This window comes from Arthrobacter sp. BB-1, from assembly GCF_006151685.1.
In the GTDB taxonomy this organism is placed as follows: Bacteria; Actinomycetota; Actinomycetes; order Actinomycetales; family Micrococcaceae; genus Arthrobacter.
This window is the reverse complement of record NZ_VDEV01000027.1, coordinates 112,557-163,003: the sequence shown is the minus strand read 5'-3', so window position 1 is coordinate 163,003 and position 50,447 is coordinate 112,557. Positions and strand designations below refer to the sequence as shown.

The following is a 50,447-nucleotide window of genomic DNA, read 5'->3' as shown; positions in this document are numbered from 1 at the left end:
CAGTGGGGCCGCACCCTTTCCTTGTCCCGCGCCTGGAGGGTCTACTCTTGAGTGCATAGTCATGCACATATGCACTCAAGGAGGTGGACCCATTGTGGTCGGTGCTGCGGAACGCCACCTACCGGCGGCTGTTTGCCGCGCAGATTGTTGCGCTGATCGGCACGGGCCTGCTGACAGTGGCGCTCGGACTGCTCGCCTACGACCTTGCCGGCAGCAACGCCGGGGCCGTCTTGGGGACAGCGCTGACGGTCAAGATGCTCGCCTACGTGGGGCTGGCGCCGGTGATTACTGCGCTGGTGGCCCGGTGGCCCAGGAAACGGGTCCTCATCGGGGCCGACATGCTCCGCGCGGTGATGGCGCTGTCCCTGCCGTTCATCAGCGAGACATGGCAGATCTATGCGGTCATCTTCCTGCTCCAGTCCGCCTCCGCCACCTTCACTCCAGCCTTCCAGTCGCTGATCCCCGCCGTCCTTCCAGATGAGCGGGAGTACACCCGGGCTCTGTCCCTGTCCCGGCTTGCGTATGACATGGAGGCACTGGCCAGCCCGGCCATAGCCGCGCTGCTGCTGACTGTGGTGGGCTACAACAACCTGTTCCTCGGGACGGTTGCCGGCTTCCTGTCCTCCGCAGCCATGGTGGCCATCAGTACCCTGCCCAAAAGCGCGTCCGCCCCAGTGCCGCAGGCCTCGCTGTGGCACCGCACCACCCTGGGCGCCAGGATCTTCTGGCGGAACCGGCGGCTGCGGTCGCTGCTGGCCCTCAACCTGGTGGTTGCCGCCCCGACGGCGATGGTGCTGGTCAACACGGTGGTCTACGTCCGGGATGTCCTGAGGCGCCCGGACACCGACCTGGCCCTGGCGCTGGCCTGCTTCGGCGTGGGGTCCATGATTGTGGCGCTGGCCGCCCCGCAGGTCCTCGACCGGTTCGGGGACAGGGCCGTGATGCTCACCGGGGCTGCTGTAATCCCCTTCGTCCTGGCGGGCGCCGCGGCGCTCTCCCTGGACCGCGCCCTGGACCCCGCCCCAAGCGGGTGGTGGCTGCTGCTGGGCCTGTGGCTCCTGCTGGGCGCTGCCAGCGCAACCATCCTCACGCCGTCGTCAAGGCTCCTGCGCGAGGCGTCCACCGAGGACACCCGGCCCTATGTTTTTGCGGCGCAGTTCTCCCTCTCGCACGCCTGCTACATCCTCACCTATCCGCTGGCCGGGTGGGTGGGCGCTGTGGCGGGCCTGGGCTGGGCTGCGCTGGCACTGACAATTGTTGCGATAATAGCCAGTGCAGGAGCGTTCCTGTCCTGGCCGCGGCACGTGGCCGCACCAGCCACGGAAGCCGCAGGGGAGGAACAGCACGGTGAGCAGCCAGCCCTCCAGCGGACCACACCCCGCGCCTGACGCGCCCTCCCTTGTCCACCCGGTAGACCCCGGCCCGGAACTGCTGGAGACGGCGTCCGCCACACTGCGGATGCTCGCCGAGCCAACGCGCCTGCACCTGCTGTGGCAGCTGGCCGAGGGCCCCAAGACCGTCACGGAACTCACGGCAGCGGCGGCGGTGCCGCGGACAGTGGTGAGCCAGCACTTGGCTAAACTTCGGCTGAGCGGGCTGGTGGACACCCGCAAGGACGGCCGCCACGTGATCTACTCGCTCCACGACGGCCACCTGGTGCGGCTCATCCGCGAAACCATCAACCACGCTGACCACCGCATCACGGGCGAACCCGCCCACGGCTGACGCCCGCGCGTCGTCCCTAGCCTGAACGGAGCCCGCAATGGCCGCCACAACCGCCGGGGAAACCCGCGCCTGCACCCCGGAGCAGCTCCAGTCCGTCCGGGAGGCCCTGAAGTCCCCGCGGAGGCTCAAGACCGAAGTCCTGGGCGGGCTGGTCGTCGCACTGGCGCTCATCCCGGAGGCCATCGCGTTCTCCATCATTGCCGGCGTCGATCCCCGCCTGGGACTCTTCGCTTCCTTCACCATGGCCGTGACCATCGCGGTTGTGGGCGGCAGGCCCGCCATGATCTCCGCCGCCACGGGCGCGGTGGCCCTGGTGATTGCCCCGCTGGTGAAGTCCCACGGTGTGGACTACCTGATCGCCACGGTCATCCTGGCCGGAATGTTCCAGATCATCCTGGGCCTCTCCGGCGTGGCCAGGCTGCTGCGCTTCATTCCGCGGTCCGTGATGGTGGGCTTCGTCAACGCGCTGGCCATCCTGGTGTTCATGGCCCAGGTTCCGGAGCTGCTCAACGTGCCGTGGCTGGTGTATCCGCTGCTGGCGCTTGCCCTGCTGATCGTGTTCGGCCTGCCCAGGCTCACCAGCGCCGTGCCCGCCCCGCTGGTGGCAATCGTGGTCCTCACCCTGGTCACAGTGTTCGCGTCCATCGCCGTCCCCACGGTGGGGGACAAAGGCGAGTTGCCCGACTCGCTGCCATCGCTGTTCCTCCCCAACGTTCCGTTCAGCCTCGAAACCCTGCAGGTCATCTTCCCGTTCGCCCTCGCCATGGCGTTCGTGGGGCTCCTCGAATCCCTGATGACCGCCAAACTCGTGGACGACATCACGGACACCCGCTCGGACAAGACCCGGGAGGCCTGGGGCCAGGGCGTGGCCAACCTCGTCACGGGTTTCACCGGTGGGATGGGCGGCTGCGCGATGATCGGCCAGACCATGATCAACGTCAAGGCCTCCGGCGCACGCACCCGGATCTCCACCTTCCTGGCCGGCGCCTTCCTGCTGGTCCTCGTGGTGGTGCTCGGCGGCGTCGTGTCCCTGATCCCCATGGCGGCGCTGGTGGCCGTGATGATCTTCGTCTCGTGGGCCACCTTCGACTGGCACAGCATCCACCCACGCACCCTGAAGATGATGCCCAAGAGCGAAACCCTGGTGATGCTGGCCACCGTCATCGCTACCGTCGGCACGCACAACCTGGCCATCGGCGTGGGCGTCGGGGTGCTCGTGGCCATGGTGCTGTTCGCCCGCCGCGTGGCCCACTTCGTCACCGTGGAACGGACGCTGTCCACCGTCAACCGCCATGAGACCACCACCTACGTGGTGGACGGCGGGCTGTTCTTTGCCTCCTCCAACGACCTCTACACCCAGTTCGAGTACGCCCTGGACCCGGCCCACGTGGTGATCGACATGCACTCCTCGCACCTCTGGGACGCCTCCACCATCGCCGCCCTGGACGCCATCACCGAGAAGTACCGCGCCCACGGCAAGGACGTGAAAATCATCGGCCTCAATGACGCCAGCACCACCATGCGCGAACGGCTGGGCGGGAAGCTCGGCGCGGGGAACTAGGGCCTCGGGAGGACGTGCCTTCCTGCCCAGTTACTCGGGGGGTCAACCTGCTCAACCCGTTCAAGCCGGGGACACGCTCTGGTTCGCAGCGCGCCGCCCGGTTGCCAGGAAAGCAACTGGGCAGGAACGCACGGCTGCGGCCGGCAACCGCGACCGGGCCGTGTACAACCCGGAAGGCCCTCCTCGATTCCGGCGGCCGGGGGAGCGCGTTTGTGGCACCTTGACTGCATGTCGGGGGCCGGCGCCATAATCGGGCACGAACCATCGTGCGTGAAAAGCCGGATCATTCCGCCGAAGCAAAGGAGCCCCCGAATGACGAAGTACCTGATCTCGTTCCCCGGTGAGGCCATGCAGGTCCCCGAGGAGGAGTTCGAGGAGGTGGTGAGAACCTCGCATGCCGTCATTGAGGAGGCCAAGGAGGCGGGCGTCTATGTCTTCGGCGGCGGAATCGCCGAGGACGTGGCCCCGGTGATGGTGGCCGGGGACGGCACAGTCACCGAGGGCACCTACCCGGGCCATACGGTACCCAACGGCGGCTACACCATCCTCGAACTGCCCTCGCGGGAGGCGGCGCTGGAATGGGCTGCGAAGATCGCCGTCGCCTGCCGCTGCGCGCAGGAAGTCCGGCAGTTCCAGTACGACCCCGCGAGCTGACGACGGCGGCGCGTCACCTCAGCGGGCCGCGTACGACGGCGGCGCGTCAACTCAGCGGGCCGCGTACGACGGCGGCGCGTCAACTCAGCGGGCCGCGTACGACGGCGGCGCGTCACCTCAGTGGGTCGTCAGGCGTTGCGTTTCACCCAGCCCCAGACAGCTGTGGCCACGAACAGCACCAGGCCGATGACCGCCAGCCACACCAAGCCTTTGATGACGAAGCCGAGGATGGACAGGACAAGCCAGATGATAAGCAGTGTGATGATGAGTCCCATCCCGGAATCCTAGCCGGAATCACCAGTTGCCGTGGTGGTCCATGGGGTGGGCCTCCGGATTGCCGGGGGCGCTAAGGCCCGGCCATGTGGCCACCCGGCGGTCGACTTTTCCGCAGTGGGTGCAGTGCCGGCGGAAATTACCGTCCTGGTCCGTGTCGGCCAGCCAGTGGTGCCCCAGATTTACCCTGCATAACAGTGCCTTGAGCATGGCGGTCCGTCCTCAGCAGAGGCCCGGACCTGCGGGAAATTCCGCGCCCGGAACCGCCTTCATTCTACGCGCGGGGTTCCCCGGCGGCCATGCGCATTCCTGCGCCCGGGGGACTCCGCCCGCGTGTCTTGACACGGCACATCCGTCGGCGCAGGCTGATAGCGCTGGGTGCCACTGTTGGCGGTGTTGACTCAGCGTGCGTCGGCCAGCCAACGCCCCCGGAGCGGCCTGGACGCCCCGGACGAACAGTCCATTCCCTGTCTGGAGAAAATGAAATGGCCGGAGTAACTGTCAACGCCCTTGAAGCGAAGTCCTTTGACGAACCCGATGAAAAGCGCCGCCCGCCCAAGACGCAGGTGGACGTGGTGAACCTCGGCGGAACCACGTTGGGAAGGTTCACCTTTGAGCCGGGCTGGCGGTGGTCCGAAACCGTCAAGACCGTGGTCCATACGGATACCTGCCAGGTGAACCATGTGGGGATCTGCACCGCCGGGACGCTCACTGTTGAAATGGAAGACGGAACACGGAGCACGGTGAGCCCCGGCCATGCGTACAGCATTCCGGCCGGCCATGACGCCTGGGTGGAGGGTGATGAGGCATTCGTGGGCTACGAAGTCATGAGTGCCGCGGTCTTCGCAAAGCCCGCCTGATCCGGTGGCTACCCGCCCGCTCCGTGGACGGGGTTCCGGGGAAGCGGCCACAACAGGTGCGGGTCCCCGGAAAAAGCCCCGGCGCTGGTTGCGCCGGACCGGCATCGCCGCGCTGGTTTGGCTCGGGCTGGTCCTGGTGTCGACGGCGGTCAACCTGGTCATGGAGCGGGCGGAGAAGTCGAGCGTTCCCGCCTACGGCGAACGGGTCCGCGTGGGCAGCGAAGCCCTGAACGTGTACCGGAGCGGGGGCGGCGGCCAACCGATCATCCTCCTCGGTGGCCTGGGAACGCCGGCCCCTGCCCTCGACTTTGCGCCGCTGATCCGTGCGCTGGACGGCTTCGACGTCATCGTGGTCGAAGGGATTGGCTACGGCTACAGCGATATGGAAGGCAGCGCGCGCACCAACGAGAACATCAGCACCGAGCTGCACGACGTCGTGGCGAAACTGCAGGTGAGGCAGCCGTACGTCCTGGCAGGGCACTCCATTGCCGGGTTCTACATGCTTGACTACGCCAACCGGTTCCGCAGTGAGGTGTCCGCGGTGGTGGGCATCGACGCCACCATACCGAAACCCGGGCACGGTCAGGTTGAGGAGCCCCAGCCCGGCATCAACATCGAGCGGGTGCTCTCCTTTACCGGGCTGGTCCGGTCCGTCACCGCTATAGCCCCGGGCCTGCTGGACCCGGACAGCGACGCCTACACGGAGGACGAGCTGAAGCGCATGCGCCAGATGATGAGCTGGAACTACGGCAATCCCGCCGTTGCCGACGAATCAGCGCGGATTGCCAACAACGCCGCCGCCCTGAAGGGAGTTGGCTATCCCGATGACCTGCCCGTCCTTGCCTTCATCGCCGATGAAAAGACCGATTCCACAGCCACCAAGACATCGTCAACGCAGGACCTGCTGAAGAACGTCAGGCGCCAGCGGATCGTCCCCCTGGAAGGCGGGCACTACCTGCACTGGACCCAGTCCGAGCAGATGGCCGAGGAAATCCGCGCCTTCCTGGGCGGCAACGGCTGAGGAGCCCGGCCGGTCCCCAGCCCTTACCCGGCCGGGTACGGGGCCGTGGCGAGGGACCGGGCCAGGTGCGCAGCGTTGCGCGCGGCACCGGCGGTGGTGGCGGCCACCTTCTCGGGGACGCTGTCCAGATCCTTGTAATCCACTGTCTGCATGGCCTCGCCCACCCAGTAAGTGGCGCCCTGGGCGGGAATGGTGAAGCCGACGTCGTTCAGCGCCTGCTGCGTGTCAGCAACGGTCTTGTGGGCGCCATCCTCGTTGCCCACCACCGCCACGACCGCCACCTTCCCGTACATAACGGGCCTGCCGGCGTCGTCCGTTTCCGCGAGGTCCGCGTCCAGGCGCTCGATGACCCGCTGGGTGATGCTGCTGGGATGGCCCATCCAGATGGGGGTGGCCAGGACCAGGATGTCGGCCGCCAGGATTTTCTCGCGGATCCCGGGCCAGGCATCGCCGGCGCCCATGTCCACCTGCACGCCGGGCATCACGTTGTGGTCCACCACCCGCACGGAGGTTCCGCTGACGCCGTGCGCTGCGAGTTCGTCCAGCACGTGGCGTGCCATGAGTTCGCTGCTGGACGGCTCGGGCGAGGGGGTCAGGGAGCAGATCAGGGCAAATGCGGTGAGGTCAGCCATCGGTCTTCCTTGTCATTCGTGGGGGTGTTCCGTCGTGCCACTCTAGGGTTCGTAGCCAGCAGCACGGCGGACTGCCCACCCCAACTAGGTAGCGCTAAGTGTCGTTTTGACGCCCCAAAACGACACTTAGCGCTACCTAGTTGGGAGGGGAGGCTGGGAGGCAAGCGTTGCGCGATCAATAGCAAGTGTGCTTAGTATCTAAGTAGTAACCATACTTACTATCTCGGCATGCTGGGTTCCAGGGACCAGTTGCCTTCCAACGAAAGCGAGCGATGATGACCGAGTACGGGAACGTTGCCGGGCAGGCGGCCGGTGAGGTCCGAAATGTGGCCCAGGCCGCCAAGCTCGAGGCTGGAAACGTGGCGTCCGAGGCGAAGTCCAGTGCGAAGGACCTCTTGCACCAGGCGAAGTCCGGTGTGAGCAGCCAGGCCGGTGCCCAGCAGCAGAAAGCCGCTGACGGCGTCAAGACCATCTCCACCCAGCTGCGCACCATGGCTGATGCGCCGGACCAGCAGGGCGTAGCCAGCGACCTTGTTCGCCAGGCTGCCGACCGCACGGCCGCGGTGGCGTCCTGGATCGAGGGCAAGGATGCGGGATCACTCCTGAATGACGTGCAGTCCTTCGCCCGCCGCAAGCCGGGCACGTTCCTGCTCCTGGCCGCCGGCGCAGGGCTGCTTGCCGGCCGGGTGGCGCGGAGCCTCCAGGCAGGCGCCCCCGGCCCGGAGGCGCAGGAGGGAATCCCGCCCCGCCCGGCACAGGCGCCGGCTGCCGCAAGCCCTGTTGCGCCCTGGGGCGAGGAATCGCTCTATCGGGAGCCCGTGCCTGTCCAGCCCGCCTACGGCGAAACCATTTACGGGGAACCCGCCCGGCCCGCATACCCCGGCACCGAAGGCGGGGTCCCGCTGAGGGATCCCGATGACCCGTACACCGACATGCCGGGAGGAGGACGCCAACTGTGAAAAGACTGTTCTTATTCTTCCTGCCCACCATCATCAGCAAGGTGCAAAAGGCCCGTAAGGCCAAGCAGCTCCGCGCGGCGCAGGCCAGGCCGCCGCGGAACCGCTACGAAAACTGACCCATGAACTGCTTCATCAGCTAACAACCAACGCAGCATTTGAAGGAGAACACATGATCAGCACTGAGAACCTTTCCGCACTGACCACTGCCGGCGGACACGTCCTGGGCTCCGACGGCAGCAAGATCGGATCCGTCGGACAGATCTACGTGGACGACCAGACGTCCGAGCCCACCTGGGTCACGGTCAAGACCGGGCTCTTTGGCACCCACGAGTCCTTCGCACCTTTGGATTCCGCAACCCAGGACGGCAATGACATCCTCATTGCCCACACCAAGGACAAGGTCAAGGACGCGCCCCGCGTCGCACCGGACGGCCACCTGGAGCCCGCAGAGGAAGAGCGGCTCTACGCCTACTACGGCGTCAGCGGTCGCGCCGGGATGGCCGACACCGACCGCGGCGCCGACCGGGACCACGAAACGCGCGGCACCGTCGGCCATGACACCTCAGGCGCCACCACCGATGACGCAATGACCCGCTCGGAAGAGCAGCTCCACGTGGGCACCCGCGAGGAGGAAACCGGCCGGGCGCGCCTGCGCAAGTACGTGGTCACCGAAAACGTCACCACCACCGTCCCGGTCCAGCGCGAAGAGGTGCGCCTGGAACGCGAACCCATCACCGACGCCAACCGCGGCAACGCCATGAGCGGCCCCGCCATCAGCGAGGAAGAGCACGAGGTCATCCTCCACCAGGAGCGCCCCGTCGTCGAAAAGGAAGCGGTACCGGTGGAGCGTGTCCGCCTGGACAAGGAAACGGTCACCGATGAGCGCACCGTCACCGAAGAGGTCCGCAAGGAGAACATCGACCTCGACGACGACGGCCGCACCCGCCGCTAGGAACCGGCGCTCAGCGGCCTTCGCCAGTGCATAACGCGCGGTCCGCCCTCCAGCCAGGAGGGCGGACCGCGCGTTTTTGTTCCCAGGCGATGGGCAGTTCCCTTACCGCGCGGCTACTTCGGATTCGAGCATGTCGTACGCCGGAGTGGTGAGGAAGTCGGTGTACTCCTCGGAAAGGCAGATCCCGGAAATTATCCTGGACGCCGGCTCGTAGTACCTGCTGAACAGGTCTTCGCCCACTTCACCGCGGAGCTTCCGGGTTTCCTCGGCCAGCAGGCGCTCCACCAGTTCCCGGGTCACCGTGTTGCCCGTGTCCGCCAGGGTCACTGCGTTCCGGATCTGCTGCCACACCTGTGACCGGGAGATTTCCGCCGTCGCAGCATCTTCCATCAGGTTGTGGATAGCCACCGCCCCGTTGCCGGACAGCCACACGGCGGTGTAGGCGACGGAGACGTAGAGGTTGCCGCGAAGGCCGGCCTCGGTGGCTTCTCCGGGCGCGGATTCGATGTCGAGCAGCTGCTCGGCGGTGACGTGGACCTCGGGCCTCGTCCGCTGCACCTGGTTGGGGGCATCCCCAAGGACCGCATCGAACACCTCCATGCAGATGGGCACCAGGTCCGGATGCGCAACCCAGGAGCCGTCGAAGCCGTCATTGGCCTCGCGCGTCTTGTCCGCACGGACCTTCTCAAACGCAGCCTCCGTGACTTCCGGCTGCCGGCGGTTCGGGATCACCGCGGCCATGCCGCCCATGGCGAAGGCGCCGCGCTGGTGGCAGGTTTTGACCAGGAGCTCGGTGTACGCCCGCATGAACGGCACCGTCATGGATACGGCCGCACGGTCAGGAAGCGTGAATTTCGGGCCGGAATCGCGGAAGTACTTGATGATGCTGAACAGGTAATCCCAGCGCCCGGCGTTGAGCCCGGAGGCGTGGTTGCGGAGTTCGTACAGGATCTCGTCCATCTCGAAGGCTGCGGGAATGGTTTCTACGAGCACGGTAGCCCGGATGGTTCCCTGCGGGATGCCGAGGGTGTCCTGGGCAAAGACAAAGATGTCGTTCCACAGGCGGGCCTCCAGGTGGCTTTCCATCTTGGGCAGGTAGTAGTAGGGGCCGTGGCCGTTTTCGAGGAGCTGCTTCGCGTTGTGGAAGAAGTGCAGGCCAAAGTCCACCAGGGCTCCGACGGCGGGCCGCCCGTCGAATTCCAGGTTCCGCTCCTCCATGTGCCAACCGCGGGGACGCATTATGACGACGGCGGTGGGCGCGTCGGTGCGCAGGGCGTAGGTCTTGCCCTCGGGCGAGGTGTAGGCCAGGGTTCCGCGTGCTGCGTCATACAGCGAGAGCTGGCCGTCGACGACGTTGAACCACGTGGGGCAGCTGGCATCTTCAAGGTCTGCCAGCCACACCTTGGCTCCCGAGTTAAGGGCATTGATCGCCATCTTTGCGGGAGAGCAGGGGCCGGTGATTTCAACCCGGCGGTCCTGCAGGGCAGCCGGAGCCGGGGCAACCGTCCAGTCACCCTCGCGCACTGCTGCTGTCTCCGGCAGGAAGTCCAGGGTTCCGGTCCGGCTCGCTTCTGCCCGGCGGACCTGCCGCGATTCCAGGCGGGCGTCACGTTCGGCGGCAAAACGGCTGTGGAGTTCAGCCAGGAACTCCAGGGCTTCCGGCGTCAGGATCTCGGAGGCGCGTTCAAAGGGCGGGTTGGAGATACGGGTCAGGGGCATTGCTGGTCCTTTCAACAAGTTTTCGCATTATGGACAATATGTTCTGTCTGATGAAAAAACAACGTTTGAAAGTAAATCGGTCAGACCGTTGACTAATGGTCTGACCGCTACGTAGTCTCAGATCCATCTGAAGAAATCTCCCTCTCACATCGTGGAATTTTGCTGGCGCTTCACCCCTGTACCGCGTTCCATCACCTCCCCCTGCTCCAAACACAAAGGAGTTTTTTGTGAGCACTTATCAGCAAGTCGTGGACCCCCTCTGGGGTTCGCTGGGCCTCTCGGCCCTGTGTGCGGCGCTGCCGTTGATCCTCTTGTTCGTCCTGTTGGGCGTTTTCCGCGTGAAAGCCGCAAAAGCTGCGTTGACCAGCCTGCTGCTGTCCATCGTCCTGGCAGCCGTCGTGTGGCAGATGCCCCTGGACCAGGTATTCAGTGCCACGGCCGCAGGCGCCTTCTACGGCTTCTTCCCCATCCTCTGGATCCTCATCAACGCCCTCTGGGTCTACAAACTCACCGTCGCCACGCCCTGGTTCGACGCCCTTGGCCGGACCATCCGGTCCATCTCCAATGACCTGCGCATCCTCTCGATCCTGATCGCATTCTGCTTCGGCGCGCTGCTGGAATCCCTGGCCGGATTCGGCGCGCCGGTGGCCATTACTGCCGCCATGCTGATGGCCGCCGGCATGAAGCCCTTCAAGTCAGCCGTTGTGTCATTGCTGGCCAACACGGCACCTGTGGCCTTCGGTGCCATGGCCGCACCCATCATTGCCCTCAACGGCGTCACCGGCCTGCCGCTGCACGACCTGTCCTCGATGGCCGGGCGCCAGACGCCCTTCATCGCCCTGATCGTGCCCCTGCTGCTCGTCTTCATCGTGGACGGCAAGCGCGGTTTGAAGCAGACGTGGCCCGTGGCACTGGTGGCCGGCGCCGTATTCGGCATCTTCCAGTTCATTACCTCGAACTACTTCGCCGTGGAACTGACGGACGTTGTGGCCGCCGTAGCCACCGTGGCCGCGGTGCTGCTGATGCTGCGCGTCTGGCAGCCCCGGGAGATCATCGAAATGTCCGGCCAGGCCAGCGGCCCGGACCAGCCCGGGGAGGAGGAACCGCCGTCGGGCCCGTCCACGGACGGCCGCCGCCCCGCCTCGGGGAGGATTCCGGCGTCTGCCTCCGTTACCGAGGCCGTCTCCGCCGCTGCGACCACCCGGGTCTTGGCACCGGCCGGCAGTTCCGCCCAGCGGCCGGGGCCGCGGGAAATCTGGATGGCCATAGCCCCGTACCTGATCATTATGGCCATTTTCTCCATCGCCCAGATCCCGGTGGTCAAGACCTGGCTCAGCGCGGCCGGAAGCGTGAGCTTCTCCTGGCCTGGCCTGGACGTTGTGGACGCGGACGGCAAGCACGTGGCCGCGCAAAAGTTCAAGTTCGACCACCTCAAGGCCACCGGCACGCTCCTCCTCATCTCCGGGATCATCACCATGGCCCTGTACCGCATCCCGGCCGCAGCAGGCCTGCGCATTTACGGGGAGACACTCAAGCAATTGCGGTGGACCATCGTGACCGTGATGTCCGTCCTGGCCCTGTCCTTCGTCATGAACCTGTCCGGCCAGACCACCTCCCTGGGCCTGGCACTCGCCTCGGCCGGCGGATTCTTCGCCGTCCTCTCCCCGGTGATCGGCTGGCTGGGCGTCGCCCTCACCGGCTCTGACACCTCGTCCAACTCCCTCTTCGGCCAGCTCCAGGTTTCCGCAGCCGAACAGACGGGCCTGCCTCCCGTCCTCATGGCCGCGGCAAACTCGTCCGCCGGTGTGATGGGCAAGATGCTGTCCCTGCAGAACCTCGCCGTGGCAGCCGCCGCCGTGGGCATGGAGGGATCAGAAGGCACGCTCTTCAGGAAGCTCCTGGGCTGGAGCCTTGGGCTCCTGGCCGTCATGATCCTCCTGGTCCTGCTCCAGTCGACGCCGGTGCTTGGCTGGATGGTTCCCTAAACGCCGCGCCGCCCTTACAAATGAAACAGGGCCGGGGGAGTGCTTCAGCCCCCGGCCCCATGCCCCAAGAAACAAAGAGGTTTCCTTTCCATGAGTACATCTGCAGTTGCAACAGCATCATCGGCGCTTCTCTCCGCAAGCGCACACGCTTCCACGGACCTGGACGAACGCGTCCGGGTGAGCACGGACCGTTCCGGCTACATTCCTCCCAGCCTCCCGGACGGCGTTGTGTACGCCACCAGCACGGAGGAGGTGGTGGCCACCATGAAACTGGCCGCGGCCCACAACGTGCCGGTTGTTCCCCGCGGTGCCGGAACAGGCCTGGCAGCCGGAGCATCAGCCCGGGCAGGTGAAGTGGTCCTCGACCTGGCCCGCATGAACCGGATCCTCCACATCGACCCCGTGGAGCAGCTGGCGGTGGTTGAACCCGGCGTCCTCAATGCGGAGGTCAACGCCGCCGCCCGGGAGCACGGACTGTTCTACGCCCCGGATCCGGCCAGCACGGCCATCTGTTCCATCGGCGGCAACATCGCCACCAACGCCGGCGGCATGTGGTGCGCAAAGTACGGCGTCACCCGGGAATCCGTCCTGGCGCTCAAGGTTGTCCTTCCCGATGGCCGGGTGCTGCGCACGGGACGGGAGACCATCAAGGGCGTGACCGGGTATGACCTGAATGCCCTGATGATCGGTTCCGAAGGGACGCTGGGCGTGGTGGTGGAGGCCACCCTGCGGCTGCGGCCGCGGCCGGTCCAGACCGCCACCGTTGCCGCGTATTTCCCGGACGTGGCCGCCGCCGCCCTGGCCGCCTCTGCCATCATCGCCGCGCGGCTGCAGCCCTCGGTGCTGGAACTCATGGACGGCCCCACCCTGGAAGCCGTTGATGCAGCGCACGGCACCAGCCACCGGTCAAAGGGCGGGGCCTTCCTGCTGGCGCAGACCGACGGCTACGGTGCGTTCCTCGAACAGGACGTCCTCCTCCAGGCCATCCAGCCGTTTGCCAGCTCCATCGAGAAGGCCGTGGATCCGGCAGCAGCGGATGCGCTCGTGGCCACAAGGCGGGAGGCCATCCCGTCCCTCGAGAAGCTGGGCCGGGTGTCCATCTGCGACATCGGCGTCCCGCGGAACCGGCTGGCGGCAGTTTTCGCCGGCCTGGACGACATTTCCCGGAAGACCGGCGTCCGGATTTTCAACGTGGCACACGCGGCGGACGGCAACCTCCACCCGATGATCGTCGTCGAGCCTGAAGAATCCATCACCGAGGGGCCCGCCAAAAAGGCCCTCGGCGACATGTTCTACCTGGCGCAGCGCCTTGGCGGCACGCTGACCGGGGAACACGGCGTCGGCCTGCTCAAGCGCGACTGGCTCGAGGATGAGCTCGGCGGCCTTTCGCTCGAACTCCAGCGCTCAATCCGCAGGGTCTTCGACCCCCAGGGAATCCTCAACCCCGGCAAAGCGATCTAGCAGGCCGGGCCGCTGCGGCGGCGGAGGAAAGGGGCGGCGGGAGCGGGTTTCCGTTGCCCCTTTCCCTCGCCTCCTCCGCCGCGGCCGGAACGCGGTGCAGGACGGTCCCGTAGGGCAGGATGGAAGCATGGCCGAATCAGCAGCGGAATCCTCACCGAAGCGGACCTATGATGTCCTGCTGGACGACGTCGAGGCGGGCCTCCGTTCCGGGCGCTTCAAGGCAGGGGACCAGCTTCCGGGAGAACGCATCCTGGCGGAAACCTATGGCATCTCCCGCGCTTCAGTGCGTGAAGCCATGCGCCTCCTCGATGCAATGGGGATTCTCCGCAGCTCGAACAAGGCCGGCCCCAAATCGGGCGCCGTCATCGTGTCAGAGCCATCAGCGGGACTGTCCTCCACCCTCCGGCTGCACATCGCCAGCAGCCGGCTTCCGGTGGCGGACATCGTCGAAACCCGTATCCTCCTGGAGACCTGGGCGGCCCGGACCGCGGCCGAACGTCACGATCCTGAGGGCATCCAGCGGGCCAGGGAGCTGCTCCTGGCGATGGACGCCCCGGACATGGATCCGGAAACATTCCACGCCCTGGACGCGCAGTTCCACATGGCGCTCAGCGCACTGGCCGGCAATACGGTAATTGAAACCATCATGGATTCCCTCAGCGGCTCCATCCGCGGCTACATCAAGGACGCCTTGGCGGCCCTGGGCCAATGGCCGGTTGTGCTCGCTGAGCTGAGGGCGCACCACCATGCGATCTTCGACGCCGTTGAGGCGAAGAATGCCGATCTTGCCGCGGACCTTCTTCGGAACCATGTGGCGTGGCTTTATGAGCAGACGGCACGGGCCCGCTCCTGAGCATTAACGGCCAGTGACGTTCCGGACGGTTCCGCCGGGACGGTGCGGCTAGCCGGCAATAACGCCCGACGGCGGCAGGTCGGCTTCCGGCCCCGGCTCGCCGCCCATTGCGGCCACCAGCCGTTCGCGGGCACGCCCGAGGTGGATGTCCAGCAGCTGGGCGGCTTCTTCTCCGCGGCCTTCCTCGATCAGTTCCAGGAGCTTCTGGTGCTCGGCCTGGATGAGGGCCGTATCCAGGAGGTGCAGGGACTGCACTCGGGACATGCACAGGCGGACTTCCCCCACCAGGGACAGGTACATCCTGCTGATGCGCTGGTTTCCCACCGCATCAATCAGGCTGGTGTGGAACCGCATGTCCGGTTCCACAACGTCAAGCGGGGCGCCGGTTTTCAGGGCCGCAATGTCCCTGTTGGCCTTCACGGCGCCGGCCGGCACCGTCCGGCCGGACGCCAGCCGGCGGAGCACTTCGCTTTCCAGGTACGCCCTGGCCACGTAGATGTCCCGGACGGATTCCGGCCCCAGATCCACCACCCGTGCCGTTTTGTGGGCGCCCCGGTCCAGCAGCCCCTCGGCGACGAGTTTTTCAATCGAGGCCTTGGCGGTAGGCCGGGCCACCTCGTAGGACGATGCCACGTCCGTCTCGGTGAGCGCCTCGCCGGAATGGAGCTCGCCGGAGAAGACGCGGCTCCGCAGATCCGCGGCGATCGCATCCACGATCGAGACTGCTGCAACACGTCCGGCCACTGGCGTTCCTCCCAAAACTTTCCCCGTTTCCTTATTTTGCCAGACAAGTCAGCATCAGCACTTGACCTACATGTGTACTTGTTAGACAATTTGAAGGCGCCACGGAGTTGTGACGCTTCACACACATCTGGAGACACATGTTTCAGCAGATCCTCGATCCCATTGCCGGGTCCCTACTGATTTCCGCCCTCTGCGCGGCCCTTCCGCTCATCCTGCTCTTCGTCCTCCTGGGCGTCTTCAGGGTCAAGGCACCCGTAGCTGCCCTTTCCAGCCTTGCGCTGTCGCTCGTGCTGGCCGTTGTCGGCTGGCGGATGCCCGTCAGCCAGGCCCTGGGGGCCACCGCGGCCGGCATCTTCTACGGCCTGTTCCCCATCCTTTGGATCCTGGTCAACGCGCTGTGGATCTACCGGCTCACCGTGGCCACCCCCTGGTTTGAAGTGCTGGGCCGGACCATCCGCTCCATCTCCAACGACCTGCGCATCCTCTCGATCCTGATCGCCTTCTGTTTCGGCGCGCTGCTTGAGTCCCTGGCCGGATTCGGCGCCCCCGTGGCCATCTCGGCGGCCATGCTGATGGCCGCCGGCATGAAGCCGCTGAAATCGGCCGTGGTCTCGCTGCTGGCCAACACGGCACCTGTTGCCTTCGGTGCCATGGCTGCCCCGATCATCGCCCTCAACGGCGTCACCGGCCTGCCGCTTCATGACCTCTCCTCGATGGCCGGGCGCCAGACGCCCTTCATTGCCCTGATCGTGCCGCTGCTGCTCGTCTTCATCGTGGACGGCAAGCGCGGACTGAGGCAGACCTGGCCCGTAGCCCTGGTGGCCGGCGCCGCGTTCGCCGCCGCGCAGTTCGTCACCTCCAACTACCTCGCCGTGGAACTGACGGACGTTGTGGCCGCCGTCGTCACCGTTGCCGCTGTCCTGCTGATGCTGAAGGTCTGGCAGCCGGCGGAAAATGTTGGCATCGGAGGCGCCGTGCAGGCGGCTGCGGTCCCCGCCGTCGTCCGCCCCGCCGTCGTCAGCGCCAGCGGAACGGGCCGCACCGGCGGCACCGCGCCGAAGGAAGACACGACGGCGGTGCACGGCAGCGGCGGCACTGGAGCGGACGCGGTCCCCGCAGACAACTCCCGGCCCGCACCGCGCCAGATCTGGCTCGCGATTGCCCCCTACCTGATCATCATCGCCGTGTTCTCGGTGGCCCAGATCCCGCCCGTCAAGGCGTGGCTGAGCCAGGTTGGCAGCGTAACGTTCGCCTGGCCCGGGCTGGACATCACCGATTCGGCCGGCAAGCCGGTGGCGGCAACCAAGTTCAAGCTGGACCACATCAAGGCCACCGGCACCCTGCTGCTGCTCTCCGGCATCATCACCATGGCGCTCTACAAAATCACCGCGTCGCAGGGCCTGCGCATCTACCGGGACACCCTGGTGCAGCTGCGCTGGACCATCGTCACCGTGACCGCCGTCCTGGGGCTGTCCTTCGTGATGAACCTGTCCGGCCAGACCACCACACTGGGGTTCGCCCTGGCCTCGGCCGGCGGCTTCTTCGCCGTCCTCTCGCCCCTGATCGGCTGGATCGGTGTCGCCCTGACCGGCTCGGACACCTCCTCCAACTCGCTGTTCGGGCAAATGCAGGCCACCGCCGCCCAGCAGACCGGACTGTCGCCGGTGCTGATGGCAGCGTCCAACTCCTCCGCGGGCGTGATGGGCAAGATGCTCTCGCTGCAGAACCTGGCCGTCGCCTCGGCTGCGGTGGGCCTTGACGGTGCCGAAGGGACCCTGTTCCGCAAGCTCGTCGGCTGGAGCCTGGGCCTCCTGGCCCTCATTACGCTGCTGATCTTCCTGCAGTCCACCCCCGTCCTGGGCTGGATGGTACCCTGATGGCGTCCCTGGACCTCGCCGGCCTCCGCTCGGCAGTCAACGATCCTGCCCAGGTCAAGACCCGGGCCATCGACCTGCACGCCAACGCCCACGACGCCTCCCACTTCCTGCTCATCCCGCAGGCCGTGGTGACGGCCGGAAGCGCGGCGGACGTGGGCGGGCTCCTGCGCGCCAGCGCCGAACAGGGCGTCCCGTTGACCTTCCGCTCCGGCGGCACCAGCCTCAGCGGCCAGGCGGTCACCGACGGCGTGCTGGTGGACGTGCGGCGCAACTTCCGGGACGTTGAAGTGCTCGACGGCGGCGCCCGGGTCCGCGTGCAGCCGGGCGTCACCGTGCGCGCGCTGAATGCGCGGCTGGCCCCGTACGGGCGCAAGTTCGGCCCCGATCCTGCCAGCGAGGCGGCCTGCACGGTGGGCGGGGTGGTGGCCAACAACTCCTCCGGGATGAACTGCGGCACCGTGGACAACGCCTACCAGACGTTGGAGTCCCTCACCGTGGTGCTGCCCTCGGGCACGGTCATCGACACCGGGGCGCCGGACGCGGACCACAAGCTGCGGACGCTGGAGCCGGAACTGTACGAAGGCCTGGCGCAGCTTGCCGCGCGGGTGCGCGGCAACAGCGATTCCGTGCGCCGGATCCGGCAGCAGTTCTCCATGAAGAACACCATGGGCTACGGCCTGAACTCCCTGCTGGACCACAGCAGCCCGGTGGACATCATGGCCCACCTGATCGTGGGCAGCGAGGGCACGCTGGGCTTCGTGGCGGAGGCGGTGTTCCGCACCATCCCGCGGCTCCCGCACGCTGCCACCGGCCTGCTGGTTTTCCCGGACCTGCAGGCGGCCAACGCGGCGCTGCCGGAGCTGGTGGGTTCCGGCGCGGCCACGGTGGAACTCATGGACGCCCTGTCCCTGAAGGTGGGCCAGGGGCTGAAGGGGACTCCCGCCGTCGTACGCGATCTTGCGGTGCGGGACCATGCCGCGCTGCTGGTCGAATATTCGGCCGAAGGGCAGGACGAGCTGGCGGCCCTCCAGCACGGCGGCGAGGCCCTCCTGGCGGGGCTGAACCTCTCGGCCGAGGCCCGGTTCACCGGCGATGCCTCGGCGCGGGCCGGGCTCTGGCACCTCCGCAAGGGCCTGTACGCCTCGGTGGCCGGCGCCCGGCCGCAGGGGACCACGGCACTGCTGGAGGACATTGTGGTGCCGGTGCCCGTCCTGGGCCGGACCTGCCGGGAGCTGATCGGGCTGTTCGACAAGTACAGCTACAGCAACAGCGTGATCTTCGGCCACGCGAAGGACGGCAATGTCCACTTCATGCTCACGGACGGGTTCACCACGGACGAGGAGCTGGAGAGGTACAGCTCGTTCACGGAGGACATGGTGGACCTGGTCCTGGGCGAGGGCGGCTCACTCAAGGCCGAGCACGGCACCGGCCGGGTCATGGCGCCCTACGTGCGGCGGCAGTACGGGGACGAACTGTACGGCGTGATGCGCAGGATCAAGGAGCTGTTCGATCCCGCCGGGATGCTGAACCCCGGCGTGCTCATGGACGACGACCCCCAGGCGCACCTGCGCCACATCAAGACGGCCCCGCCGGTGGCCGAGGAGGTGGACCGCTGCGTTTCCTGCGGCTACTGCGAGCCGGTGTGCCCCAGCAAGGACCTCACCCTCACGCCGCGGCAGCGGATCGTCACCCTGCGCGCCATCGAGTCCGCCCGCCTGGCCGGGGACATGGCGCTGGTGCAGCAGCTGGAAAAGGACTACGACTACGAGTCCGTGCAGACCTGCGCCGTGGACGGCATGTGCCAGACGGCCTGCCCCGTGGACATTAACACCGGGCTGCTGGTCAAGCGGCTCCGGCGTTCCGATGCCGGGCCCGTGACCAACGGCGCCTGGAACGCCGCCGCGAAGCACTGGGAGGGCGTCACCCGCGGCGCCTCGCTGGCCCTGACCGTGGTGGACAAGCTGCCCGCCGCGGCGGTGGCGGCGCCGAACAAGGCGGCCCGGGCTGTCCTGGGGACGGACACGGTGCCGCTGTACTCGCCGGAGCTGCCGGGCGGCGGTTCCGTGCGGAAACGTCCGACGCCGGTCGGGGCGCCGGACGCGGTCTACTTCCCTGCGTGCGTGGGGACGATGTTCGGGCCGGCTGGGGCGGGTTCGTCTCCTGATGGGCCGGCTTCGGGGCGGGGCGTGCAGTACAGCTTTGAGCAGCTGTGCGCGCGGGCAGGCATCACCCTGCTGGTGCCGGCGGGGATCGACGGGCTCTGCTGCGGAACCCCGTGGTCCTCCAAGGGCATGGCGGCCGGCCAGGAGACGATGCGCCGGAAGACCCTGGCGGCGCTCCGGGAGGCCACCCGCGACGGCGAACTTGCCATCATCTGCGATGCGTCGTCCTGCACGGAGGGACTGCGCCAGGCGGTGGAATCGGACGAACCGCTGGTGGGCCAGCGGCCGCTGCGGATCGTGGATGCCGTGGACTTCGCCGCCGAGCACATCCTGCCCAAGCTGCCGGACCACGCAAAGCTCGAGTCGCTGGCCCTGCACCCCACCTGCTCCTCCACGCGCATGGGGATCAACGGTTCCCTGGATGCGGTGGCGGCTGCGGTGGCGGAGAAGGTGGATGTCCCGGTGAACTGGGGCTGCTGCGCATTCGCGGGGGACCGTGGCATGCTCCACCCCGAGCTCACGGCATCCGCCACCCGGAAACAGGGCGAGGAGGTTGCCGAGCTGGGGGCGTCGGCCCATGCGTCGTGCAACCGCACCTGCGAGCTGGGCATGACCCGGGCAACCGGAGCCGACTACCGCCACGTCCTCGAGCTGCTGGAGGAGGTAACCCGCTAACCCCCCCCCCCACCGACGCTCTCTCACTTGACGTGGCTTTTCGGGCGACGCTCACTCACTTGACGTGGGTTTTCAGGCGACGCTCTCTCACTTGACGTGGGTTTTCGGGCGACGCTCTCTCACTTGCCAAGCAGGAAGCGATCGAGCGTCTGGCTGCCCGGCGTGCGTTCCCGCCCAGTTGCTTTCGGGGAGACACCCTGCAGAGGCGGGACACGCCGTCGTCCGCGGCGCGCCCCCAGGTGGCAGGAACAGTACCTGGGCAGGAACGCACGACGGCGGCCCGCGCCTGGGCGAACAACGGAGACAAAGCGCTGGAGGCGATTGTCCGCACGGGTGGACCCAGGATGAGTGCCGCCGGCTGCAAACCACCCCTCGTCCACACGGCCGGGATTGGGTCCCATCCCCAACTAAGTAGCGCTAAGTGTCGTTTTGAGGGTTCAAAATGACACTTAGCGCTACCTCGTTGGGCCGGGAGACGACGGCGGTGCGCACCTGGCAGTGATGTTGCGGCAGGGCGCGCCAGGCTCAGGCACCGGCCCAGCGGCGCAGCGTGCTGTTGATGAGTCCGATGAGCACCGCAGTCCACCAGCAGGTCTGGGAGATGGTCAGTGCGATCAGGAGCCGGAGACGCAGCCTGCGGGTTAACTCGCTGAAGCGTGTGCGGGCCGGGAGCGCGAGCAGCCGGTGCATGGCCGGTGCGATGCTGAGGCCGTTGAGCATCAGCACCAGGACGGCGACGAGCTTGACCACTGTGACCATGTTGGCCAGATCGGGGCTGATCAGTGCGCCGGAAACCAGCAGGAGGGCCAGGCCGCCCCAAATGAGCGGCTTTGCTGCGGCCTCAAGCTTCCCGGACTCGTGCATTTCCATCTTGCCGAGCAGCCACAGCAGACCCAGCCAGTCGACCACCAGGATGGTGCCAAAGGACAGGACCAGGGCAAGGATATGAACGGCAAGCCCGATCCGGTGGAGTTCCGGCCCGCAGTCCACAAAATGCCCCACCAGCACCGAAGCCAGCCATCCGGCCGTGCACAGCACCCCGAGGAGGACCAGCCGCTGCATTTGCCGGCGTGACATCGGTGCCGGCGGGCGCGCCGTCTCCGGCGGGGCAGGCCGAAGCGTTGCCATGCCTGTCATCGCGGAACCCCGCTGCGCTGTTCCCCGCGGCGCTGTACGGCGCAGCGCCGCGGAGGGGTGGAAAGCGACATGTGGAACCTAGCTCAGCTCGACGTCTTTGAACTCCACGGTGGCGCCCTTGGCCAGGGCCGGGGTCTCAGACTCTTCCCCGTGGCGGTTGAAAGTGGGGACACCGAGGGTTGCACGCAGCGTGTAGGTCCCGGCTTCGGGAACCGTGAAGTTGTTGGCGTAGTGGTAGAAGGTGGAGTAGTAGAAGTTCAGGTCCAGCTCCTGCACCACCTTGTCCTGGGCGTTCACTACCTCGAGCTTTATGGGGACGTCCGGGACGATCCTGCCGGTGGACGTCTCAACCGGGATGATCTCGATGTGATGGGTCTCGCCGGCCTCCGGAGCACGGAAATGCGTGCCGTGCTCGTCAAACCACGGCTCGGCGGCCTCGGTGATCAGGTTGACGGTCCATTCTCCGGAGTCGACCGTTTTGCCCTTCTCGGCAAGCTCATCGGCCAGCACCTGGTACTGCTCCTGAACGCCGGCCGGAACAGCGAACGCCTCTTCCTTTGCGGAGGCTTGGGTGTTTGCGGCGGCTTGGGTGCCGCAACCGCTAAGTGCGAGGACGGCAAGGGGGGTGGCCAGTGCGGCAAGGGCGGCGCGAAGCATCGTAATTTCCTCTGGTTGGGGTGCTTGAACAACTGCGGTGTGGCGGGACTGAAAGCCCACGCTGGGGAGGGTGAAACAGAGGCAGTGCAGCCTTGCCTAAACGCCAAGGTTAGCCTTACCTAAACCGGAAGATTACCTGTGCCGAGGAATTATGCAAACTTTTCATGCGCTAATTCGACGACTGTTACGGGGCGGGCTGAAGCGATCGACAGCGGTTCCCCATAGGCCGCGCCGCGTTGCTTCGGTTGCGGCTCAGGAAGCCCCGAACCCGGATCTGCAAAAGCTTCCTCGGGCGGTTCGAGTCCACCTTCAGCGCGCTGCGTCAAGGGTGGCTGGCTTTCAGGCTCCTCTTGGTCCCGCTTAGACGCACGCCAAGCCGGTCACCTCTTCGAGCACCCTGGCTGACTACCGGGAGCTGGTTCGCTGCGCTGATTCCTCCTCGACGCGCAGATTCCTTGTCGACGCGGGGATTACGGGGGCGCCAGGGATTATGCGCGTCACGGACGCGTTCGCGAGTCGATTACGGCAGAGCGTGTACGACGGCGGGGCACGCCGGCCGCTGCAAGCTTCCGTTCCAGCGCCCCGGCTTCCATGAGGTCGGCCCAATGCCAGCGCACAACCTTCAGTCCAAGAGCCCGCATCCGGTCCTCGCGCTTCTTTTCCGCTATGACGGCCTGCGACGCGGTCCATCCCTTGAGGTATTCCGGCTTGACGTACTTTTCCTCGCCATCGAATTCGCCGACAACTTTGCACTGCTTCCAATAGAAGTCCGCGTAGCCCACCATGCCGGTTGCGTCCACAAACTCATGTTGGAGAACCGGAGCTTGGAAGCCGGCCAGATGAATCAGGGCCCGGCTTAAGGATTCTCCCGCCGACCCCGAGGCGGGATCGGCAAACTCAAGAACCGCGCGGATCCTCCGCCCAGCTGCAGCGGAATAGTTCGGTTCGATGTCACCCTCCAGTTCCCCCTTGGTGATGGCAGCCAGCCCCCGGATCCTGTCCGGGCGAAGCAAATGGTCCATAGGTACAACGGCCTCGGCGAAGGGAGTATGCGCTGCCAGGTCCAGGACGGTGCGGATGCGGTCTGTGACAAGGAGGCCCTCCCGCCTGACTACATGAAGCCCCGCCGGCGCCGCGTAGTGGCGGCGGACGCCAGCCCGCGACCGGCCGCCGTCGTTCTTCATGGTGAGCGCCTCCACCGGGTGGTGCAGGCCCACGGTGGGGACTCCCCAGACGCTGGCTGCGGAGTGCCGCGCGAAGACCGTGGGTTTTTCGAACGTTTCGGCGGCTGCCTGGACGCGGAGGCGGTACTGCTCCCATGGCTTCAGGTTCCGCCAGGCCACTCCCTCCGTGTACACGCCGTGCCGGAGGCGCACCAAAGTGCCGGCCTTCACGCGCTTGGCGAGCTCATTCGGGGTGATCCCAAGCAGGATGCGTTCCCGGGACAAGATGAGCGGTGGAATATCCGGCATGGACCGACGATCCCAGCTGCGCGGCGCCCGTGGGAGGGGTTCCTGCTGCTATGTGGACAAGGGCATTCGACGCGCTTGTTCCGTTTCGACGCTCCCTTGACCTGGCGCACCCGATATATGGGCTGCACAGGGGAGCATCCGCGTCGAAACTGAATGTGCGAGTCGAGCACCTCAGCAGGGCGTACTGCCTCCAAACGCGAAACACGACGCCGGTGCCGCCGCGGGTGCCGTCAGTTGGCCACCGTGAAGGGAACCACAGTCACGCCGGAGTTGGTTGAACCCAGCGTGTTGTCGCGGCATGACGTCCGCAGGTGCAGCTTGTGCACGCCGTTGGCCAGGGTCCGGGTGTCAATGGAGAGGGGAGCGGCTCCAAAAGGTTCGGGACCATAGGGGCCGGCGGCGTCCCACAGTACGGTTCCGCGGTTTGGCGGGGAAGCATGGAAGTCCGGGTCGACCGCCATGAATGAGCGGGTGGCCGGGAGTGAGCCGTCGGGGTGGGTGGTCAGCCCCACTACTGGCGTCCAGATACCTGAAACCGGGCCATCGGGAAGAGGCGCGCTGCGGAGCGAGGCCTCGCAGTACAGGGCGTGCGTGTACCACCCCTTGCCGCGGAGGAACGAGTACCTCGAGACGTTTGATGGGGACTTTCCGTTTTGGATGCCCACCTGCCAGTTGAAGCTCGCGACCATTTGCTGGCTGTCCGGCTCGGGGACGAACGCGCGGAAGCGGACCTCCTGCAGGCCGGAATGGTTGAATGCAGAGATCGGCTGCGAGAACGTCAGCCACCGCTCGCAGGTGCCGGAGCACACAAAATCGCCCTTGCCGTTGCTTGCAGGCCCGGGGCAACTGAAGTTGGATGCAGTGGCCCGCAGGTAGCATTTTTGGACGGTTGTTTCGCTGTCTGAGGTTTTGAACACCATGGAGACGTAGTTCGCCTTGCCGGGGTTGTCGTGGAGAACCACCCTCACTTTCACGGTGAGGTTGCCGGAGCTGATCGTTTCGCGCTCGGGTATGCACGCCCCCAGATGCACGTGGCCCGAGTTGGTGGTGGAGTTATTCGCTTGGTCCACATCCGGCACCCACCATGCCTGGGTGTCAACGAACTGCCGCGTTTCTGCGTAGTTCGTCCCGTCGGCTGCAGGTGCGCCAATGCAGGGCCCCGCCGCAGCCTGGGCAGTACCAGGAACCAGCACCGGCATGCCAAGGCAGGCCAGCGCAACAGCACTCATCAATACCAGGAACCGTCTCATGACCATCCATTCTTAGAAGTCGACTCTGACGTCCGTGCAAACACCGGTTTCATGAAGGCCAGGCGTCAGGCATGCAGGAAAAATGTGTGGGGGCTGGGTGCTGTCGGCGGTGCCCAAACGCCGACTGGAGGAGACCTATGGCTGTTATTACGCCCGATTCGGCGTGGCCGCCAGTATATGTCCGCGGTCCAAGGCGGGCGGGAAATTTCTTGGACATTACGGCGGCGGCGCGCACTTTTCGCACGAGGTGGCGGGCTGCGGGAGCAGCCGGAAGCGGAAAGCCAGGGGCTGCTTTGGCATCCGCCCGAGTGGATGACGCTGGGAGTGGAGAAGTGTGGTGGGCGCTTGACGGCCCCTCGCGCTTCCGCATATCCTGAACGAACGGTCGGTAAATAATTCTGGCCGCCCCCGAAGGTCTTTGCATAGGAGCAACCATGGCAGCGCAGAACTTGCAGTCAGTGCCGGCTGAGCGAACCGCTGGAACCAGCGAAACGGAAGATGCGGCAGGCCAGGCCAACTTCGACCGCGTCATTGCCGAGGACTCCCGCATCGAGCCCAAGGACTGGATGCCGCCGGCCTACCGCAAGACCCTCCTGCGCCAGATCTCCCAGCACGCACACTCCGAGATCATCGGCATGCAGCCGGAAGCCAACTGGATTTCACGGGCACCGAGCCTGAAGCGCAAGGCCATCCTCATGGCCAAGGTCCAGGACGAGGCCGGCCACGGGCTGTACCTCTACTCCGCCGCCGAGACCCTGGGCCAGAACCGGGACGAGATGACGGATGCGCTGATCGCCGGCAAGGCCCGCTACTCGAGCATCTTCAACTACCCGGCGCTGACCTGGGCGGACATGGGTGCCATCGGCTGGCTGGTGGACGGCGCCGCCATCTGCAACCAGGTGCCGCTGTGCCGCGCCTCCTACGGCCCCTACGGCCGCGCCATGGTCCGCATCTGCAAGGAAGAATCGTTCCACCAGCGCCAGGGCTTCGAGATCCTGCTGGAACTCTCCAACGGCACCCCTGCACAGAAGCAGATGGCCCAGGACGCGGTGAACCGCTGGTACGCCCCTGCCCTGATGATGTTCGGCCCGCCGGACGACGATTCGCCCAACTCCAAGCAGTCCATGGCATGGAACATCAAGCGCTTCAGCAATGACGAGCTCCGCAGCCGCTTCGTGGGCATGATGGTGGAGCAGGTCCGGGTCCTGGGGCTCACCCTCCCGGATGACCAGGTCCGCTTCAACGAGGACACCAAAAAGTGGGAGCACGGCCCGCTGGACTGGCACGAGTTCCACGAGGTGCTGGCCGGCCGCGGCCCCTGCAACTCCCAGCGCCTTGAGCGCCGCAGGCAAGCGCACGACGACGGCGCGTGGGTCCGCGAGGCAGCGGCCGCCTATGCAGCCAAGCAGGTTAACAAGCAGAAGGAATACGCAGCATGAGCCCCCACGGCAACCCCGAAGCCCCCGCCAGCTCGGCCACGGAGATCAACCGCGAAGCCCCCAAAGCCAGCCCGGCACCCAAGGAACACACGGACCACGCCTGGGGCCTGTGGGAGGTCTTCGTCCGGTCCAGCCGCGGCCTGAGCCACGTCCACGCCGGCTCCCTGCACGCGCCCGATGCCGCCATGGCACTGCGCAACGCCCGCGACCTCTACACCCGCCGCAACGAGGGCGTCTCCATCTGGGTTGTCCCCGCGGACGCCATCGCCGCCAGCGACCCGGACGCCAAAGGCTCGTTCTTCGAGTCGCCCCAGGGCAAGGACTACCGCCACGCCACGTACTACACCAAGAGCGAAGGGGTAAAGCACCTGTGAGCACGCCCCCCACAAACACCGAAGCAGCAGCCGGCCACGGCGACATCTCCACCGGCGTCGCAGTCCCGTCCGGCAGCGGCGACTCCAACGCCTCCGCCACCCGCATCACCCCCGGCAACGCCCTGCGCCCGGAGGACATCGCCCTCGAAGTCAAAACCGGCCTGGCCAAGCCCAGCGAAGACACCGCCGAGTACGCACTGAGGCTGGGCGATGACGCCCTGATCCTCGCCCAGCGCCTGGGCCACTGGATCTCCCGCGCCCCCGAGCTGGAGGAGGACATCGCCCTGGGCAACATCGCCCTGGACCAGCTGGGCCACGCCCGGAGTTTCCTCAGCTACGCCGGCGGCGCCCTCACCAAAGAGGACGGCTCGCCCAAGTCCGAGGATGACCTGGCCTACTTCCGCCGCGAGCACGAGTTCCGCAGCGTCCAGCTGTTCGAGCAGCCCAACGGCGACTTCGCGGCCACCATCGCCCGCCAGTTCGTGGTGGGCTACTACCAGTACCTGCTCTACAGCCGCCTCACGGAATCGAAGGACGCCACCCTGGCCGCCATCGCCGCCAAGGCCGTGAAGGAAGTGGACTACCACCGGGACCACGCGGCCCAGTGGGTCCTCCGCCTGGCCGGCGGCACGGAGGAATCCCGGAAGAGGATGATCCACGGCTTCCGCATCATGTGGCCGTACGTGGAGGAACTCTTCCGCGACGACGAACTGACGGACCGCCTCGCCGGGGCGGGCATCGCCGTCGCGCCTTCCTCGCTCAAAGAGGACTTTGACCGGCTCACGGGAGAAGTCCTCACCGAGGCCGGGCTGGAGGTCCCGGACGTTCCCGCCGCACCCGGCGGCGGCCGGCAGGGCAGGCACTCGGAGTACCTGGGCTACATCCTGGCCGAGATGCAGGTGCTGGCCCGCGAGCACCCCGGGGCAAGCTGGTGAGTGCCGTGGCCATCTACGTCAGTGACTTTGAGAGCAAGAGTACGACGCCGGAGCAGCGCGCCTGGGACGTCGCCGCCACCGTGTGCGATCCCGAGATCCCCGTGCTCACCATCGCGGACCTGGGGATCCTGCGGAAGGTGGAGGTGGGACAGGACGGACACGTCAAAGTCACCATCACCCCCACGTACTCGGGCTGCCCGGCCATGGACGCCATCCGGGACGACGTCAAGACCGCCTTCGAAAAGGAGGGCTACACGGACGTCGAGGTTGACCTGGTGCTCGCCCCGGCCTGGACCACGGACTGGATGACGGACGAAGGCAAGGCGAAGCTGCAGGAGTACGGCATCGCCCCGCCCACCGGGAAAAGCCACGCAGCACGGCACGCCGGCCCCATCCGCCTCACCATGGCCGTCAAGTGCCCGCAGTGCGCCAGCCTGAACACCAAGGAACTCACCCGCTTCGGCTCCACCCCCTGCAAGGCGCTGTACGTCTGCCAGGACTGCAAGGAACCGTTCGACTACTTCAAAGTGCTGTAAGGAAGCCCCATGCCTGTTGTCCGCCAGACCGCCGCCGAAGAGGCGCAGGCCACCGGCCGCCGTCGTCCGTCCTTCCACACCCTCGCCGTGAAGGAGGTGCGCCGGCTCACCGAGGACGCCATCGAAGTCAGCTTCCACGTCCCAGAGGAGCTCGCCGGCCAGTTCGACTACCTGCCCGGCCAGTACGTCGCCCTGCGCACCACGCTGCCGGACGAGACGGGTGAGCCCAAGGAAATCCGCCGCAGCTACTCCATCTGCGCCGAGCCGCGCAGCTTCGCGGACGGCACCAGCGAAATCCGCGTGGCCATCAAGAAGGACCTGGGCGGGCTGTTCTCCACCTGGGCCAACGCCGAGCTGAAGGCCGGGGACACCCTGGACGTCATGAGCCCCATGGGCGCGTTCGTTTCCAAGTTCGGCCGCGACGGCCAGGCCATGGAGCAGAACCGGATGAACTCCATGAACAACCCGGAGGAGCTGGCGGGGGACGTCGCCTCCCAGGGGGAAGCGAGTTTCGTGGCAATAGCCGCCGGCTCAGGCATCACCCCGGTGATCGCGATCGCCCGCACCCTGCTGGCCAAGAACCCGGAGTGCCGGTTCGACCTGATCTACGCCAACAAGGCCGCCATGGACGTGATGTTCCTGGAGGAGCTCGCGGACCTGAAGGACAAGTACCCGCAGCGGCTGGCCATCCACCACGTGCTGAGCCGCGAGCAGCGGATCGCGCCGCTGCTGTCCGGCAGGATCGATTCCGAGAAGCTCCGGCAGCTGCTGGGCACCGCCATCCACGCGGACGATGTGGACGAGTGGTTCCTGTGCGGGCCGTTCGAGCTGGTGCAGCTGTGCCGCGACACCCTGGCCGAGCGCGGCGTGAAGCCGGAGAACATCCGGTTCGAGCTGTTCACGTCCGGCAAGCCGGACAAGCCGGAGGGCAACGCCGGCCGGCCCGTGCTGGTGGACGAGTCCAAGGAGACGTACAAGATCACGTTCAAGCTGGACGGCCTGCAGGGCGAGGTGGCCAGCCCCACCCACGCCCGGGAGTCCATTCTCAACGCCGCGCTGCGGGTCCGCCCGGATGTGCCGTTCGCGTGTGCCGGGGGAGTGTGCGGCACGTGCCGGGCCAAGGTGGTCACCGGCAGCGTGACCATGGACGAAAACTACGCCCTGGAGCAGGATGAGCTGGACAAGGGCTACGTGCTGACCTGCCAGAGCCACCCCACCAGCAAGGAAGTCACGGTCGACTTCGACGTCTAAGCACCACCAACCACCACAAGGAGTCCCATGATTTCCCTCTCCATCAACAACGGCGTTGCCGAGGTGGTGCTGGACGCACCGTACAAGCTCAACTCACTGGATGAGCAGGCGCTGGCGGAGCTGTCCAAGGCGTACGACGACGCTGCTGCCGCCGCCTCGCGCGGTGAGGTGCGGGCGCTGCTGCTGAGGGGAGAGGGCAGGGCCTTCTGCGCGGGCCGGGACATTTCGGCGGTGTCGCCGGAGAGTGACGACGCCGCCGCGTACCTGGGCGGGCTCGTGGAACCTTTGCTGAAGAAGATGGCGTCCTTCCCGGCTCCGACGTTTGCTGCGGCCCATGGCGCCTGCCTGGGCGTGGGGCTGGGGCTGCTGCTGGCCACGGACGTGGTGTACGTGGCGGAGAACGCGAAGTTCGGGTCGCCGTTCGCCAAGCTGGGTGCCACGCTGGACTCGGGCGGGCACTGGTACTTCACCGAGCGGCTGGGCATGCACCGTACCCTGGACCTGATCTACACGGCGGACCTGATCTCCGGGGCCGAGGCCGTGGCGCAGGGGCTGTTCAGCCGCGCCATGCCCGCGGATTCCTTGCTCGAGATCACGCGGGGGATCGTGGGCCGCGTTGCCCAAGGTGCCACCGGTGCTTTCGTGGCCAGCAAGGAACTGGTGGCGCACATCCGGGACCAGCGCCTGGGCCTCTGGCAGGCCATGCAGGAGGAGAACACCGAGCAGGCTCGGCTCTGCAAAACCGACGATTACGCTGAAGGTTTCCGGGCATTCCAGGAGAAGCGGGAGCCGGTGTTCAAGGGATAACCGCTTGCCCTGCCCGTTGTGCTGGTTGGGCGAAGGCTTCGGCCCTATCCACGGACTCTTCTTCTGTTGTTCCCATCGTGATGCTGCGGTGCGTCACGGCGCTGGCAGGGTGCTGTCGTGGCTGACGAGTACCAGGGCGCCCTGGCATTCGACCTGTTCCATGAGGGCAGACCCTGGTTTCCTCCTGGGTGATGAGCCGGATGAGGTTGCCGAAGGAATCATTGAGGGCCACGCGCGGTTGAAAGGCCAGGGCGGGGTCCTGGTGGCCAGCCAATCCCGGGAATGAATGGCCACGTCGAGGCCTGCGACGAGCTGCTGTTTCCCGAAGGCCGTGGCAAACCCTTCGCCGCGAATCAGGGCGGACCCTGGGGCCAGAGCTCCAGCGGCACCACGGAAATAGGTAGTCGCGGCCCCAAAGACAGGTAACAACTACTGCTGACCGTTTGTCTGCCTGGTCGATAGGCTCCGGGTCCAGCTGTTGTATCGGGCAATGTGATCCCGGGTGCCTGCACGCACCGGAGCACGAACGCGATGCAACAGTTTCCGCTCGGAAAATGCAGGAGGAACTGATGGCGTTCAGAACAACATTGGCCCGGCGACACCAGGAACGGCGCTCCTCCCCGAGCATGGAACATCCTGGTGCAGGCGAAGGCCGGCTCCGCGGGAGTACATCCGCTTCCCTCCTGTCCCGACGGCGTGCCGCCATCATCAGCACTGTCCTCGCTGCCCTTATGCTGGCCGGTAATTTCCCGGCAACTGCCGCGGGTACGGTGACGTCCACGATCCCGGTTGGGACGCTTCCGGTTGGTGTTGCGCTCACGCCGGACGGCACGGCAGCCTACGTCACCAACAGCGGCTCCAACACAGTGTCAGTCATCGATGTGGCATCGGGGACAACGCTCTCCGCGATCCCGGTGGGGCCGGGCCCGAACGATGTCGCATTCACGCCCGACGGCTCGGAAGCCTACGTCACCAACTGGGGTTCTGACACGATTTCGGTCATCGATGTGACTTCGGGGACCGTGACCTCCACGGTCACGCTGGAGTCGAATCCGGTCAACGTTGCTTTCGTCCCGGACGGGTCGGCAGCCTATGTCACCCATGCCTCTTCCGGCGCGGTATCGGTTATCGATGTGGCGTTGGGCACCGTGACATCTACGATCACGGTCGGCTTGGGCTCGGTGGGTGTTGCGTTCACCCCGGACGGGTCGGCAGCCTATGTTACCCACCCCGCTTCCGACGCGGTGTCGGTCATAGATGTGGGGTCGGGCTCGGTGACCAAAACGATCACGGGCGGGTCGGAGCCGGCAGGCGTTGCATTCACCCCGGACGGGGCGACAGCCTATGTCACCAACAACGGATTCAACACAGTGTCGGTGATTGATGTGGAGTCTGGCACCGTGACCTCCACGATTACAGTCGGGTCACATCCGCTTGGTGTTGCGTTCACCCCTGACGGGGCGGCAGCCTACGTCGCCAATGACGGTTCCAACACAGTGTCGGTGATTGATGTGGCGTCGGGTACGGTGGCCTCGACGGTCCCGGTCGGGTCGGGCCCGACCGATGTTGCGTTCACCCCTGACGGGTCCACGGCCTACGTCACCAACTACGGTTCCAACACGGTGTCGGTCATCGATGTTAGCTCGGCACCTCCGGTGTTCACCTCGGCCACACCTCCGACCAAAGCGACAACGCGTGCCGCCTACAGCTACACGTTCACCGCCACTGGTGACCCTGTCCCGACCTTCTACGTGTCCTCAGGTGCACTGCCCGTGGGCCTGACCTTGAACACCACCACGGGGGTCCTTTCCGGGACCCCGACCAAGGGCGGCAAGGCAACGTTTACGGTCACCGCTACCAACGGTGTCGGCCCCGACGCGACCACGGGCCCTATCACGATCACCGTGACCAAAGCCAAGGTTCGCTGAATATGACGATGTCTGGATGCCGTACGTTTGGCGCCATCCGCCAGGGCAAAGTCTGAGGCACGGATCAGGAGATTAGGGCCGCCGGCCGTTCGGGCTGGTGCACCATGCCGAGGGTGTCCGGGCGTTCCAGGAGAAGCGCGAGCCGCAGCTTCGGGGTTAGGCGCCTGTGGGGCCAAGCCCGGTGGGGGCTTAGGTAGGGAGCGGTTCCCTGGACGTGGGTAAGTACGGTTGGCCCGTTAGAAACGGGTATCACCTACTCGTGTAACCCGCGTGGCCTGGTTGTTCAATGGAAGTGCCGGCGAGGCGAGGGGCTTAGTGGCCACGGCTCCCGCCGCAGCATTCGCCGGCACCACCCTCGCGGCGGTTGGACGAATGAGTCTCCTGGTGAACCGGGACGATTCAGGAACGGCGGGAACCATGCGAACCAGAATGTCCACCGGGGATGGAATCAAACTCGAGGCCTGCCCCCACCAGTTTGTTGGCCGGTGCGATGACTGTTCCGCGTCGGCTGCGCTCACGGAATCGGACCAGATGGTGACGGATGAAGGCGGAACCACCTTCTCGGCCGAGTCCGGGCCCTACCCGTCCACATAGGTGGTCCGCCCGGCTCTGCAAGAAGCGGGAGCCCAGGTTCTCCGGCCTCGGCAACTGACTTGGTGCCAAGGCCGGAGAGGACTGCAAAGGCCGCAACGTCGTCGGACATAACTCCAGCGAACCGTCAGGGCCTGCCCAATCTCAACTGCCGGTGATCGCCACCAACATCGTGGCGCCCTTGGATGCTGAGATATAGGCGTTCTCGAAGGAGAGGGTCCCGGTAACTGTTGCCTGCTGCGTTGTGCCCCGGACCGCGGTCCGCTGCACATACTGACCGGGCAGGACACTCCTGGACGTTGTGCCGCCGCGTTCCACCACTCCGGTGCCCTGCCAGGTGAGGTCCAGGTAGATCTGGGACCCGTCAGAGAGCGGCACTGTGGCTACGGCATGCGCGGAATTCCGGTCCACGGTGAAGGTTTCGGTAGGTGCTTCGCCATAGGCTGAGGAGCCCTCCCAGGTGCACTGGTTGAAGGTAGAGGAAAAGTAGAACACGGTAGTGCCGCCGTCCGCGGCGGTTCCGGCGCCGGCAGACGTGCTGCTGTAGGTGCACCCGTCGGCAGACACGGAGCTGGTGTAGGCCTGGGCGTACTCGGAGCTGTACTGCACCCTGAAGACCGTTGCGGCCGACGCGGGTGGCGCCGCAAGGAGGGCACCGCCCAACGAGGCGAGCAAACCGGCGACGGTCGCGGTGATGCGGGTTCTTTGGCGTAAGTCTGTTGAATGCATGGGGGCCTCTTCCTTTTCGCCGGCTTCCCGGGGCGGGGGCCGGTTCCCGAAATGTACTACCGCGTAGGGAACGCAAACAGGGTCTTTTGGCCGCCTGCTTCTTGACACGTGGCTAGGCTGGCCTACACTAGGCCATTCCCGTGACCGGCCGAGCCGTCTCTGCCGCGGTGCTGCTCGTCATTGGGGCAGCACTGGCGGTGCTGGCTGTGCTGGTCCACTACGGTTTCATGGCAATGTACGGCGGCGTGAGTGAGGAAAATTCGCGCCAGGAAGAGGAGGCACGCCCTAGCTCCCAGTAAGCTCCGCGTACAGCTTCTGGACCCGGTTCCTGATGTCGTCACGGACCAGGCGCATGCGTTCCATGCCTTCGATGCCGCGCTCGGAGGGTTCGTCCGTTTCCCACACTTCGAAGCGGGTGCCCTCGGGGGCGTCAAGCTTCGCCTCGGTGCCCAAGACGATGACGGCGTCCACCGTGCCCAGGACCTCGTCGGTGACGGGTTTGGGGTGTTCGCCGGTGATGTCGATCCCCAGCTCGGTCAGGGATTCAACGGCCTGCCGGTTGAGGGACGTGCCGGGCTTGGTGCCCGCGGAGTAGACGTCGACGCCGTCTCCCGCGGCTTCGCGCATGAGGCCGGCGGCGAGCTGGGACTTGCCGCCGTTCTTGCTGCAGACGAAGAGCACGGACGGGGTCTTCTGCGTGCCGGTGGGTTCGGTGGTCATGGCTGCGTTGTTTCCTTTGTTAGTGAGGCGGCCAGGCTCTTGACCCTGCCGTGGATCTGGTCGCGGATCTCCCGCACGGTTTCAAGCGGCTGGCCTGCCGGGTCCGGCAGTTCCCAGTCCTCGTAGCGTTTACCGGGATAGATGGGGCACGAATCGCCGCAGCCCATGGTGACCACCACGTCCGAGGCACGGACCACGTCGTCGGTCAGGGGCTTGGGGTAGGTCCGTGCCAGGTCCAGGCCCATCTCGGACATGACTGCCACGACGGCGGGATCCAGCTGGGCCGCCGGCAGGGAACCTGCGGAGCGGACGTTGATCCGGCCTTTGGCCTCGACGGTCAGCAGCGCTGCGGCCATCTGGGACCGGCCTGCATTCTGCACGCAGACGAACAAAACCTCCGGAACTTCGGAGGCGATCGCTCCCTTGGACTTGGCCAGGGCGGCAAGCCGGTCGCCGGCGAAGTGCTCGGTGGTGGCGGGCAGGTGGCTGGTGATCTTCGCCGTCCGGGCCAGCGCGGCGTAGGACTCGAAGACGTACCGCTCCACCGTTTCGGTCGCGAAGATCCCGGCGAATCGTTCGCCGAGGCGGGCGCTGATGCGGTGCAGGAGCTCGGTGTTGTCCTGCAGCCCCAGGCTGGTGTCACGGTTTTCGCTGTTGCTGCTCACGGCTATCACTCCTGGTCCGGGACGGGCTACTTGGCAGCGGGGATGAGGGATTCGATCAGGTTCTCGACGCGTGCTTTGATCTGGTCGCGGATGGGCCGGACGGATTCCACGCCCTTGCCGGCGGGGTCTTCCAGGACCCAGTCCTCGTAGCGCTTGCCCGGGAAGTACGGGCATTCGTCGCCGCAGCCCATGGTGATCACCACGTCGGATTCCTTCACTGCCTCCGTGGTGAGGACTTTCGGGACCTCGGCGGACATGTTGATGCCCACCTCCGCCATGGCTTCCACCGCGGACGGGTTGATCTTGTCCGCGGGCTGCGATCCGGCGGACCGCACCTCGATGGAACCCTTGGAAAGGCTGGTGAGGAAGGCGGCGGCCATCTGGGAGCGGCCGGCGTTGTGGACGCAGACGAACAGGACGGAAGGCTTCTTTGTGGTTTCGGTACTCATTGGTTTCTCCTGGAGTCACTGAGGTGGAACAGCCTGCTTGGGACGCGGCGGGGGACAGGGGCGCCCTCAGGCGGCGTGCAGCCGCGGCGCGAGGCCGTTAATGCGGTGGGAGATGTCCTCGAAGGCGTATTCGAAGGCTTCCTTGGTGTTGGTCCGCAGGGGGTCCGGCACGGACCAGTGGGTGGCGCCGAGGCTGGTGAGTTCCTCATGGGCGTTATCGCAGACGGTGACCACGAAGTCGCCACCGGCGATCCTGCCCAGTTTCCTGGGTGGAACTTCCGGCAGGGCTACTCCGTGATGGCGGGCGACGTCGATGGCGCCTTGGGCGATGCGCTCCGCCGGGTGCGTCCCGGCCGAGGTGGAGGGAATGTCGCTGACCTGGCGCCAGAGGGCGGCAGCCAGTTGGGAGCGGGCGCTGTTCCGAGTGCAGACAAACAGGATGCGGGCGGCACCTTGCTCCACCCCGGGCGCGAGTCCCTCCAGCGCGCCCGGGGCGAGCCGGATGTAGCTGCGGCGCCTGTCCGCCTCGGAGCGGTGCCGGGCGGCCAGGGCGGCTCCTTCCAAGACGCGCAGGTGGTGGGACAGCAGGTTTGAGGGCATGCCCAGCTCGGCCTGGAGTTCCGTGGGTGAGAAGTCCCCGAGGGTCAGCAGATCAACAATGCGCAGCCGCGCCGGATCGGCCAGGGCCGCATGCTTGGCCACCCGCGACTGGAACGCATCTGCTGGTTCAGTATTCATTGACTCAATTTTGACTGAGGTAATCTCGTCGGTCAAGCTTGGTGCCATGACTACTAACCAGCCGCCGCTGTGGCGCCGCGCCCTTGCTGAATTTCTTGGCACCAGCCTGCTTGTGATGGTCGTTGTGGGCTCCGGGATTATGGCCCAGCAGCTATCTTCCGGCGATGTTGGCCTCCAGCTTCTGCAGAACAGCACTGCCACCGTGCTGGGCCTGACCGTCCTGATCCTCGTATTCGGGCCGGTCAGCGGCGCGCACTTCAACCCCGTCGTCTCGCTCGTGGACTTGATCCTGGGCCGGCGCAGCGGCACGGGTCTTGCCCTGCCCGAACTCGGGGCCTACGTGGCCGCGCAGACCCTCGGTGCGATCAGCGGCAGCGTGGTGGCGAATGCCATGTTTGAGGTGGGGACCTCCATCTCGGTCAAGGACCGCGCCACTGGCGGGCATCTGCTCGGAGAAGTGGTTGCAACGGCCGGACTCATCCTGCTGATCTTCACCCTCGCCGCCACCAAGCGGGGAGTGCTGGCCGCGCCCGCGGTCGGCGCCTACATCGGGGCCGCGTACTGGTTCACATCCTCCACCTCCTTCGCGAACCCCGCGGTGACTGTCGGCCGCATCTTCAGTGACACCTTCGCCGGCATCGCACCCGCCTCCGTGCCCGGGTTCGTCATCGCCCAGCTCGTGGGCGCGGCAGCAGGCCTGGGCCTCCTGCTCCTCCTGTTTCCCTCTGCCGGGGGCGCCGCCGACGATGTGGTCCTCCCGCACCAGGCGGGCGGGGCCACGGCCTGACCAGGAACCCCAGAACCCTTATCACTGCAGGTCAAGCGCATTTTCCTGCGGCATTTTCCCTGATCTTGACCGAACCTTGCAGGTTGGTTGCAGGAATCTTTCGCCAGCTTCGAAAGAGTAGGCGAAGCCGGGGAATCCGGCCAAAGTTCGCGGCCCGTCTTCAAGGACCGGCCGGGCTGGAAAACATACTTGGGAGCAGACTTGTCTGAGGTTCTGAACGCGAAGGTCAGTGGCGGCAAAGCACACGGCGTCAGCCGGCGCAGGGTAATTGCTGGAGTGGCATGGACAGTGCCGGTGATCGCCACCGCCATCGCCGCCCCGGCAGCAGCGGCATCCGGCCTTAGTACCACAGCAGCACTGGTGGGCGCCGGCTCGGCCATCACCTTCACCAGTTCAACGGCTACGGGATCGGGCACGAACCACACAGGTACCGGTCCCACGGGCTTCCAGATCGTCAATAGCGGTGCTGCCTTTACCGGTGCTATCACCGGCACCATCAACATCAAGCCAACAGGAACAGTGACCGCGGGAGTCGGCGTCCAGTCCATCACCTCCGCCACCCTGACATCGCCGTCATACACTGCCGCCCACGACTTCAACGCCACCTTCACCTATGCAGGCGGTTTGACCGCTGGCCAGACTTTGAATTTCCCTGTCTCCTTCCAGTACGAGCGCGTCACTCCCGCACCCTCGAAGGTCACCTACAGCTACACGTTGACCATCACCCTCCGGCTGCCGGACGGGACGGACCGGATCCTGACCGGCACCCTGACTGTGGCGTACTGACCATGGTCTGGAAACGCGGTGGCCTCGTGGCGGAAGCGCGGGCGGAGGGGCAGGGACGCGTCGCCCTGCTGCACCTCGACGCAACGCAGCCCGTGGTCCTCGAAGGCTCGGCTGCAGCCATCTGGGACCTGATCGACGGCCAGCGGACGCAGCAGGATCTCCTGGCTGAGCTTGAGGCCACCTTCGAGGACCAGTCGGGCCAGATGCAGGCCCAGGTGGAAAGCTTCCTGGCTGGCCTTGAGGCCCAGTCCCTGATCGAGGCTGCCAGCGGCGAGTCCCGGTGACGGCATGAGGGCCGCAGGAGTCCTGGGGAACACTCGTTTGGCGTGGCAGGACCGCTTGGTCGAGGAACTGGCAAAGGGCAGCGATCTGCTGTCCCTGGACATCCTTGGAACCCAGTTCGCGGTCAGCTGGGGCCGTGCGGTGACGTGGCAGCAGCGGGATTCCATGCGCTCGGCATGGGCACGGTGTGCCGGCGGCCGCAGGCCCCTGGTTCCGCCGCGGCCGCTGGAACCCACCGCGGACCAGCCGTTCACGGCGTCGGTCGCCTATCGGTCACGGAAGTACGACGCCGGCACGTTCCAGCTGCGGTCCGCCTCCTTCGCGGAGCTGGCTGAGCACCTCACGTCCCGGCTCACAGTGGAGGCCATCCTGGCCAATGCGGGCCGCTTGACGATGCTCCACGCATGCGGAGTGGCGGATCCCGCCACGGGTGCGGTGGTGGCGCTTGTGGCCAGGTCGGGAACGGGCAAAACCACCGCGGCCTCGGTGCTGGCCGGGACCTACGGGTATGTCACGGACGAGACCGTGGCCATCGCCCGGGACGGCTCGATGGTTCCATACCCCAAGCCGCTGTCCGTCAAGCAGGGACCCGTACTTCCCAAGCGGCAGGTGGGGCCGGACGAGCTCGGTCTTCAGCCGGCGCCTGAAGAACCCTTTATCCAGTCCATCGTGCTGCTCAACCGGGTCCCCAGCGGCCGCCCTGCCGCGCCAGTGCTCGAAAGGGTCCCGCTGGCTGACGCGGTGCTCGCCCTGATCCCGGATTCGTCCTCGCAGGGGGAGATGGTGGAGCCGCTGCAGTCGCTGTGCCGCCTGGTCGACGGCGTCGGGGGAGTGTGGCAGGTGACCTACTCTGAAGCCGCTGATCTTCCGGCCGCCCTGGAGCCGCTGTTCCGGTCGCAGACCGGGAGCGCAGGCGAATGGGAAGCCCCCGCAGCAGACGACGCCCACCCGGGACCCATCCCGGACGGCTTTATCCGGCGCGCGGCACCGAAAGATGCAGTGGCCATCGGCGGCGACCTCCTCGTGATGCTGGACAACGAGATTGTGCGGCTCAGCGGGATCGGCCCGGCCATCTGGGAAGCATCCGCCAACCCAATACAGCCGGGCAGGCTGGCCGAAGAAGTCGGCAAGGTGCACGGCACCCCGGAAGGCTACCGGGAGGCCGTCGCCGCAGCCACAGAACAACTGGTCGCCAAGTCGGTCCTGGAACAGGGCCGCAAGTAGGTTTGAGTGGAAGGAACCACCATGAGCACAGCAGCACCCCCGGAGGAAGCGCCCGCAGGAATGGACTTGGCGGACTACCTCCGGGTCCTTCGGGTGTACTGGAAGGCCATTGTCGCCTTCACCCTCCTGGCCACCCTGGCGGCGTCCGGCTGGACCGTCCTCCAGCCCAAGATCTACTCCTCCGATTCCAGCGGCATTGTGGTCACACCGGGCTCGGACAACGTAAGCCTGTTACTGGCCGGCGACAGCCTGGCGAAGGCCAAGGTCAAGAACTATGAGTCGGTGGCTAAGTCGCGGCTCGTTGCGGACCGGGTCATCGCCTCCCTTGAGCTGAACACCACAGCGGACGCCCTTCTCGGCAGCATCAGCGTGAAGGTCCCGCTGGACACCGCAGAGATCCGGGTGACCGCCCTCTCCACGGACCCCGCCACAGCACAACGCGTGGCCGACGCCTGGGTCAACGGCCTCGCCGCCCAGGTGGAAGCGATCGAAACGGCACCTCCCGCCGAAACTACCGGTGAGCCCGGAACAGCAACGGCCGACGCCGGGACGCCCGTGACTCCCACGGCAACGGCCGTGCGTGTGCTCCCCTTGGGCAAGGCAGTCCTCCCCACCAGTCCCACCTCACCCAACACCAGGCTCAACCTGCTGCTGGGCGCGCTTGTCGGCCTGGCCCTCGGCGTGGCCTATGCGGTGATCCGCCGGCACCTGGACCGGCGCATCCGCAAGGCTGCCGACGTCGAACGCCTCTTTGGTGTCCCCGTGGTCGGCACCCTGCCGGTGGACCACCGCCTGGACCAGAAAAGCACCATCCTGGACGCGGACACCGAGGCGGACGTTCACGACGCCGACGGAGCCATGGCGGAGGCCCTCCGGGAGCTGCGCACCAACCTCAGCTTCCTTGACGTGGACCAGCCGCCGCGGATCATCGTGGTCACCAGCTCCGTGCAGGCGGAAGGAAAGTCCACAGTCACAGCCAACCTTGCGGTCACCATGGCCGCCGCCGGCGAGAACGTCGTAGTGGTCGACGGCGACCTCCGCCGGCCCACGCTGGTGGACGTTTTCAACCTGGTTCCGGGCGCCGGTGTCACCGATGTCCTCACCGGCTCCACCGAGTTGGCGGACGTCCTCCAGCCTTGGGGTGCCCTCCCGAACCTCTCAGTCCTCGGCTCTGGCCGCATCCCGCCGAACCCCAGCGAGCTGCTGGGCTCCCGGGCCATGAGGAACATGCTGAACGCCCTTGCCGAAGACGCAATTGTCCTGATCGACGCCCCGCCGCTGCTTCCGGTGACGGATGCCGCAGTCCTCTCCCGCGCGGCGGACGGCGCCATCGTGGTGGTGCGGACGGGCAGGACCACCCAAGAGCAGCTGGCACAGTCGATGGGAAACCTGGACAAGGTCAAGGGCCGGATCCTGGGCGCGGTCCTCAACTATGTGCCCACCAAGGGAACCGACGCCTACTCCTATTACGGAACGTATACGTCCGCACCCAGCCCGGAGACCCAGCCCGAACCCCGGCGCCTTGGCGCCGGCCCGGCTACCGAATCCGAAGGCGCCCTTGAAGCCGCACTCAGCGGCCGCAGGGCAAGGGACTAGGCGGTGCCCGTGGCAGACGACGGCAGTGTCACGCAGCTCAGCATCTCCGAGGGCGTGCTCCTGGGCCACGCCCTGGTAGCGCGGCTGGCGGACGGCCTGGGCCTCCGGGCCTTCTTCATCAAAGGCCCGGCAAGCGTGCTGCAGGGCCTGCGCCAGCCTAAAACGTCAGCTGACGTGGACGTTTTCGTTGATCCTGCCAGCCTCGAACAACTGCTGCACGGCCTGCGGGAACGCGGCTGGCGGGAACGCCCTGTGGATCCGGACGGCAGAACGTTTCCCAAGCATTCCGTTACCCTGGACCACGCTGACTGGCCGTGCTGCATCGACATCCACTTCCGCTTTCCGGGAATGGAAAATCCGGCCGCAAACTGTTTCGAGGTGATGTGGGCAAGCACCGGAGACCTTGAGCTTGCCGGACAGGCGGTGCGGGTCCCGTCAAAGGCGCTAGGGATCCTGATCCTGGCTCTGCACGCCCTCCGTGCACCGCATTTGCCTGCGTGCCGGCAGGAGCTCGAATTTCTGGCGGACATCGCGTCACAGCACTCCCGCGCGCGGGCCATCCTGGAGGTCGCGACGGCGACTGGCTCTTTGGCGGCCATACGCCCCTTTCTTGAGGACCTCCTGCCGGACGCCAGCGCGCCGGAATGGCCTGAGCCATCGGTGGAATGGCGCAACCGGCTGATGGCCAGGGAACCGGGAAGCGCCCGGCTGATTGCCATCGTCCAGGCGCCGTGGCGGGAGAAGCCCGGGATGCTGTGGCGCGCTATGTTCCCGCCGCCCGAAGTCCTCCTGAGCCAAAACATCTACGCTGACATGTCCCTCCGGGGCCGGCTCGTGCACGACTGGGCCAGATGGGCAAGATTCCTCCGTTCAGCTCCGCAGCTCGTGCGCGATCTCCGCGGACTTCGGTAAGCCCTTTAGGCGGACAAATTGCCTTTGTCTACCCCTGATTTGTAAGGTTCAGCTATGACTACGGGGAAAGCTATCACCAAAGCCGTCATTCCTGCTGCCGGATTGGGGACTCGCTTCCTGCCCGCCACCAAGGCAATGCCGAAGGAAATGCTGCCGGTCGTTGACCGGCCGGCCATCCAGTACGTCGTTGAGGAAGCGGTGAAGTCCGGCCTCACCGACCTACTGATGATCACGGGGCGCAACAAGCGCTCCCTCGAAGACCACTTCGACCGCGAGCCCGGCTTGGAGCGCGCACTGGAGCTGAAGGGCGACAAGGACCGCCTGGAGTCCGTGCAGTACGCCTCGGAACTCGGCCCCATCCACTACGTCCGCCAGGGCGAAGCGAAGGGCCTGGGCCACGCGGTGCTGTGCGCCAGCCAGCACGTGGGCAACGAGCCCTTCGCGGTGCTCCTCGGCGATGATCTCATTGACGAGGACGAGGACCTGCTCAGCACCATGATGGAGGTGCAGCAGAAGACCGGCGGTTCAGTGATCGCCCTGATCGAGGTGGACCCGTCCCAAATCAGCGCCTACGGCTGCGCGGACATCACAGCGGTGGACGGCGAGAATTACGTCCGCGTCAACAGCCTCGTTGAGAAGCCTGCCGTGGGGGAGGCGCCGTCCAACCTGGCAGTGATCGGGCGGTATGTGCTGCACCCGTCAGTGTTCGGCGTCCTGGAGAACACCGAGCCGGGCCGCGGCGGCGAGATCCAGCTGACCGATGCGCTGCAGACCCTGGCCGCCGGCGACGGTGAAGGCTCCGGAGTTTACGGCGTCGTCTTCAAGGGCCGCCGCTACGATACGGGCGACAAGCTGAGTTACCTCAAAGCTGTTATCACTTTGGCTTCCGAGCGCGTCGAGTTCGGCGAGGACCTGAAGACCTGGATGAAGGGCTTCGTCAACTAGCTTCACGCTTCAATGACTTCCAGAGGTCCGCTACCCAAGGGTGGCGGGCCTCTACTCTTTTGAGCGCCCACCCGGTCAGGAGCGCCCCCATCACGACTCCTGACGTGTTTGTCACGAGGTCTTGCGGGGTTGAAAAGCGGTTGTGAAGAAATAGCAACTGACCGAGCTCCATACAGCCAGAAATCAGCAGGCCAAATGCTCCAACCTGCCACCAGCATTTATCAGGAAAGGCCAGCGAGCTTACTATTCCTAGCGGCACGAAGAGCGCTACATTTGCCGATGCCTCAACAAATTTGTAGTTGAACCAAGATGGAATTCCGTTGTGATGAAGGTAATCCAGCACAGCAGCCAGTTGACCTTGTACCGGCTGATCGACGGGGCTTGGCCAAGACGCAATGACGGACAGAGCAATCAGCATGCCTGCGAGGAGGACCTGCCAAAGCCTGTGGTCGCGGAGGTGCCCCCAGCTGGGCTTCAGGAGGTCCGCAGAAGGGCTAATGCTGTGGTCGCGGCGGCGGATGCCGCCAGAAGTAAAAGAAGGGAGTAGCGGAGCACCTGCGGGCGGGGGAGTGATATGGAGAAGTCGTACTCTCTCGGTGTTCTGCGCCAATGTCTCCCCATAGCTCATATTGATACCACAGTCCCACCCCCTGCCTTCGTTGCTTAGCCCATTGAGACCTTAAAGAAAGAAGGTGGGTGTTCCCCATTCCTGGAGTACACCCACCTTCTCCGGTGGTTATTGCCTGTTGCTGTTAGGCAGCAGTCTCAGCCTTGGCGCGGCGGCGAACAACGACAACCGAGGTTGCGCCGGCAGCCAGTGCTCCCGCACCGACGAGGGTCCAAAGGATCAGACCGGAGTCAGCGCCGGTGTTGGCCAGGCCGCTGCCGGTGTTAGCCAGCGGGGCGCCGCCCGTATTGGCGAGTGAAGCGACAACCTTAACCGTCACAGGACCAACAGTTACACCGGAGGTGTTGCCGGTTGCCGTGATGGAGTAGGTGCCGGCCTCGCTGATGGAGATGGGAAGCGAGAACCGACCCTGCGCGTCAGCTGTCGTGCTGAGAGTGCTCGGGGCCAAGTAAAGATTGATCTTAGCCGCTACAGCCGCACCACCAGCGATGCTTGCCCCGTCCGAGGCCGGAGCGTCGCCCGGGGTTACGGTGATGGTGAGGGTTTCACCGGCAAGGAAGCCCTGGCCGCTGAAGATGAAGTCTTCACCTGGGCCTACGACGCCGTCAGAAACAGCGGCCTGCGGCGGAAGGGCGGGGTAGGTGGCTGCCATGGAAGGAGCCGCCCCTACAAGGGCGATAGAACCGGCAAGCGCGAGTGCTGCAAGTGTTTTTTTCATATGTCCCCCCGGAGACGTTTAAGTTATTTAATACCCGACATGGGGAGTGTCCCCCTCCGCACGAGACCGTGTGCAGAACTCCGGATATGTATCCCAGGTAAGAAGCTACCATCTGCTCTTCGTTGTGAGCAATCTCAATCCAGTCGGTTTACATAGTGTTAACGCGCTGTCCACGGTTTCAGCCGCAAACTTCGTTTTCCATCGGGAGTGTCATGTCCTTAACATCTTGGACCGTAGGCGTGACTACTAGGTTAGGTTTCGTGTGCTGGACGATCTTCCCGAAGGTGAACTCAACGGTTTTGCTTTCTCCCGGTGCCAGCCGGACAGCCAACACTCCTACGGGTCGATTGCTGTGGAAATAGGGCGCAAATTCGGTCCTCTGCCCGTCCGAGTGTGCTGTTTCCACGGTGGCTTGCACTGGCCCGTACGCAACGATATTTGTCTGCACTGATCCTGGCGGCACTCCGAACATTCCAGCCCCAGTGACATAGCCCGGTAAGGAAGTCGCTGCATCAGCTGGGGCGGTATTGGTACTGGTGATGCGTACGGTCGTCTGTTCATAGCCATCAGCGGGACATTCCCTAATCAGCTGTACAGTGCGCTTTACGTAGTAGTCCATCTTGGCGCCTGTACCGTCGTTGAAGTACACGCCAAACTGGGCCGCAGGAACACTTGGCCCCGCGATTGAACCGCTCAGTGGATAGGTTCCGATGATCGATTGTTCCGATTCCGACGCAGACCACAGAGAGATGCGGCGTTCCGTTACTCCGCGTGAAATGCCTGTAATGAGGCCTTTCGGATCAGTCTGTTCGCGTGAGAGGGCGTCAAAAATTTCATGAGCAACACCAGCGAAGTAGGCGTCTTGAAGCCGGGGTTCTTCAATTTTTGCGTAAACCTCGGACAGGAGGGTCGGCACGACGTTTCGGCCATTTAGCTCTGTAGGTAGCCCAAGGCTCGCCACTTGTGAAAGCTCAGGCCCGCTGACGCGGACCGGGCCCGTGGCCTTCAAAATGTAACTCAGTGCAACTGGGTCGACTGAGACCACACCATCCAGGTGTTGACCGGTCTTCCGCTCCCACATGGCCGCGGCCGTTCTGGCCGCAGTAGGGAAATCAGGTGTTAGGTTTACGTCCTGCATGAATTTACCCAATCGCCTTGAGTAGATCTGTTGCTGAACTTCATCCAGAGCGATGACTGGGGACATTGTTCCGATCTCACCCGCGCTGCTTTGTGCTCCTAGCGAGAACTTCCCGTTCTGGAGCTCAAGTACGGCTAGTGCTCCAGGAATACCGCCCGAAGCGCGAGACTCCGCGTTGTTTTGGACCATGAGCAAGTAATTCCTCGGGGTTTCTACCCCCATCATGCTGGGCAAGAGACGTGATGCGTCTGCAGACGCATCGAGGGCACCCGTCACCTCTCGTAATCGATCTCTGGCTTCCACAAGCGGTTCGGCAATCTGAGGCCACAGGCCACTGGGATCAATTTCATCGAGCCTTTCGGAGGAGGCCCTAACAGCATGAGCAGCAGACGTGACGGAAGGAGAAGCGGTTACCAATGGCCCTAGATCTGTTGTAGTTCCGCTGGGTACCAATGCATTCCAGTCCAGCGAATCGAAGACCTTAGCAAGGGGCGCTAATCCTAGATTGGCTACGTCGTCCGCCGATCGCGCAACTTCCGCAACAACGGCAAAATTGGACCCGATGCCCGGAAGAGTGGAAGCTAGGGCCCATACAGGATCTTCCGCAGATTGCTTAGCTGCTGCGGTATGTGCGCGTAATTGGTCGACTGTTGAAATAGCACCTTCAGTGTCTTGGTTCGCGACTTCACTCTTCAAAGGTGCGATCAACGCGTTGGCAGCTTGGAGTTCGTCCCTAATGGTCATCGCTTTGATTGACAACCAAGCCCCTGCCCCGAGAGCGACGAGGATAGCGGCTGTACAGATAATCGCGATGAATAAACGACTCCGTTGACGCCCAAGCGACCCGCGTGAGTTGTTCCTGGGAGTGCGCGTGTCCCGGGTTTGAGATGCAATCTGCGACTTCGCCACCTCAGGGCCTCCCGAGACCCCGGTAGATCCAGCCCGCCGCCCGCCATTTAGCCGGGTCAAGCACGTTACGACCGTCAAGGATGCGCCTAGACGCTACAGTGGCCGCCAGCTCGTAAGGGTCGAGTTCCCGGTAGTGCTGCCATTCAGTCAGTAGGAGAAGCGCGTCGGCAGACTCAAGTGCCTTGCTGAGGTCGGCCTCATAGTGAAGCTCCGGAAAACGGCGAGCGGCGTTGCTCAATGCTTTGGGGTCAGTTACGGTCACGATGGCACCTTGGAGTTGCAACTGAGCAGCAATGCTCAAGGCAGGTGAATCACGAACGTCATCACTTTCCGGTTTAAACGCTGCGCCGAGCACGGTAATTTTCTTGCCCAGCAGGGAGCCTCCGCACAGCTCGCGGGACAGCTCAACTACCCTGGTACGCCGGCGCATGTTGATTGCGTCGACTTCACGGAGGAACGTAAGAGCTTGGTCGGCGCCGAGTTCACCTGCTCTAGCCATGAAAGCGCGGATGTCCTTTGGCAAGCAACCGCCGCCGAATCCAATCCCTGCGTTCAAGAACTTTCGTCCTATTCGGTCGTCCAGGCCGATTGCATCCGCAAGTTGCGTGACGTCAGCTCCCGCTGCCTCGCAGAGCTCCGCCATTGCATTGATGAATGAGATTTTCGTTGCTAGGAAGGAGTTTGCAGCGGTCTTCACGAGCTCAGCCGTTGGATGGTCCGTGACCAAGCGTGGAGTCCCGGCCAAAAGCGGCCCTCTGTAGACATCATCGAGGACTCCCACAGCAGCGTGCTCCTCAGAGCCGGTCAGTACGCCATAAACGAGGCGATCGGGTCGGAGAGTATCAGCAACGGCATGCCCTTCGCGGAGGAACTCTGGGTTCCAAACGAGATGCGCCGAGGGTTGCTCGTTCTCGAGCAAACCCGCGAGCCGCGCCGCCGTGCCGACGGGAACTGTCGATTTGCCAACGACTACTTCACCGGGCATTACGTGAGGCATCAGGGTCAGCATAGCTGCGTCGACAAACGTAAGGTCGGCTCCGTTTTCCCCCTTTTTTTGCGGTGTTCCTACACAAATGAAATGGACCGCACTACCGGCTACAGCTGAAACGTCCGTCGTGAACTTCAACCTGCCCGTTTCTTGTACCTCTTGGAGTAGCGTTTCAAGTCCTGGCTCGTAGAAGGGAGCCCTTGCCGCGGCGAGTTCAACAATCTTACGCTCGTCGACATCTACGCCCACTACGTCGTGACCCAATTTAGCCATGCAAGCCGCATGGACAGCTCCCAAGTATCCGCAGCCGATGACAGATATTTTCATGCGTAATTGTCCTTCCCCATAAGGGCGGTTTTCATGCGAAGCATGGTTTAGTAGGCTCCGGAGCCGCGGAAGACGGCGCGGAAGGTTTTGATGAGAATCAGAAGATCGCCAGCTAGGGACCAATTTTCTACGTAGTAGAGATCCAACCGCACAGAATCCTGCCACGATAGGTTGGAGCGGCCGCTGACTTGCCAAAGACCTGTGAGGCCGGGTTTAACGAGCAGTCTACGGCGGACGTCTTTTTCGTAGGCAGCAACTTCGGAGGGGAGTGGGGGACGTGGGCCGACAAGACTCATTGATCCTAGAAGGATGTTGAAGAGCTGAGGGAGCTCATCCAAGCTAAATTTCCGGAGAAACCTACCAATTGGTGTGACCCTAGGATCGTCCTTCATCTTGAACAGCAAGCCATTGCCGTCGCTCTGGCCTCTTAATTCGGACAGTCGGTGCTCCGCATCAACAGTCATCGAACGAAACTTCAACATCTGAAATGGCTTTCCTTCGATTCCTACCCGGCCTTGTCGGAAAACTACTGGGCCCTGGTCATGAAATTTGATCAGCAACGCGACGATGGCCATGACAGGCAGAGAAACAATAATGAGCAAGCCGGAAACGATGACGTCGAACAGTCTTTTTGCCACGCGCTGACCCCCCTCAAGCGTCGGGGTGGTGACGTGAATAAGAGGGAGGCCAGCAACCTGCTGAGTATGAATCCTCGGACCGGCTATGTCTGTCAGGGCGGGCGCCATGATTAGCCCGATATTTCGCGCAGCCAATTCCCAACCTAGGTGACGGAGCGTCTGGGGATGCAGTTGGACCCCCGCCGAAACTGCTACGGCATCGGCATTGCAGGCCTCAATGGCGTCAACTATGGATTTGGCATCGGCCCTAGTCCCAAGGACAGGTAGCCCGGACTCGGGCTCGACGGTCGGGCCTTCAGGATTGCCCGGGGTGTACACGGCGACGGGAAGATAACCGGCATGCTTCGCAGTTTCCAAGGAACGTGCAAGATGCGCCACCGCGCTGGGGCCGCCAAGCAGTAGGAGGCGGGACATGCTCTCTCCGAGTTGGCGGTTTACGCTTAAGTGCTGTCGAATCAGCCAGCGCGCCAAGAGCAATCCCAATAAGCCGGACGGGAGTGCCACTCCGACATAACCTCGTGCTGTATCCACTCTGAGGACATACGACACAATGGCAATGAGGCCAAAAAGCCACAAAGACGCGGCAGCTACTCGTTTGTATTCGTCAGGTCCAGCACCCAAGATCCTGCTTTGTCTGCTGTTCCATGCGCCCAGCATTAGCCACCACACGATGGCTAGGGCGACTGAGAGCCAGGCGTAGCTAAACTCTTGGCCTGTGACTATCGCATCCGCTTCGAATCCGAAGCGGATGACGTAGGCCCCGACAACAGCCCAAACCACAACGAACGCGTCAACCACGCGCAACTGGCGGGCGGATCGTGCCCGCCAGTCGTTGCCCCCACTCACTACATCTCCCCCGATTCAGAGCCAATAACGAAATCAGTCGCTCTTGGCTAGTTGCGAATCTGCGCGAGGTTGGACCGATACCAATCAACAGTCGACCGAATGCCAGCTTCAAGGCCAATAGTCGACGTCCAGCCAGCTTCCGCTAGCTTTGATACGTCGAGGAGCTTGCGGGGTGTTCCGTCCGGCTTGGAAGTATCCCAGGTGATCTCCCCGGAGTATCCAACAGCATCGGCCACGAGAGCGGCCAGGTCCTTGATGGAAATGTCGGTGCCCGTCCCTACATTCACTTGGGAGGGCCCGTCGTAGTTTTCCAGCAAGTGAAGGCAGGCTGCCGCCATATCGTCTACGTGCAGAAACTCACGCCTAGGCGTGCCGGAACCCCAGTTTGTGACAACCGGGGTACCCGCACGAGCCGCCTCGTCGTAGCGACGGATCATGGCAGGTAGGACGTGCGAACCCTCTAGTGAAAAGTTGTCCCCCGGACCGTACAAGTTAGTTGGCATAGCAGAAATCCATGGCAGACCGGACTGCCGCCGAACCGCCTGAATCTGCATGATCCCAGCGATTTTCGCTATGGCGTACGCATCATTGGTCGGTTCCAGATGACCGGTCAATAACGAATCTTCGCGTATGGGCTGCTCCGCGAACTTGGGGTAGATGCAAGAAGAACCTAGGAAGAGGAGCCGCTCAACGCCGAATTCTCTGGCGGCGTCAAGGACGTTGACTTGAATCCTGAGGTTGTCACTCAGGAAATCGACTGGATAGGTGCTGTTGGCGAGGATGCCACCCACTTTTGCAGCGGCCAGCACCACGTATCTGGGCTTTGCGTCTGCAAAGAACTTGAAGACGGCGTCCCGGTCCTTGAGATCAAGGTCTGACGATGTGCGTCCTACGAGGCCGGAAAATCCTTCCTGCTCGAGGTAGCGCCAAATTGCCGATCCGACCAAGCCGCGATGACCTGCTACATAAAAGGTTGAGGAGCGGTCGAGCTTTTCTGGTACGAAATTCACACTCTCGTCCACTAGTTCTTCCAGCTTTCGAGAGAAACCCTGTCAATCCAGTGGTTACCGGCATGCTTGAGCGCTTCTATATCGGCATCCACCATGATCCGAGCAAGCTCAGGAGTGTGCACGGAAGCTTTCCAGCCCAGTTTTTCTTGCGCCTTAGAGGCATCGCCCACGAGAGCATCTACTTCTGTCGGCCGGAGATAGCGCTCGTCGAAACGGACGTGATCCTCCCATTTTAGGCCTGCGTGCTCAAAGGAAATTTGAAGGAAATCACGAACTGTGTAGTTGCCGCCCGTCGCCAGCACAAAGTCGTCCGGCTCGTCCGCCTGCAGCATCCGCCACATGCCCTCAACATACTCAGCTGCATAGCCCCAGTCGCGGACCGCGTCCAGGTTGCCCATATACAGCAGATCCTGTTTTCCGGCTTTGATCGCTGCAACCGCACGGGTTATCTTGCGAGTAACGAATGTTTCACCCCGTCGGGGCGATTCGTGGTTGAAGAGGATTCCGTTCACGGCGAACATGCCGTACGCCTCTCTATAGTTTTTAGTTATCCAGTAGCTGTATACCTTCGCGGCCCCGTAGGGCGAGCGGGGATAGAAGGGTGTCTCTTCATTTTGCGGGGGAGGTGTGGCTCCGAACATCTCGGACGAGGATGCTTGATAGAACCTTGTATCGATCCCGGACATGCGCACAGCTTCCAGGAGACGTATCGTCCCAACTCCCGTTGTATCTGCAGTGTGCTCAGGTTCATCGAAGGAGACACGCACGTGGGACTGCGCCGCCAAGTTGTAGACCTCGTCTGGATTGATGTCCGCGAGAAGGGTTACCAGACGGGCTCCATCGCTCAGGTCACCGTAGTGGAGAAAGAGCTTCGCTTTCGGATCGTGAGGGTCGACATAAAGGTGGTCAACACGGGCGGTAT

At 64.8% G+C, this 50,447-nt stretch carries 51 protein-coding genes (1 of these 51 only partly in view); 30 read left to right on the top strand and 21 right to left on the bottom strand.

Annotated elements, in window-relative coordinates:
- Positions 1-92 precede the first annotated feature (92 nt).
- The 4 genes from FHJ30_RS15745 to FHJ30_RS15730 all read left to right on the top strand — a co-directional run bounded on the left by FHJ30_RS15745 (position 93) and on the right by FHJ30_RS15730 (position 3,940).
- Entirely contained in the window at positions 93-1,388 is a 1,296-nt protein-coding gene (locus FHJ30_RS15745; RefSeq protein ID WP_139030214.1) for an MFS transporter, read from the top strand.
- Positions 1,348-1,725 carry a helix-turn-helix transcriptional regulator gene (locus tag FHJ30_RS15740; RefSeq protein WP_139030197.1) on the top strand — a complete coding sequence of 126 codons (378 nt, stop codon included), beginning with the start codon at positions 1,348-1,350 and terminating at the stop codon, positions 1,723-1,725. The genes FHJ30_RS15745 and FHJ30_RS15740 overlap by 41 nt, the downstream gene beginning before the upstream one ends.
- 37 nt (positions 1,726-1,762) lie before the next feature.
- Entirely contained in the window at positions 1,763-3,286 is a 1,524-nt protein-coding gene (locus FHJ30_RS15735) for a SulP family inorganic anion transporter (RefSeq protein ID WP_139030196.1), read from the top strand.
- Positions 3,287-3,598: 312 nt separating this feature from the next.
- Positions 3,599-3,940 carry a YciI family protein gene (locus tag FHJ30_RS15730; protein WP_139030195.1) on the top strand — a complete coding sequence of 114 codons (342 nt, stop codon included), beginning with the start codon at positions 3,599-3,601 and terminating at the stop codon, positions 3,938-3,940.
- Between the two features lie 128 nt (positions 3,941-4,068).
- Here the strand turns inward: FHJ30_RS15730 and FHJ30_RS21410 are convergent, their stop codons facing one another.
- Both FHJ30_RS21410 and FHJ30_RS15725 read right to left on the bottom strand, forming a co-directional pair.
- Complete coding sequence (locus FHJ30_RS21410; RefSeq protein ID WP_171059088.1) at positions 4,069-4,215, bottom strand: hypothetical protein; 147 nt, start codon at positions 4,213-4,215, stop codon at positions 4,069-4,071.
- A gap of 19 nt (positions 4,216-4,234) precedes the next feature.
- Positions 4,235-4,423, bottom strand: coding sequence for a hypothetical protein (locus FHJ30_RS15725; protein WP_139030194.1), 189 nt, complete (start codon positions 4,421-4,423; stop codon positions 4,235-4,237).
- A gap of 275 nt (positions 4,424-4,698) precedes the next feature.
- On the opposite strand from FHJ30_RS15725, the gene FHJ30_RS15720 reads away from it, so the two are divergent.
- Positions 4,699-5,073: a cupin domain-containing protein gene (locus FHJ30_RS15720; protein WP_139030193.1), complete on the top strand. Its 375-nt coding sequence runs from the start codon at positions 4,699-4,701 to the stop codon at positions 5,071-5,073.
- A 4-nt stretch (positions 5,074-5,077) separates the two neighbouring features.
- Positions 5,078-6,094, top strand: coding sequence for an alpha/beta fold hydrolase (locus FHJ30_RS15715; protein ID WP_139030192.1), 1,017 nt, complete (start codon positions 5,078-5,080; stop codon positions 6,092-6,094).
- Positions 6,095-6,117: 23 nt separating this feature from the next.
- Here the strand turns inward: FHJ30_RS15715 and FHJ30_RS15710 are convergent, their stop codons facing one another.
- Positions 6,118-6,726: a flavodoxin family protein gene (locus tag FHJ30_RS15710; RefSeq protein ID WP_139030191.1), complete on the bottom strand. Its 609-nt coding sequence runs from the start codon at positions 6,724-6,726 to the stop codon at positions 6,118-6,120.
- Between the two features lie 275 nt (positions 6,727-7,001).
- Between FHJ30_RS15710 and FHJ30_RS21930 the strand changes: the two genes are divergently transcribed.
- Complete coding sequence (locus FHJ30_RS21930) at positions 7,002-7,685, top strand: hypothetical protein (protein ID WP_306669389.1); 684 nt, start codon at positions 7,002-7,004, stop codon at positions 7,683-7,685.
- A 169-nt stretch (positions 7,686-7,854) separates the two neighbouring features.
- On the top strand, positions 7,855-8,637 hold the full coding sequence (locus FHJ30_RS15700; protein WP_139030190.1) for a YsnF/AvaK domain-containing protein: 783 nt from the start codon (positions 7,855-7,857) through the stop codon (positions 8,635-8,637).
- Positions 8,638-8,739: 102 nt separating this feature from the next.
- On the opposite strand, the gene aceB is transcribed toward FHJ30_RS15700, so the two are convergent.
- Positions 8,740-10,356, bottom strand: coding sequence for a malate synthase A (gene aceB / locus FHJ30_RS15695; RefSeq protein ID WP_139030189.1), 1,617 nt, complete (start codon positions 10,354-10,356; stop codon positions 8,740-8,742).
- A 227-nt stretch (positions 10,357-10,583) separates the two neighbouring features.
- On the opposite strand from aceB, the gene FHJ30_RS15690 reads away from it, so the two are divergent.
- The 3 genes from FHJ30_RS15690 (at position 10,584) to FHJ30_RS15680 (ending at position 14,655) form a co-directional block, all read left to right on the top strand.
- Entirely contained in the window at positions 10,584-12,341 is a 1,758-nt protein-coding gene (locus FHJ30_RS15690) for an L-lactate permease (protein WP_139030188.1), read from the top strand.
- A 90-nt stretch (positions 12,342-12,431) separates the two neighbouring features.
- Positions 12,432-13,802, top strand: coding sequence for an FAD-binding oxidoreductase (locus FHJ30_RS15685; RefSeq protein ID WP_139030187.1), 1,371 nt, complete (start codon positions 12,432-12,434; stop codon positions 13,800-13,802).
- 127 nt (positions 13,803-13,929) lie between these two features.
- Positions 13,930-14,655 carry a FadR/GntR family transcriptional regulator gene (locus FHJ30_RS15680; RefSeq protein WP_139030186.1) on the top strand — a complete coding sequence of 242 codons (726 nt, stop codon included), beginning with the start codon at positions 13,930-13,932 and terminating at the stop codon, positions 14,653-14,655.
- Between the two features lie 48 nt (positions 14,656-14,703).
- Here the strand turns inward: FHJ30_RS15680 and FHJ30_RS15675 are convergent, their stop codons facing one another.
- The gene (locus FHJ30_RS15675; RefSeq protein WP_139030185.1) at positions 14,704-15,399 is read right to left on the bottom strand and encodes a GntR family transcriptional regulator; all 696 of its coding nucleotides are present in this window, start codon (positions 15,397-15,399) and stop codon (positions 14,704-14,706) included.
- Between the two features lie 137 nt (positions 15,400-15,536).
- Between FHJ30_RS15675 and FHJ30_RS15670 the strand changes: the two genes are divergently transcribed.
- The gene (locus tag FHJ30_RS15670) at positions 15,537-17,276 is read left to right on the top strand and encodes an L-lactate permease (RefSeq protein WP_139030184.1); all 1,740 of its coding nucleotides are present in this window, start codon (positions 15,537-15,539) and stop codon (positions 17,274-17,276) included.
- The gene (locus FHJ30_RS15665) at positions 17,276-20,113 is read left to right on the top strand and encodes an FAD-binding and (Fe-S)-binding domain-containing protein (protein ID WP_139030183.1); all 2,838 of its coding nucleotides are present in this window, start codon (positions 17,276-17,278) and stop codon (positions 20,111-20,113) included. The genes FHJ30_RS15670 and FHJ30_RS15665 overlap by 1 nt, the downstream gene beginning before the upstream one ends.
- 525 nt (positions 20,114-20,638) lie before the next feature.
- Here FHJ30_RS15665 and FHJ30_RS15660 read toward each other — a convergent pair.
- The 4 genes from FHJ30_RS15660 to FHJ30_RS15645 all read right to left on the bottom strand — a co-directional run bounded on the left by FHJ30_RS15660 (position 20,639) and on the right by FHJ30_RS15645 (position 24,629).
- Positions 20,639-21,241 carry a hypothetical protein gene (locus tag FHJ30_RS15660; RefSeq protein ID WP_240793726.1) on the bottom strand — a complete coding sequence of 201 codons (603 nt, stop codon included), beginning with the start codon at positions 21,239-21,241 and terminating at the stop codon, positions 20,639-20,641.
- Between the two features lie 87 nt (positions 21,242-21,328).
- Positions 21,329-21,907 (bottom strand): iron transporter, encoded by a 579-nt coding sequence (locus FHJ30_RS15655; protein ID WP_139030182.1) that lies wholly within the window; start codon positions 21,905-21,907, stop codon positions 21,329-21,331.
- A gap of 497 nt (positions 21,908-22,404) precedes the next feature.
- Complete coding sequence (locus FHJ30_RS15650) at positions 22,405-23,379, bottom strand: type IV toxin-antitoxin system AbiEi family antitoxin domain-containing protein (protein WP_139030181.1); 975 nt, start codon at positions 23,377-23,379, stop codon at positions 22,405-22,407.
- Between the two features lie 230 nt (positions 23,380-23,609).
- The gene (locus FHJ30_RS15645; RefSeq protein WP_139030180.1) at positions 23,610-24,629 is read right to left on the bottom strand and encodes a hypothetical protein; all 1,020 of its coding nucleotides are present in this window, start codon (positions 24,627-24,629) and stop codon (positions 23,610-23,612) included.
- Positions 24,630-25,063: 434 nt separating this feature from the next.
- On the opposite strand from FHJ30_RS15645, the gene paaA reads away from it, so the two are divergent.
- From paaA to FHJ30_RS15605, 9 genes are all read left to right on the top strand, one after another.
- A complete protein-coding gene (gene paaA, locus FHJ30_RS15640; RefSeq protein ID WP_139030179.1) occupies positions 25,064-26,068 on the top strand; it encodes a 1,2-phenylacetyl-CoA epoxidase subunit PaaA in 1,005 nt (334 codons plus the stop codon).
- Positions 26,065-26,442 carry a 1,2-phenylacetyl-CoA epoxidase subunit PaaB gene (paaB, locus tag FHJ30_RS15635; RefSeq protein WP_139030178.1) on the top strand — a complete coding sequence of 126 codons (378 nt, stop codon included), beginning with the start codon at positions 26,065-26,067 and terminating at the stop codon, positions 26,440-26,442. The genes paaA and paaB overlap by 4 nt, the downstream gene beginning before the upstream one ends.
- Positions 26,439-27,377, top strand: coding sequence for a 1,2-phenylacetyl-CoA epoxidase subunit PaaC (gene paaC, locus FHJ30_RS15630; RefSeq protein WP_139030177.1), 939 nt, complete (start codon positions 26,439-26,441; stop codon positions 27,375-27,377). Before paaB ends, paaC begins: the two co-directional genes overlap by 4 nt.
- Before the next feature lie 11 nt (positions 27,378-27,388).
- On the top strand, positions 27,389-27,913 hold the full coding sequence (paaD, locus tag FHJ30_RS15625; RefSeq protein ID WP_139030212.1) for a 1,2-phenylacetyl-CoA epoxidase subunit PaaD: 525 nt from the start codon (positions 27,389-27,391) through the stop codon (positions 27,911-27,913).
- A 9-nt stretch (positions 27,914-27,922) separates the two neighbouring features.
- Positions 27,923-29,164 (top strand): 1,2-phenylacetyl-CoA epoxidase subunit PaaE, encoded by a 1,242-nt coding sequence (gene paaE, locus FHJ30_RS15620; RefSeq protein ID WP_139030176.1) that lies wholly within the window; start codon positions 27,923-27,925, stop codon positions 29,162-29,164.
- Between the two features lie 27 nt (positions 29,165-29,191).
- Positions 29,192-29,971 (top strand): enoyl-CoA hydratase/isomerase family protein, encoded by a 780-nt coding sequence (locus tag FHJ30_RS15615; protein WP_139030175.1) that lies wholly within the window; start codon positions 29,192-29,194, stop codon positions 29,969-29,971.
- Between the two features lie 160 nt (positions 29,972-30,131).
- The gene (locus FHJ30_RS21880; RefSeq protein WP_257223663.1) at positions 30,132-30,257 is read left to right on the top strand and encodes a hypothetical protein; all 126 of its coding nucleotides are present in this window, start codon (positions 30,132-30,134) and stop codon (positions 30,255-30,257) included.
- Positions 30,258-30,540: 283 nt separating this feature from the next.
- Positions 30,541-31,899 (top strand): beta-propeller fold lactonase family protein, encoded by a 1,359-nt coding sequence (locus FHJ30_RS15610; protein WP_240793725.1) that lies wholly within the window; start codon positions 30,541-30,543, stop codon positions 31,897-31,899.
- Positions 31,900-32,214: 315 nt separating this feature from the next.
- Positions 32,215-32,493, top strand: coding sequence for a hypothetical protein (locus FHJ30_RS15605; protein WP_139030174.1), 279 nt, complete (start codon positions 32,215-32,217; stop codon positions 32,491-32,493).
- Between the two features lie 141 nt (positions 32,494-32,634).
- Here the strand turns inward: FHJ30_RS15605 and FHJ30_RS15600 are convergent, their stop codons facing one another.
- On the bottom strand, positions 32,635-33,219 hold the full coding sequence (locus FHJ30_RS15600; protein ID WP_139030173.1) for a hypothetical protein: 585 nt from the start codon (positions 33,217-33,219) through the stop codon (positions 32,635-32,637).
- 140 nt (positions 33,220-33,359) lie between these two features.
- Here FHJ30_RS15600 and FHJ30_RS21405 point away from each other — a divergent pair, with 140 nt between their 5' ends.
- Positions 33,360-33,518: a hypothetical protein gene (locus FHJ30_RS21405; protein ID WP_171059087.1), complete on the top strand. Its 159-nt coding sequence runs from the start codon at positions 33,360-33,362 to the stop codon at positions 33,516-33,518.
- Here the strand turns inward: FHJ30_RS21405 and FHJ30_RS15595 are convergent.
- The 4 genes from FHJ30_RS15595 to FHJ30_RS15580 form a co-directional block, all read right to left on the bottom strand.
- Positions 33,505-33,939, bottom strand: coding sequence for a low molecular weight phosphatase family protein (locus FHJ30_RS15595; RefSeq protein ID WP_139030172.1), 435 nt, complete (start codon positions 33,937-33,939; stop codon positions 33,505-33,507). The genes FHJ30_RS21405 and FHJ30_RS15595 overlap by 14 nt on opposite strands.
- Positions 33,936-34,604 (bottom strand): arsenate reductase ArsC, encoded by a 669-nt coding sequence (locus FHJ30_RS15590; protein ID WP_171059085.1) that lies wholly within the window; start codon positions 34,602-34,604, stop codon positions 33,936-33,938. Before FHJ30_RS15590 ends, FHJ30_RS15595 begins: the two co-directional genes overlap by 4 nt.
- Positions 34,605-34,630: 26 nt before the next feature.
- A complete protein-coding gene (locus FHJ30_RS15585) occupies positions 34,631-35,053 on the bottom strand; it encodes an arsenate reductase ArsC (RefSeq protein WP_139030171.1) in 423 nt (140 codons plus the stop codon).
- A 66-nt stretch (positions 35,054-35,119) separates the two neighbouring features.
- Positions 35,120-35,791, bottom strand: a complete 672-nt coding sequence (locus tag FHJ30_RS15580) for a helix-turn-helix domain-containing protein (RefSeq protein ID WP_139030170.1) — start codon at positions 35,789-35,791, stop codon at positions 35,120-35,122.
- A gap of 46 nt (positions 35,792-35,837) precedes the next feature.
- Here FHJ30_RS15580 and FHJ30_RS15575 point away from each other — a divergent pair, with 46 nt between their 5' ends.
- From FHJ30_RS15575 to galU, 7 genes are all read left to right on the top strand, one after another.
- Positions 35,838-36,578 (top strand): MIP/aquaporin family protein, encoded by a 741-nt coding sequence (locus tag FHJ30_RS15575; protein WP_139030169.1) that lies wholly within the window; start codon positions 35,838-35,840, stop codon positions 36,576-36,578.
- Positions 36,579-36,779: 201 nt separating this feature from the next.
- The gene (locus tag FHJ30_RS15570; protein WP_171059083.1) at positions 36,780-37,364 is read left to right on the top strand and encodes a hypothetical protein; all 585 of its coding nucleotides are present in this window, start codon (positions 36,780-36,782) and stop codon (positions 37,362-37,364) included.
- Between the two features lie 2 nt (positions 37,365-37,366).
- Complete coding sequence (locus FHJ30_RS15565) at positions 37,367-37,648, top strand: PqqD family protein (RefSeq protein ID WP_139030168.1); 282 nt, start codon at positions 37,367-37,369, stop codon at positions 37,646-37,648.
- Between the two features lie 4 nt (positions 37,649-37,652).
- Complete coding sequence (locus FHJ30_RS15560; RefSeq protein ID WP_240793724.1) at positions 37,653-38,870, top strand: hypothetical protein; 1,218 nt, start codon at positions 37,653-37,655, stop codon at positions 38,868-38,870.
- 21 nt (positions 38,871-38,891) lie between these two features.
- On the top strand, positions 38,892-40,466 hold the full coding sequence (locus FHJ30_RS15555; protein ID WP_139030167.1) for a polysaccharide biosynthesis tyrosine autokinase: 1,575 nt from the start codon (positions 38,892-38,894) through the stop codon (positions 40,464-40,466).
- A gap of 9 nt (positions 40,467-40,475) precedes the next feature.
- Positions 40,476-41,378, top strand: coding sequence for a nucleotidyltransferase family protein (locus tag FHJ30_RS15550; protein WP_139030166.1), 903 nt, complete (start codon positions 40,476-40,478; stop codon positions 41,376-41,378).
- A 54-nt stretch (positions 41,379-41,432) separates the two neighbouring features.
- On the top strand, positions 41,433-42,323 hold the full coding sequence (galU, locus tag FHJ30_RS15545) for a UTP--glucose-1-phosphate uridylyltransferase GalU (protein WP_139030165.1): 891 nt from the start codon (positions 41,433-41,435) through the stop codon (positions 42,321-42,323).
- On the opposite strand, the gene FHJ30_RS15540 is transcribed toward galU, so the two are convergent.
- The 7 genes from FHJ30_RS15540 to gmd all read right to left on the bottom strand — a co-directional run.
- Complete coding sequence (locus FHJ30_RS15540) at positions 42,316-42,741, bottom strand: VanZ family protein (RefSeq protein ID WP_139030164.1); 426 nt, start codon at positions 42,739-42,741, stop codon at positions 42,316-42,318. The genes galU and FHJ30_RS15540 overlap by 8 nt on opposite strands.
- 334 nt (positions 42,742-43,075) lie before the next feature.
- Positions 43,076-43,669, bottom strand: a complete 594-nt coding sequence (locus FHJ30_RS15535; RefSeq protein WP_139030163.1) for an LPXTG cell wall anchor domain-containing protein — start codon at positions 43,667-43,669, stop codon at positions 43,076-43,078.
- A gap of 178 nt (positions 43,670-43,847) precedes the next feature.
- Positions 43,848-45,566 (bottom strand): DUF4012 domain-containing protein, encoded by a 1,719-nt coding sequence (locus FHJ30_RS15530; protein ID WP_240793723.1) that lies wholly within the window; start codon positions 45,564-45,566, stop codon positions 43,848-43,850.
- A 151-nt stretch (positions 45,567-45,717) separates the two neighbouring features.
- On the bottom strand, positions 45,718-47,031 hold the full coding sequence (locus tag FHJ30_RS15525; RefSeq protein WP_139030162.1) for a UDP-glucose/GDP-mannose dehydrogenase family protein: 1,314 nt from the start codon (positions 47,029-47,031) through the stop codon (positions 45,718-45,720).
- A 47-nt stretch (positions 47,032-47,078) separates the two neighbouring features.
- Positions 47,079-48,515, bottom strand: coding sequence for a sugar transferase (locus FHJ30_RS15520; protein ID WP_139030161.1), 1,437 nt, complete (start codon positions 48,513-48,515; stop codon positions 47,079-47,081).
- 47 nt (positions 48,516-48,562) lie between these two features.
- A complete protein-coding gene (locus tag FHJ30_RS15515) occupies positions 48,563-49,537 on the bottom strand; it encodes a GDP-L-fucose synthase (RefSeq protein WP_139030160.1) in 975 nt (324 codons plus the stop codon).
- On the bottom strand, positions 49,537-50,447 hold the 3' portion of the coding sequence (gmd, locus tag FHJ30_RS15510) for a GDP-mannose 4,6-dehydratase (protein WP_139030159.1). Its footprint extends 118 nt past the window's final position; only the last 911 of its 1,029 coding nucleotides appear in the window; the start codon falls outside the window, past its right edge; its stop codon occupies positions 49,537-49,539. The genes FHJ30_RS15515 and gmd overlap by 1 nt, the downstream gene beginning before the upstream one ends.

Bases quoted from the DNA above. Each gene is read 5' to 3' on its own strand.
- FHJ30_RS15735 (WP_139030196.1), top strand. From the start codon at position 1,763: ATGGCCGCCACAACCGCCGGGGAAACCCGCGCCTGCACCCCGGAGCAG.
- FHJ30_RS15730 (WP_139030195.1), top strand. From the start codon at position 3,599: ATGACGAAGTACCTGATCTCGTTCCCCGGTGAGGCCATGCAGGTCCCC.
- FHJ30_RS21410 (WP_171059088.1), bottom strand. From the start codon at position 4,215: ATGGGACTCATCATCACACTGCTTATCATCTGGCTTGTCCTGTCCATC.
- FHJ30_RS15725 (WP_139030194.1), bottom strand. From the start codon at position 4,423: ATGCTCAAGGCACTGTTATGCAGGGTAAATCTGGGGCACCACTGGCTG.
- FHJ30_RS15720 (WP_139030193.1), top strand. From the start codon at position 4,699: ATGGCCGGAGTAACTGTCAACGCCCTTGAAGCGAAGTCCTTTGACGAA.
- FHJ30_RS15710 (WP_139030191.1), bottom strand. From the start codon at position 6,726: ATGGCTGACCTCACCGCATTTGCCCTGATCTGCTCCCTGACCCCCTCG.
- FHJ30_RS21930 (WP_306669389.1), top strand. From the start codon at position 7,002: ATGACCGAGTACGGGAACGTTGCCGGGCAGGCGGCCGGTGAGGTCCGA.
- FHJ30_RS15700 (WP_139030190.1), top strand. From the start codon at position 7,855: ATGATCAGCACTGAGAACCTTTCCGCACTGACCACTGCCGGCGGACAC.
- aceB (WP_139030189.1), bottom strand. From the start codon at position 10,356: ATGCCCCTGACCCGTATCTCCAACCCGCCCTTTGAACGCGCCTCCGAG.
- FHJ30_RS15685 (WP_139030187.1), top strand. From the start codon at position 12,432: ATGAGTACATCTGCAGTTGCAACAGCATCATCGGCGCTTCTCTCCGCA.
- FHJ30_RS15680 (WP_139030186.1), top strand. From the start codon at position 13,930: ATGGCCGAATCAGCAGCGGAATCCTCACCGAAGCGGACCTATGATGTC.
- FHJ30_RS15670 (WP_139030184.1), top strand. From the start codon at position 15,537: ATGTTTCAGCAGATCCTCGATCCCATTGCCGGGTCCCTACTGATTTCC.
- FHJ30_RS15665 (WP_139030183.1), top strand. From the start codon at position 17,276: ATGGCGTCCCTGGACCTCGCCGGCCTCCGCTCGGCAGTCAACGATCCT.
- FHJ30_RS15660 (WP_240793726.1), bottom strand. From the start codon at position 21,241: ATGGCAACGCTTCGGCCTGCCCCGCCGGAGACGGCGCGCCCGCCGGCA.
- FHJ30_RS15655 (WP_139030182.1), bottom strand. From the start codon at position 21,907: ATGCTTCGCGCCGCCCTTGCCGCACTGGCCACCCCCCTTGCCGTCCTC.
- FHJ30_RS15650 (WP_139030181.1), bottom strand. From the start codon at position 23,379: ATGCCGGATATTCCACCGCTCATCTTGTCCCGGGAACGCATCCTGCTT.
- FHJ30_RS15645 (WP_139030180.1), bottom strand. From the start codon at position 24,629: ATGAGACGGTTCCTGGTATTGATGAGTGCTGTTGCGCTGGCCTGCCTT.
- paaA (WP_139030179.1), top strand. From the start codon at position 25,064: ATGGCAGCGCAGAACTTGCAGTCAGTGCCGGCTGAGCGAACCGCTGGA.
- paaB (WP_139030178.1), top strand. From the start codon at position 26,065: ATGAGCCCCCACGGCAACCCCGAAGCCCCCGCCAGCTCGGCCACGGAG.
- paaE (WP_139030176.1), top strand. From the start codon at position 27,923: ATGCCTGTTGTCCGCCAGACCGCCGCCGAAGAGGCGCAGGCCACCGGC.
- FHJ30_RS15615 (WP_139030175.1), top strand. From the start codon at position 29,192: ATGATTTCCCTCTCCATCAACAACGGCGTTGCCGAGGTGGTGCTGGAC.
- FHJ30_RS21880 (WP_257223663.1), top strand. From the start codon at position 30,132: ATGAGGGCAGACCCTGGTTTCCTCCTGGGTGATGAGCCGGATGAGGTT.
- FHJ30_RS15610 (WP_240793725.1), top strand. From the start codon at position 30,541: ATGGCGTTCAGAACAACATTGGCCCGGCGACACCAGGAACGGCGCTCC.
- FHJ30_RS15600 (WP_139030173.1), bottom strand. From the start codon at position 33,219: ATGCATTCAACAGACTTACGCCAAAGAACCCGCATCACCGCGACCGTC.
- FHJ30_RS15595 (WP_139030172.1), bottom strand. From the start codon at position 33,939: ATGACCACCGAACCCACCGGCACGCAGAAGACCCCGTCCGTGCTCTTC.
- FHJ30_RS15585 (WP_139030171.1), bottom strand. From the start codon at position 35,053: ATGAGTACCGAAACCACAAAGAAGCCTTCCGTCCTGTTCGTCTGCGTC.
- FHJ30_RS15580 (WP_139030170.1), bottom strand. From the start codon at position 35,791: ATGAATACTGAACCAGCAGATGCGTTCCAGTCGCGGGTGGCCAAGCAT.
- FHJ30_RS15575 (WP_139030169.1), top strand. From the start codon at position 35,838: ATGACTACTAACCAGCCGCCGCTGTGGCGCCGCGCCCTTGCTGAATTT.
- FHJ30_RS15565 (WP_139030168.1), top strand. From the start codon at position 37,367: ATGGTCTGGAAACGCGGTGGCCTCGTGGCGGAAGCGCGGGCGGAGGGG.
- FHJ30_RS15560 (WP_240793724.1), top strand. From the start codon at position 37,653: ATGAGGGCCGCAGGAGTCCTGGGGAACACTCGTTTGGCGTGGCAGGAC.
- FHJ30_RS15555 (WP_139030167.1), top strand. From the start codon at position 38,892: ATGAGCACAGCAGCACCCCCGGAGGAAGCGCCCGCAGGAATGGACTTG.
- galU (WP_139030165.1), top strand. From the start codon at position 41,433: ATGACTACGGGGAAAGCTATCACCAAAGCCGTCATTCCTGCTGCCGGA.
- FHJ30_RS15540 (WP_139030164.1), bottom strand. From the start codon at position 42,741: ATGCTGATTGCTCTGTCCGTCATTGCGTCTTGGCCAAGCCCCGTCGAT.
- FHJ30_RS15535 (WP_139030163.1), bottom strand. From the start codon at position 43,669: ATGAAAAAAACACTTGCAGCACTCGCGCTTGCCGGTTCTATCGCCCTT.
- FHJ30_RS15525 (WP_139030162.1), bottom strand. From the start codon at position 47,031: ATGAAAATATCTGTCATCGGCTGCGGATACTTGGGAGCTGTCCATGCG.